Source organism: Paraburkholderia translucens, from assembly GCF_020881035.1.
Taxonomy (GTDB): domain Bacteria; phylum Pseudomonadota; class Gammaproteobacteria; order Burkholderiales; family Burkholderiaceae; genus Paraburkholderia; species Paraburkholderia translucens.
In genome coordinates, this window is the sequence record NZ_JAJITC010000019.1 from 54730 (window position 1) to 108659 (window position 53930).

Consider the following 53930-nt stretch of genomic DNA (forward strand, 5'->3'; position numbering starts at 1 on the left):
GCTCGCGCTCGATCCGCGCAATGTGAAGGCGCTCGCCCTCGCCGGGTCCGCAGCGCTCGACCGGCGCGATTACCGGCAAGCCATGCAGTACTGGGAGCGGCTGAAAACCGTAGCAGATCCGGAGATCGCGGCACAGGCACAGCGCAACATCGAGACGACCGCTGCGCTCATGGCGACGGCGCGCGATGGTCAGGCTCGCTAGGCTTCGAGCGAAACGGCTGGAGAAGGCCGAGCCTTGTCGATCTGCGCGACTATGCGTAATATCGGTCCCGCAAAACTCAGTTCGCCTACATGTCCCCCCTCAAATACCTCGCCGGCTACCCGGCACCGCTGCTAGACAAGGTGAGAACGCTGATCGCAGCCGATCAGCTCGGCGCCTATCTCGTGCAGAAGTACCCGAACACGCACGACGTGCAGACCGACCGCGCGCTATACGCGTACTGCGCGGAACTCAAACGCGAACACCTGCGCAACGCCGAGCAGATCGACAAGGTCACCTACGACAGCAAGCTCGACGTGATGCGTCACGCGCTCGGCCTGCACACGAGCATTTCGCGCGTGCAGGGCGGCAGGCTGAAGGCAAAGAAGGAAATCCGCATCGCGTCGCTGTTCAGGTCGGCGGCGCCGGAGTTTCTGAAGATGATCGTCGTGCACGAACTCGCTCATCTGAAAGAGAGCGAACACAACAAGGCGTTTTATCGTCTGTGCGAGTTCATGCAGCCGGGTTATCACCAGATCGAATTCGATCTGCGTCTGTATCTGACGCATCGCGATCTGGCGAAGAAGGCCTGACTTCAAGCCGCCGGCGTCGCGGCATCGTTCACCACCGACGCCGTCAGCAACACCGGAATCGACTTCGACGTCGGCGTACCCGCGCCATCCGCGACCGAGGAGAGCGGCACGAGCGGATTCGTCTCCGGGTAATACGCGCCGAGGCAGCCGCGCGGAATGTCGTACTCGACCAGCAGAAAGCCGTCCACGCGACGCTCGTTGCCATCCGCCCACACGCTCGTGATATCCACACGTTGACCGGCGGCAAATCCGAGCATCGCAAGGTCGTCCTTGTTGGCGAACAGCACGCGCCGCTGGCCGTACACGCCACGATAGCGATCGTCGAGACCGTAAATCGTCGTGTTGTACTGATCGTGTGAACGCGTGGTCATCAGCGTCATCAGACGCTCGCCGTGTTGCTTGCGTGCCTGATGAATCGGCGTGTCGAGCGGGATCGCGCGCGCGATGAACTGCGCCTTGCCGCTCGGCGTTTTCCAGATGCGCTCGCGCGACGCGACGCCGAGATGGAAACCGCCCGGTTGCTTCAGGCGCTCGTTGTAGTCGTGGAAGCCATCGATCACCCTCTCGATGCCGTCGCGAATCAGCGCGTAGTCGGCCGCATGCGCGAGCCAGTCCACCTTGGCGCTGCCGAGCGTCGCGTGCGCCATGCGCGCGACGATCGCCACTTCGGAGAGCAGATTATCGGACGCCGGCTTGTTCATCCCATACGAAATGTGCACCATGCTCATCGAATCCTCGACGCTGACGCCTTGCGCCACGCCGTTCTGCAGATCGATCTCGGTGCGCCCGAGCGTCGGCAGGATCAGCGCGTCGCGGCCATGCACGAGGTGGCTGCGATTGAGCTTGGTCGTCACGTGCACGGTCAGATCGCACGCGCGCATCGCGGCCCACGTGCGCGGCGTGTCCGGCGTCGCGATCGAGAAATTGCCGCCCAGGCCGATGAACACTTTGACCTTGCCATCGAGCATCGCCTGAATCGTGTTGACGACGTCGAGCCCGTGTTCTCGCGGCGGCGCGAAATCATACGCCGCGCCGAGGCGGTCGAGAAACGCGCCGGTCGGTTTCTCCTCGATGCCGACCGTGCGGTCGCCCTGCACGTTCGAGTGGCCGCGCACCGGACACAACCCCGCGCCGCGCCGGCCGATATTGCCGCGCATCATCATCAGGTTCGACAGTAGCTGCACCGTCGCGACCGAGTTCTTGTGCTGCGTGAGGCCCATGCCCCACGTCGCGATCACCGCGCGCCCCTTCGCATAGATGTCGGCGAGCTTCAGCACGTCGTCGAGCGGCACGCCCGCTTCGGCGACGATCGTGTCCCAGCGCTCGGCGCGCAGATCGTCGGCGAACGCGTCGAAGCCGACCGTGTGTTCGGCGATGAAGTCGACGTCAAGCACGCGACCCTGGCCCGATGCGAGCGCTTCGTCGTCGAGTTCGAGCACGCGCTTGGCGACGCCCTTGATCAGCGCAAAGTCTCCGCCGACCTTCGGGCGGATGAATACCGAGCTGATTTTCGTGCTGCCCATCGTCAGCATTTCGACCGGATGCTGCGGGCTCGCGAAGCGTTCGAGGCCGCGTTCCTTCAGCGGATTGATCGACACGATCGTCGAGCCGCGCTTTGCGCATTCGCGCAGCTCGCCGAGCATGCGCGGATGGTTGGTGGCCGGGTTCTGGCCGAAGATCAGAAGCGTGTCCGCGTGTTCGAAGTCATCGAGCGTGACCGTGCCCTTGCCGATGCCGACCGTGTGTGGCAGGCCACGGCTGGTCGCTTCGTGGCACATGTTCGAGCAATCGGGAAAATTGTTGGTGCCGTACATGCGCACGAACAACTGGTACAGAAACGCGGCTTCGTTGCTCGCGCGCCCCGACGTATAGAACGCGGCGCGGTTCGGATCGTCGAGACGCTTCAGATGGCTCGCGATCAGTTCGAACGCCGCATCCCAGCCGATCGGCACATAGCGGTCGCGCGCGGCGTCGTAGACGAGCGGATCGGTCAGGCGGCCGTGCTGTTCGAGCTCGAAGTCCGATTGCGTCATCAGTTCGGCGACGCTGTGCCGCTCGAAGAACGCGGGCGTCACGCGCTTGCTGGTCGCCTCGGCGGCGACCGCCTTCACGCCGTTTTCGCAGAACTCGAATGTCGAGGCGTGCTCGCGATCCGGCCACGCACAGCCGGGGCAGTCGAAGCCGTCGGGCTGGTTCTGCCTGAGCAGCGTGCGGTAGTTGCCGCCCGTGACCTTCTCCTTGATCAGGTTGATCGCCACATGCTTGAGCGCGCCCCAGCCGGCGGCAGGGTGCGTGTACGGTTCGATACGGGCTTCAGTGCGGGGTTCGTTGTTCTTCATGGCGTGGCAGTGGACAGCTTCGACGGGTTTGGCAGACTCATGCCGTAGAGCCTACTGTGTTCCATAAATGACGCCGGATACAGAAAATCGGAAAGAATAGGAGTACAGTTGCGCGACCCTGCCCGACACCGTCCGAATCGCATGAAGCTCTACGAAGAACTCGCCGACGAAATCACCGAAGCCGTGCGCCGCGGCGTGTTCGCGGCCGGCGAGCGGATTGCGTCAGTGCGTCGGGCGAGCCAGCAGCACGGCGTCAGCATCAAGACGGTGCTGCATGCGTATGCGTTGCTGGAGAGCCGCGGCATCATCGAATCACGGCCGCAATCGGGCTATTTCGTGCGCGACGCAGCGGCACGCGCGCTCGCGCCTGTGCCCGCCGCGGCGGGCGCGGGCCGCAAGTCGGCGGCACCGCCGCCCGTGCCCGCGACGGTCGACGTGAGCCGGCTCGTGCTGTCGACGCTGCGCAGCATCCGCGCGCACGACGCCGTGCCGTTCGGTTCACCGTATCCAGACCCGTCGCTGTTCCCCTGGCGGCGCATCAACCAGTACGCGAACGCGATTGCGCGCCGGCACGCAAGCTGGAACCTGATCGATGATCTGCCGCCGGGCAATCCCGAGCTGATCCGCCAGATCGCGCGGCGCTACGCGGAAAACGGTTTGCCGGTCGATCCGGGCGAGATCGTCATCACGCTCGGCGCGACCGAGGCGATCAACCTGAGCCTGCAGGCAGTCGCGAAGCCGGGCGACACCGTCGCGGTTGAATCGCCGACCTACTACGCGATGCTGCACGCGATCGAGCGGCTCGGCATGCGCGCGATCGAGGTGGCGACCCATCCGGTCGATGGCATCGACATCGACGCGCTCGCGAAGGTGATCTCGCGGCAGAAGATCGCCGCGTGCATGGTGATGCCGAACTTCCAGAATCCGCTCGGTTTCTGCATGAGCGACGAGCGCAAGCGGCAACTGGTCGAGCTGCTGGCAGCGCACGAGATTCCGGCGATCGAGAACGACGTCTATCAGGAGCTGTATTTCGGCGACACGCGGCCCTCGACGCTGAAGACCTTCGACACCAAAGGGCTCGTGCTGCACTGTGCGTCGTTTTCGAAAAGCCTGACGGCGTCGTACCGGATCGGCTGGGCGCTGCCGGGACGTTATCGCGCGCAGCTCGAGAAGCTCAAGTTCCTCAATACGCTGACGACGCCGTCGGTGCCGCAGGTCGCGCTCGCCGATTATCTGCGTCAGGACGGCTACGACCGGCATTTGCGGCATCTGCGCCGCGTCTATCGGCAGCAGGCGAGCATCATGAGTGCGCTGGTGCTGCGCTTCTTTCCGGTCGGCACGCGTGTGTCGAGCCCGCGGGGCGGCTACGTGCTGTGGGTCGAGCTGCCTCTTGCCACCGATTCGATGCGGCTTTATCAGGCGGCGCTCGAACGCGGGATTACAGTCGGGCCGGGCATGATGTTTTCGACGCGCAACGATTTCCGGCACTTCATCCGGCTCAACTACAGCTATCCGTGGACCCCGCAGGCCGAGGCGGCGTTGAAGACCCTCGGCGAACTGGCTACCCGGATGACGTGAGCGTTGCGCGGACCGGCTCGGCGCCGGAGAGCGCAGCGTGGCAGATTTCCTCGCCGACCCAGGGTAAACCCGGATGTGCCGCCAACGCTAACTTGCCGATGTTGGGTTGGGGGGCGCAACTATGAATTGCGAAGCGACATCACGTGGCGCGGCTGCCGCGCCGAAGGGCGCCCGTTACGGGCCGCAGCGGGCCGAAGAAGTACTTGCATCCGAGCGCAGCGTGTTGCGGCTGATCACCCGCAACACACCGCTGCCCGAACTACTTGACGAAGTCTGCCGTCGCGCCGAGGGGCTGCTCGGCGACGGCGCATGCTGCTCGATACTGCTGCTCGACCCGGACGGCGTGCACGTTCGGGTCGGTGGCGCGCCGTCGCTGCCGCCGGCCTTCAGCGCCGCCATCGAGGGCGCGGCGATCGGTCCGCGCGTCGGCTCCTGCGGCACCGCGATGTTCGAGCGGCGCCTGGTCATCGTCGATGACATCGAAACCGATCCGCTGTGGGAAAACTTCCGCCATGTCGCGCTGCCGTACGGCCTGCGCGCGTGCTGGTCCGTGCCGTTCGAAAACGACGCGGGTGTCGTCCTCGGCGCATTCGCCGTCTACTACCGCGCCATTCGCCGTCCCACTCCCGAGGCAGAAGCGATGCTGCGCGATATCGGCAACAGCGTCGGCCTCGCGGTCCATCAGGACACGATGGCGCAGCGCCTCGCGCATAGCGAGGAGCGTCACCGGCTCGTCGTCGAGCATCTGAGCGAGGGCATCGTCGTGCAGTCGCGCACCGGCGTGGTGCTCGCCTGCAATCCCAGTGCGCAACGCATGCTCCACGTCACCGCCGAGATCGTGGGCCGCAGCATGCAGACCGTGATGACGCGTGCGTTCGCCGAGGACGGCACGCTCGCCGGCGACACCAACCGTCCGGTCGCGCAGGTCTTCGCGACGGGCAAGCCGATGCTCGGCGTGACGATCGGCCTCGAGCTCACCAGCGGCGAAGTCGTGTGGATCACGGAAAACGTCGTACCGATCCTGCGGCCCGGCGACAGCGAGCCGGACTCGGTGCTGATTTCGTTCTCGGACATCGGGCCGGTGCGCGAGGCGCAGCGTCAGCTGAAGTTTCTCGCCACGCGCGATTCGCTGACGGGCCTCTACAACCGCGCCTATCTGATCGAGCGGATGCGCGACCTGTTCGCGCCGCGTGCCGCCGACGCCAATGGCGGCGAGCTGGCCGCCGTCGCCGTGCTGTTCGTCGATCTCGACGGCTTCAAGAAGGTCAACGACACCGCCGGTCACGAGGCCGGCGATGCGTTGCTGTGCAGCGTCGCGGAGCGGCTGTCGGCCTGTGTCGGGCGCGGCGACACGCTCGCGCGCGTCGGCGGGGACGAGTTCGTGATCGTGGCCAGCGCGTACGGGGAGACGGATGAGCTGATCGGCCTTGCCCGTCGCGTTCTCGAGATGATCGCGGTGCCGTTCGCGGTGGCGGGCAACGAGTACTACCTCGGCGCGTCGATCGGCATCAGCCTCTTTCCCGAGGACGGTCAGGACGTCGCGACGCTGATGCGCAACGCCGACTCGGCGATGTATCACGCGAAGCAGCGCGGCCGCAACAACTTCCAGTTTTTCACCGCCGAGCTGAACCAGCATCTGCAGCGGCGTTTCACGATCGAGCAGTCGCTGCGGCGCGCGCTCGCCGTCAACGAGCTGAGCCTCGTGTACCAGCCGATCGTCGATAGCCAGAGCGGCCGCACGATCGGCGCGGAGGCGCTGCTGCGCTGGTACAACGGCGAGCTGGGCAACGTCTCGCCGGGCGAATTCATTCCGGTCGCCGAGGACGCCGGGCTGATCGTCGAGATCGGCGACTGGGTGCTCGAGCGCGCCTGCGAGCAGGTCGCGCAATGGCGGCGCACGCTCGCGCCGCATCTGATCATTGCGGTGAACCTGTCGCCGCGGCAGTTCAACGACGGCTTGCTCGAGCGCATCGAACGCTGTCTCGCGCAGTCCGGGCTCGACCCGGCTGCGCTCGAACTCGAGATCACCGAGCGGCTGCTGATGAGCGATAGCGACACCGTGCTGCCGATGCTGAGCGCGCTGAACGCAATGGGCGTGCGCGTGTCGGTCGACGACTTCGGCACGGGTTACTCCTCGCTGTCGTATCTCAAGCGCTTTCCGCTGCATAACCTGAAAATCGATCGTTCGTTCGTCGCGGGACTTCCCGATCATCGCGATTCGGTTGCGATCACACAGGCGGTCGTCGCGATGGCGCATTCGCTCGGCATGAACGTGACGGCCGAAGGCGTCGAGACCGCCGAGCAGGCGGCGTTTCTGCGCGCGATCGATTGCGACAAGCAGCAGGGCTATCTGTACAGCCGGCCGGTAGGCGCGGGCGCGTATGCGCGTATGCTGTACGACGCGCAGATGATCGGCATGGCCAACGCGTCCTGACGCGATTGTTCAGTTTGCCGAACAAGTGACTTCGCGTTGCCGCTATTTATCGGCGGCGACGCGCTCCCTAGAATTCCCCCATCGAAACGTTACTGGTGCGTGTTGCCGAAGCGGCGTCACGCGTTGGGGGGTGTGATGTCAGACTTGATCAGGAACCAGCTTTACCGGCCATCGGTCGTGCTGCCGATGGTCGCGCTCATGCAGGTGATGGTGTCGCAGGACTTCAATCTCGGCCAGGTCGGCTGGGTGTTCGCCGCGCGCGGGGCGCAGGCCGCGTTGCAACGTTCGCGCGAATTGATTTGCGCGGTTCATTGTCACGCTTGAGAAGTTCAGGGCAGCAAACGCAGTAATCCGAACCGAATCGCGCCGCCTTGCGCGCGGCCTTGCGCGCGGCCAGACGGGCCACCGGCACATCCCGCGCCCATCCCGGCATGGCAGCCCGTGGGACTCAGCGTAAGATGCTACGAACTGCATCCAGCCCCGGGAGAGTTGCCATGCCACAGCACTTCGACGCAGTCGTGATCGGTACGGGACAAGGCGGTTCGCCGCTTGCGGTGCGCCTCGCTCAAAGCGGCCGTCGTACCGCGGTGATCGAACGCGCGGAGTTCGGCGGCACCTGCGTGAACGTCGGCTGCACGCCGACCAAATCCTATGTGGCGAGCGCCCGCGCGGCGCACGTGGCGCGCCACGCGGCGCAGCTCGGCGTGCAGGTCGGGCCGGTCAGCGTCGATCTTGCGGCCGTGAAGGCGCGCAAGGACCAGATCATCGGAGCGTCGCGCAGCGGCGTCGAAAAGTGGCTGCGCGGCACGGAAAACATCACGGTGTTCAACGGCCACGCGCGTTTCACCGGCGCACGTACGCTCGCGATCAGCGGGCGCGACGGCCAACTGCTGGACGAGCTCAGCGCCTTCGAAATCTTCATCAACACGGGCACACGTGCCGTCGTGCCGCCGCTCCAAGGCATCGAGCGGATTCCGTACTACACGAACTCGACGCTGCTCGAACTGACCGAATTACCGAGTCATCTGGTGATCGTCGGCGGCAGCTATATCGCGCTCGAATTCGCGCAGGTGTTTCGCCGCTTCGGCAGCCGCGTCAGCGTGCTCGTGCGCGGCGAGCGCGTGCTCAACCGCGAGGATGCCGATTTCGCGGAGTCGGTGCAGAAGGTGCTCGCTCGCGATGGTGTCGAGTTCCATTTCGGCGTGCAACCGACGCGCGTCGAGCCGCATCCGCATCGTGCGAACGAGGTGTGCATCGGCTTCGAGCAGAACATTCCGGCCATGGAGGCGTCGCATTTGCTGTTGGCGACCGGCCGCGTGCCGAATACCGACGATCTCGGTCTCGACGCCGCCGGCATCGAGACCGACCGGCACGGCACGATCATCGTCGACGGCCAGTTGCGCACCAGCGTGCCGGGCGTCTGGGCGATCGGCGACGTGAACGGGCGCGGCGCGTTCACGCATACGTCCTACGACGACTACCAGATCGTCGCGGCGAACCTGCTCGACGGCGGCGCGCGCAGCGTCGACACGCGGATCATGACGTACGCCGTGTTCGTCGATCCGCCGCTCGCGCGCGTCGGCATGTCGGAGCAGGAGGTCCGCAAAAGTGGCCGCGAAGCGCTGATCGCGACGATGCCGATGTCGCGTGTGGGCCGCGCGCGCGAGCGCGGCGAAACCGACGGCTTCATGAAGGCGCTCGTGGACGCCCGCAGCAGGCGGATACTCGGCGCGGCGATTCATGGCATCGAGGGCGACGAGGCTATCCATACGTTCGTCGACATCATGACCGCGGACGCGCCGTATCCGACCTTGCAATACGCGATGCACGTGCATCCGACGATCAGCGAGCTGGTGCCGACGCTGCTCGATGGGCTCAAACCCATGCAATGAGCGGCATCGACCCCGACTCGACACGCCCATGACGAGCTCGCTCAAACCCGCACGCAGCAGCGGCAATCTGTTCGGCGCCGTCGCTCAATTGGCGGCGACGCCCGATGAGCATGTCGACGCGCTCGTCGAGCAGGGCGGCGTGACGATCGAGCGGATCGTCTCGAACGGGCAGGCGAGCCCGCCGGGCTTCTGGTACGACAGTCCGCGCGCCGAATGGGTCGTGCTGCTCGCCGGCGCGGCGGTGCTCGAATTCGACGGCGAAACCGAGCCGCATCCGCTGAAGCCCGGCGATCACGTGCTGATCGAAGCGCATTGCCGGCACCGCGTCGCGTGGACGAGCGACACCGGGCCAAGCGTATGGCTCGCCGTGTATTACCCCTGAGCCGCGGCGCATCGCGACATCCGCGCGGCCGGGTGCCGCGCATCGACAAAGCCTCGCGCCATCGCCGATAATCGGCAGCGGCGCGGCTCCCCCGCAAGGCGCGAGCGGGCTGTGCGCCGAACCGCATGGATCTCCGGGACTCGCATGGGCAAGGGACGCGTCGAAGCCTTCAGCGATGGCGTCATCGCCATCATCATCACGATCATGGTGCTCGAGCTGAAGGTGCCCGAGGGCCACGATCTCGCGGCGCTGCGTCCGGTCGTGCCGGTGTTCTGCGCGTACGTGCTGAGCTTCGTCTATGTCGGCATCTACTGGAACAATCATCATCACATGTTCCATGCGGTGCAAAAGGTCAACGGCAAGGTGCTGTGGGCGAACCTGCATCTGCTGTTCTGGCTGTCGCTGCTGCCGGCCGTCACGCACTGGGTCGGCGCAAATCATCTGGCCGCATGGCCGACCGCGATGTACGGGATCGTGCTGTTCATGTCGGCGATCGCGTACTTCATCCTGACGCGCACGCTGATCGATCAGCACGGCCACGATTCGGCGCTGGCCAAAGCGCTCGGCAGCGACTTCAAGGGCAAGGTCTCCGTCGTCATCTATCTGCTCGGCATCGGACTCGCGTTCGTCTTGCCGTGGGTGTCGGCCGCGCTTTACGCGCTCGCCGCCGCGTGGTGGTTCGTGCCGGACCGGCGCATCGAACACGTGCTGGAGGCCTGAGCATGTTGCTCGCACTGAAGCTCGTGCTGGTGCCGGCTTTTCTTGCCGCGCTGACGGCGGCCGCGCGCGTCTGGGGACCGTCGGTCGCGGGATGGCTCGCGGGGCTGCCGGTCGTCGCCGGGCCGATCGTGCTGCTGCTTGCGCTCGAGCGCGGGCCGGCGTTCGCGGCGCAGGCGTCGGCGGCGTCGGTGGCGGCGATCGCCGCGTCCGAGGCGTTCAATCTGGCTTATGCGTGGACCTGCCGGCGCTTCGACTGGCCGCTTGCCCTGGTCGCGGGCATGGCCGGCTGGCTCGGCGCGGCTTTGCTGCTCGTGCGGCTGCCCGGCTCGCTCGGCTGGGCGATGGCGGCGGCGTGCGTCGCCGTTGCCGTATCGCAGAGCAGCTTGCCGCGTGCGACGGGCCATGTGCCGGCAGCGCGCGTCGAGCGCGCCGATCTGGCCGTGCGGATGCTCGCAGGCGCGCTGCTGACGCTCGCGGTAACGACGGCCTCAGCCTCGATGGGCGCGGTGTGGAGTGGCGTGCTGTCGGTATTTCCGCTGCTCGGCATCGTGCTCGCGGTGTCGGCGCAGCGCTCGCATGGCGCGGACTTCGTCGCGCTGCTGATGCGCGGCATGGCGGTCGGGCGCGGCTCGTTCGCGGCGTTCTTCGCGGTGACGGCAGCGCTGTTGCCGCAATACGGCGTGGCGACCGGGTTTGCGTGCGCGGCGGTGGTTTCGGTCGTCGTGCAGGGGTTGACCCGCCGCTGGCTGGCCGGGCCGCGGCGCGCGCAGGCGGCGCCGCGAGAGCTGGCCGGGCCGCAGGCGGAGCGAGGCTGCGCATGACTTCACGCCGGGTGCCTTCGACTGCTACCCGTATCGGGCTCATATCCGATACGCACAACCTCGTGCGTCCCGAGGCGATGCGCTACCTCGACGGCTGCGACGCTATCATTCACGCGGGCGACATCTGCAACACGGACGTGCTCGACAAGCTCGCGAAGATCGCGCCGCTCACCGCAGTGCGCGGCAACAACGATAGCGGCGAGTGGGCCGCATCGCTGCCGACGCATGCGAGGCTGACCGTGCAGCAGGTGACGATTCTCGTCGTGCACGATATCGCCGATCTCGACTGCGCGCCGCGCGACGAGGGCGTTCGCGTCGTGGTGAGCGGCCATTCGCACAAGCCGTCGATCGCCGAGCGCGACGGCGTGCTGTATGTCAATCCGGGCAGCGCGGGGCCGCGGCGCTTCAAGCTGCCGGTGTGCGCGGGAACGCTGATGGTCGAGGGCGAGCAGGTCCGTGCAACGTTCGATTCGCTGCTGACATAAAAAAAGCGAGCCGGCGAAACTCGCCGGCCCGCTTCGACACTAGGTTTGCGGGGAATCAGCGCGCGGGTCAGGCACGCGCGGTCGCAGCCGCCGCGAACTGTTCATCCATCTCGTCGGCCTCGCGCTCGCCGCGCAGCACCGCGTGCGCTTCGGCGCGCGTCGCGACGCACGGACCGGAGCCGAGCAGCGGCTTGCGCGCGGTTTCGCGCAACGCGAGCACCGACGCGACGCCGATCAGCGATGCGCCCATCAGGTAGTACGCGGGCATCATCAGGTTGCCGGTCCGCTCGACGAGCCATGCGGTCACGAGCGGCGTCGTACCGCCGAACAGCGACACCGAGATGTTGAAGCCGATCGCGAGCGCGCCGTAGCGGATTCTGGTCGGGAACAGCGCCGGCAGCGCCGACGGCATCACGCCCGTGAAGCACGACAGCAGCATCCCGAGAATCATCAACCCGCCGAACACCGGCAGCACCGTGCCCATGCGAATCAGCAGCAGCGCGGGAATCGACAGCGCGAACAGACCCACGCAGCCGAGCAGCATCACCGGCTTGCGGCCGATCGCGTCGGACAGACGGCCGGCGGCGAGCGTCATCGGCATCATCAGAATCATGACGAGCAGCACGAGGAACAGACCGTGCGTTTCGTTGAAGTGCAGCGTCGCCGACAGATAGCTCGGCAGATACGACAGCGCCATGTAGTCCGTCACGTTGAAGATCAGCACGAGGCCGACGCACAGCAGCAGCGGCTTCCATTGCTGCGTGAGCAGTTGACGGAACGGCTGCCTGGGCAGCGCGCGGTCTTCGGCTTCGCGCGCTTCGGCCTGCTTCCTGAACGCCGGCGTCTCCTCGAGCTTCATGCGGATGTAGAGACCCATCAGGCCGAGCGGACCGGCGATCAGGAACGGAACACGCCAGCCCCAGGACAGCAGCGCGTCGGTCGACAGTGTCGCCGTCAGCAGCGCGACCGTGCCCGCGCCGAGCACATAGCCGATCAGCGTGCCGAATTCGAGGAAGCTGCCCATGAAGCCGCGGCGCTTGTCGGTCGAGAATTCGGCGATGAAGGTCGCGGCGCCGCCGTACTCGCCGCCGGTCGAAAAGCCCTGCACGAGGCGCGCGAGCAGCAACAGCGCTGGCGCGAGAATGCCGATCGTCGCGTAGTTGGGGATCAGGCCGATCGCGAAGGTGCCCGCGGCCATCATGATCATCGTCATTGCCAATACGCGCTGACGGCCGATGCGGTCGCCGAGCGGCCCGAACACCATGCCGCCGATCGGCCGCACGAGAAACGCCGCGGCAAACGTGCCGAACGTCGCGATGAGCTGAGCCGACGGGCTCGACGACGGGAAGAACACCTTGCCGAGCGTGACCGCGATATAGCTGTACACGCCGAAGTCGAACCATTCCATCGCGTTGCCGAGCGCCATGGCGCCGACTGCCCGCTTCAGGAGGGAGTGATCGACGACGGTGATGTCGTCGAGAGAAAGGCGTTGTTCGTGTTTGCGAGGTTGCCAGAAGCCGTTGCTGGAAGCGGTCAAGGTTAGAACTCCAATGACTGCGACGAAACTCGTGATGCGTTCCGCCTCGGTTGCTGGAAGTGCAATTTCGCGAATAAGGCGAGGGCATCCGCGGCACCGGATGGCCGGCGGCGTAACGGAGGGCGAAAAAAGAAAACGCCCGTGCCTCGCGACCAGGTCGCGAAAAAACACTCGTCTAGATTGTGCTGACTGTTGCACCTGCGTGGCCGTGGAAGGGGGGCAGATGCACGAAGGACGCAGGGTTGGCCGCAAGCATGGCCCATGCGCCGCTGAAGGCTTGAAACGAAAAAGGCCGATCTTGAATTTGCCGCCGAGGCGGGGAAACGACCGACGAGCCTTCCTGTTTAAAAACAGCTCGCTTGAGGATGACGCCCGCGCACTGATACGCACGGTGAGTCAACTCGAAACGAACGCGAATGAAGGTGAGTTGATGTTGAAAGGACGCACATGTTAGCACGATGACGGAGGATCGTGTAAGCGGCCTTGAGGCGAAAAAAACCGCGCTCGCGGCGCGGATTTTTTGACGTGCGGTGAGTTCGGGTGACGGGTCGTGTCGTTCCCGTCGAGGGCGGCTCAGGCCGACGGCGGCACGTAGCCCGATGCGGTGTCCGCGCCTTCGCCGAAGAAGAACTTTTCGGTCTGCTTCATCAGATATTGACGCGCGCGCGGATCGGCCATGTTTAGACGGTTTTCGTTGATCAGCATGGTCTGCTGCTTCAACCAGGCCTGCCAGGCTTCCTTGGAAATGCTTTCGTAGATCCGCTTGCCGAGTTCGCCCGGCAGCGGCGGGAAATCGAGGCCTTCGGCTTCCTTGCCGAGCTTCGCGCATTGAACCATACGAGTCATGCTGTGCTTCTCCTGTAATCGTGTTGGGACGGGCAGACGACGCCTGTTCGGATCAGATGGGGGCGATCACCGGACACTCAAAGCTGTTTCATCAGCACGAGTGACTTGCGCTGCCAGTTGTAGAGCCGGCGGCGGTCTTCGGGCAGGTCGTCGACCGTTGCCTTGACGAAGCCGCGCTTGAGGAACCAGTGTTCGGTGCGCGTGGTGAGCACGAAGATGCGCGTGAGGCCGCGCGCCCGCGCGCGCTGCTCGATGCGCTTGAGCAGGCGCTCGCCGTCGCCGGTGCCTTGCGCTTCGGGCGCGACCGTCAGGCACGCCATTTCACCGATGCGCTCCTGCGAATACGGATAGAGTGCCGCGCAGCCGAACAGCACGCCGTCGTGCTCGATCACCGAGAAATGGTCGATGTCGCGCTCGATCTGGTGACGGCCGCGCCGCACCAGCGTACCGTCCGCTTCGAGCGGCTCGATCAGCGCGAGAATGCCGCCGACGTCGTCCGGCGTGGCTTCGCGCAGGCTTTCGAGGTTCTCGTACGAGATCATCGTGCCGACGCCATCGTGCAGGAACAGTTCGAGCAGCAGGCTGCCGTCGAGCGCGTACGGGATGATGTGCGCGCGCGGCACGCCGCCGCGGCAGGCGCGGATCGAATGCTTGAGGTAAAACCCGGCGTCGCCGATGACTTCGCCGCTTTCGTGCAACTTGTACGCGTCGTCGAGCGACAGTTCGCGGATCAGTTCGGCGCCGCTTTCGCCGGCTTCCATCAGGCCCGGTGTTTCGGTCAGGAACACGATCTTGTCGGCGCGCAGCGCGATTGCCGCGGCCGAGGCGACGTCTTCCATCGACAGATTGAATGCCTCGCCGGTGGGCGAGAAGCCGAGCGGCGACAGCAGCACCAGCTTGCGGCTCGCGAGTGAGTGGCGGATCGAATCCGCGTCGATCTTGCGCACGAGGCCCGTGTGCTGGAAGTCGACGCCGTCCAGAATGCCGACCGGGCGCGCCGTGACGAAGTTGCCCGACACGACGCTGATGTGCGCGTGCGCCATGGGCGTGTTCGGCAAGCCCTGGCTGATCGCGGCCTCGATGTCGAGACGCACTTCGCCGGCCGCTTCCTTCGCGGACTCCAGTGCCCGCGCGTCGGTGATGCGCATGCCGTGCGAAAACTCCGATTCGACGCCGTGCAGGCTCATCTGCTCCTCGACCTGCGGGCGCGAGCCGTGCACGAGCACGATCTGGATGCCCATTGCCTGCAGCAGCGCGATGTCCGACACCAGCGCATTCAGCAACCCCTGATGCACCACTTCGCCGCCGAAACCGACGACGAACGTCTTGTTGCGGAACGCGTGGATATACGGTGCGACTGAACGCATCCAGTCGACGAATTGCGCGTGCTGGGCGAGGGTCTCCGGCGAGTCGGTGGGGGCCGGAACGCTCGCGGGCGCGGGGACGAGGTCGGTTTGGGAATTCATGCCGGGGATTATAATGCGCCCCCATGTCGAATGTACCCAAAAGTCCCGCTGGGGCGAACGAGAAACCGGCGCCGGCCGGCGAGCAACGTCACACTTCGCGCGACACGCAATCCGGCGAGCCGCGCAAGGCGCCTCGCGCGCCGCGCGAGGCGCGACCGTCGCGGGTGATCGAGCCAAATCCGATTCCACCGATCACGTTCCCCGAAGCGCTTCCGGTGTCCGCTCGCCGCGACGAGATTGCGCGGGCGATCGCGGCGAATCAGGTGGTGATCGTGTCGGGCGAAACCGGCTCCGGAAAGACCACGCAGCTGCCAAAAATCTGCCTTGCGCTCGGCCGTGGTCCCGGTGCCGGCGGCAAGGGCTTGATCGGCCATACGCAGCCACGCCGGATCGCCGCGTCGGCGACCGGACGCCGCATCGCCGAGGAACTCGGCACGCCCTTCGGCGAAGTGGTCGGCTACAAGGTGCGCTTCAACGACAACCTCGCGCCGGGCGCATCGGTCAAGCTGATGACCGACGGCATTCTGCTGGCCGAAACGCAGACCGATCCGCTCCTGAAGGCGTATGACACGCTGATCATCGACGAAGCGCACGAGCGCAGCCTGAACATCGATTTTCTGCTCGGCTACCTGAAGGAGATTCTCCCGAAGCGCCCCGACCTGAAGCTGATCGTGACCTCGGCGACGATCGACGCCGATCGTTTTGCGCGTCATTTCGGCAGCGACGACAAGCCCGCCCCGGTGATCGAAGTGAGCGGGCGCCTGTATCCGGTCGAGGTGCGTTACCGTCCGGTCGTCGAGGACAGCCCGGCGATCAAGGCGGCGCAAGGCACCTCGGGCGCCGCGTCGTCTGGCCGCGAGCGCCCGAAGACGCAGCGCGAGACTGATCGCGATCTGATGGAAGCGATCGTCGACGCCGTCGACGAGCTGTGCCGCGAAGGCCCCGGCGACGTACTGGTGTTCCTGCCCGGCGAGCGCGAGATTCGCGACGCCGCCGAGGCGCTGCGCAAACATCACCCGCCACATACGGAGATCCTGCCGCTGTTCGCGCGGCTCTCGGCCGCCGAGCAGGAGCGCGTGTTTCGCGCGTCGAACGCGCGGCGCATCGTGCTCGCGACCAACGTCGCCGAAACTTCGCTGACGGTACCCGGCATTCGCTACGTGGTCGACACCGGCCTCGCGCGCGTGAAGCGCTACTCGTATCGCAACAAGGTCGAACAACTGCAAGTCGAGTCGATTTCGCAGGCGGCCGCGAACCAGCGCGCCGGACGTTGCGGCCGGGTGGCCGATGGCATCTGCATTCGCCTGTACGAGGAAAGCGACTTCCAGGGTCGCACACGCTTCACCGATCCGGAAATCCTGCGCTCGTCGCTCGCGTCGGTGATTCTGCGCATGAAGTCGCTGCATCTGACGGCGATCGAAACGTTCCCGTTTATCGAACCGCCGCCGGGCCGCGCGATTTCCGACGGCTACCAGCTGCTCAACGAACTCGGCGCGGTCGACGACGACAACCGCCTGACGCCGCTCGGCCGCGAACTCGCGCGCCTTCCGCTCGATCCGCGAATCGGCCGCATGATTCTCGCCGCGCGCGAGCAGCAGGCGCTGAAGGAAGTGCTGATCATCGCGAGCGCGCTGTCCGTGCAGGACCCCCGCGATCGCCCGATCGAAGCGCAGGAGCAAGCCGACCAGGCGCATCGCCGGTTCGCCGACGAGCGCTCCGAATTCCTGCAGTGGCTGAAGATCTGGAACTGGTTCGATGAAGCGATTGCGCACAAGAAATCGAACCGGCAGCTGCAGGACGAGTGCCGCAAGAACTTCCTGTCGCAACTGCGGCTGCGTGAATGGCGCGACGTTCACTCGCAACTGCTGACGGTGGTGCGTGAGCACGGCTGGCGGCTGAATGAAGCGGAGGCGACGTTCGAGCAGATCCATCTTGCGCTGCTCACTGGTCTGCTCGGCAACATCGGCCTGAAAGCCGACGATGAGCCGTACTATCTCGGCGCGCGCGGCATCAAGTTCTATTTGTGGCCGGGGTCGGCGCTCGTGAAGAAGGCGGGCAAGTGGGTGATGGCCGCCGAACTCGTCGAAACGAGCCGGCTTTACGCACGGTGTATCGCAAAAATAGAGCCCGAGTGGGTCGAGAAGGTCGGCGCGCATCTGCTGAAGAAATCGCTGTCCGAGCCCCATTGGGAAAAGCGCGCGGCGCAGGTGTCCGCGTTCGAACGGGCGATGCTGTACGGCCTGCCGATCTATCACCGGCGGCGTGTCGTGTTCGGCAAGCAGGACCCGGCGCGCGCGCGCGAGCTGTTTATTCGCGGTGCGCTCGTTGAAGGCGAGTTCGACACGAAGCTCGCGTTTTTCGCGCACAACCGCAAGCTGCTTGCCGACATCGAGCAGATCGAGCACAAGTCGCGCCGCCAGGACGTGCTGGTCGACGACGAATTGATCTTTGCGTTCTACGATCAGGCGCTGCCGGACGGCATCTATACGGGCGCGTCGTTCGAGCGGTGGTATCGCGACGAGGTCAAAAAGAGCGGCCAGGCGGAGGACAAGCTGCGGCTCCTGTATCTGTCGCGCGACGATCTGATGCGGCACGAGGCAGCGGGTGTCACGACCGATCTGTTCCCGAAGCGGTTGACGATGGCCGGCATCGAGATGGCGCTGACCTATCACTTCGAGCCGGGCGCGCCGCGCGACGGCGTGACGCTCGCGGTGCCACTGTTCGCGCTGAACCAGGCCGACGCGCGGCGTTGCGAGTGGCTCGTGCCCGGCATGCTGAAGGAGAAGGCGCAACTGCTGCTGAAGTCGCTGCCGCAAAAACTGCGCCGCCATTGCGTGCCGCTGCCCGACTATGCGGCGGGCTTCGCCGAGCGGCACAGCGCAGAGCGGTTTGGGGCAGGCGGCTTGCTGGAGGCGTTGATCGCCGACGTGCGCGAACAGACGCAGGTTGCGATGAAGCAGTCCGACTTCAAGCTCGAGACGCTGCCCGCACATCTGTTCATGAACTTCAAGGTCATCGACGAACATGGGCGGCAGCTCGCGATGGGGCGCAATCTGTCGCAACTGCGCTCCGAGCTCGGCGCGCAGGCGCAGCAGCATTTTCAGAAGCTCGTCTCGGGCGCGGCCGGCGCCGCCTTGGCCGATGCGGGCGGCGGCGGTGTCGCGACGCGCGCGCAGTCCGCGAGTTTGGCTGCGAGTGGGGCGCTGCGCGGCAAGGGCGCGGCCTCTGCTGCGCCGCCCTCTGCGCCGGATGGCGCCGCGGCCACCGCACTGTATGAAAACTTGAGCACGTGGAATTTCGGCAAGCTGCCCGAGCTGCTCGAAATTCGCCGCGGCGGTCAGACGCTGTTCGGCTATCCCGCGCTGGTGGATCGTGGCACGCATTGTGATGTCGAGGTGTTCGATTCGCCGGAAGAGGCCGCGCGGATTCATCGCGCGGGCTTGCGTCGACTTTTCGCGCTGCAGTTGAAGGAGCCGATCAAGTATCTGGAGAAGAATCTGCCCGGCCTGCGCGAAATGGCCATGCAGTTCATGCCGCGCGGCACGCAGGAAGAACTGCGCGATCAGCTGATCGACACCGCGCTCGACCGCGCGTGTCTGCAAGATCCGCTGCCCGACGACGATGCGAGCTTTCACACCCGACGCGACGAAGGGCGAAGCCGTCTTACGCTGCTCGCACAGGAAATCTCGCGGCTGGTCGGGCAGATTCTCGGCGAGTATGCGAGTCTCACGAAGAAGCTCCTGCAGGCCAAGCCCTTCGCGGCCGCACACGCCGATCTGCAGAACCAGCTTGACGCGCTGATCGGCAAGCGTTTTGTCGTCGATACTCCATATGCGCAACTCGCGCATTTCCCCCGATATTTGAAGGGGATGGCGCTGCGCATCGACAAGCTGCGAGCGGACCCCACACGCGACGCGCGGCAGTTCGCGGAATTCCAGCCGTTGCAGCAGCACTATCAGCGCGCGCTCTCCCAGCGCGGCGGTGTAATGGATCCGCGGCTTGCGGAATTCCGCTGGCTGCTCGAGGAGTTGCGCATCTCGCTGTTCGCCCAGGAGTTGCGCACCCCGATGCCGGTTTCGGTCAAGCGCCTGCACAAGGTGTGGGAGTCGATGCAGCGCTAGAGTCATGGCGTTCGAACTGATGTCACCAATGCATCCCCGCTCCGATCGATGCGCCGAACTGCCCGCGAGAATCAGTGCTGCCCTGGACTTTGTAGATCCACTTGCCGGTGTCCGATAACTGCGACACGCTGATCGCTAGCGCCGATTGTCCGCCGTACGTGCCGCCTCCCATGGCGACCATGCCGTGTCCCGGCAGGACCGCTTGCGGCAAGCCGGCCATCGCGAGCGCCGCTGCGGTGCCGCCATAGCTATCCCGGCGGGCCGAGCGGATCTGGTCATCGGTATAGCGATTTGCCTCGCTGATCGCGCCACTCACGCTTTGCTGCAACTGATTGACGTTGACCGCATCGGTGCCTCGCACGCCGGCCGCGACGTTGGTGATCTGGCGCTCCTGGCCTGCCGTGCCGACCGATACGGTGTTCGCGCGCTCTGCGACTGAGCCTTGGCCCAACGCTACCGAGTTGTCGGCGCTCGCGCTGGCTGCGGCGCCAAGCGCCGTAGCGTTGTTGCCGCTGGCGATGGCATTCGCTCCGGTGGCAATGGCGTTTGCGCCGCTCGCCTGCGCGTTCGCTCCAGCCGCGATTGCGTGCGAGCCCGAGGCTTGCGCGCTTTCGGTCGCGCTATCGCCTGCCGCGTTGACCAACGCGCTCGGCGAGCCGATCGCCGCGTTATTGATTGCGCCCTCGAGCGCCGCATTCAACTGGCCGAGGTTGACCGCGTCGGAGGCCAGCACGCCGTCCGCGACGTTATGGATGACGGTGCCGTCCGTTGAATCGCCACCGAGCGTCACGCTATTCCAGTTGATGCTGCCGTCCGCGTTCGTGTCGTACATGAGCGCTCCGTCGAGCTTCGCTGCAGTCGCGCTGCTCTGGTCGCTCAAGGCTTTCAACTGCGCGACGTTGACCGCGTCGGTGTCGGCGGTGCCGGCCGCGACGTTGGTAATCTGGCGCTCGTTGCCTGCTGAACCGACCGACACGGTGCCCGCGCGGTCGGCAATCGAGCCTTGGCCAAGCGCGACGGAGTTCGCCGCTAGCGCGCTCGCGTTGTAACCAATCGACAGCGCGCTTTCGGCGGCTGCGACGGCGCCCGCGCCGATCGCGGTCGAACCCGTGCCGTTCGCGCTGGCGTTCGTGCCGAACGCCGTTGTGCCGGTGCCCGTCGCGCTGGCGTTGCTGCCCGCGGCGAGCGCGTGTGTGCCGTCGGCGAGCGCGTCGTTGGAGCCGTCGACCGGATCGTAGGCGCTGAAGTAGTGCAGCGCGCCGCTTTGAGCAAGTGCATCGACCTTTCCGTCGACGGCGCTCAACTGGCTTACGTTGACGGCGTCGGTGGGCGCCGCGCCCGCGGCGACGTTCGTCATGCGACGCTCGTTATTCGCCGAGCCGAGCGAAACTTCGCCGGTCGGGGTGGCGGCCGCAATCGGCGTGACGCCCGTTCCCGCGGGTGCAAACGCGCTTTGCGCGAGATCGGCCGTGGTGCTCGAATTGGCGCCCAAGGCAACGCTATTGCCGGCGCTCGCGTTCGCGTCGTTTCCAAGCGCGATCGCCCCGGCGCCCGCGGCCGTGGCGCCAAAACCGATTGCGCTCGCGTAGGCGCCGCTCGCCTGTGCGGCCGCGCCGAGTGCGATGGCGCCGAGGCCGCTGACGAGGGCATTACTGCCAAGCGCGACGCTCGCGTCCGAGAGCGCCGAGGCCCATGCTCCGGCGGCAAGGGCACTGGTGCCGCCGGCTTGCGCGAGATAACCGAGTGCGGTCGATCCGACGCTGGTCGCCGTGGACAGAGAGCCGAACGCAGAGGCGGCCGGGTTTGCCGCGATTGAACCGGAGCCCGTTGCAACGGAGTCGAGGCCGAGCGCCGCTGCGTTCAGGCCGATTGCGGTTGCGCGTTGCGCCTGGGCACTCGCAAACGACCCGAAGGCGCTCGCGCCTTCGCCTTGCGCGGAAGAGGAGGCTCCTATGGTGACGGCGCCGTCGCCTTGGGCCGAGGCGTTCACGCCTACCGCGATCGCGCCGTCGTTTTGCGCATTCGCCTGCCAGCCGGCCGCCAACGATGAGTTGCCGCTGGCCGTGGCCTCTGCACCTATTGCGACCGCGACGTCGCCGGGCGCGCTGGCCGTACCTAGCTCAATGGAATCGAACCCGGCGCCGCTCGCTTCCGTGACGTAGAGGGCCGCCGCTATAGAAACGCTCGCCGCGCTTCGGACCGCACGGGAAATGAGAGATATATTTTTGTTCGTCAATTAAAAGGCCTCCGCATTATTGTGGTGGTGCGCAGCGCGTAATCCGATATTAACGAGATGTTATTGTCGGCATGGGCTCGAGATATTTAAAATGCAAAAACGCCAGTCGATATTGAGGCTCGCGTTATTGGGTCGAACACGTGCCGACCTCAGCGCTCTATGGCCGAATTTCGGGGAGCAGACGCTGATGGGCGGCGCGTAAGATGAATTTTCCAGTCGCGGGGCCTTATTCAGATATCAGAGAACTCCGAAATTCAATCGGGCTAAAAAATATATTAATACGGATGGATTTTTATTGATAAGGAAAAAGGAATATTCTTATTTTCCCGGGTGGCGATCCGTGCGATTTTAAGGGTGACAGGTGCCTGATTGATACTGAGACGGAGAGCAGATTGATTCCTGATTCCAAAACGTACGCAGGGAGCATGAACTGGCCGCGGGAGACGAACCATCCCCCGCGCCGCAATGCTTCACCGCGCCCCCCAATTTCCCGTCGTCGCACGGTGACTTGCGTCAACCGCTCGGGGCGGCAAACGTTCTACAATCACGGCTATTCTCCGAAGCGAGTTTTCATGCGTAAATTTTTTCTTCCCGGCTTGACTGCCACGTTCGCCGCGACGGCGGTGCTGGCTGCCGCCGCAGGCTTTTTTTCTCCGGCGGCGCACGCCAACGACGTGATCGTGCTGAACTCCGGCGAAGCCACGCTGAGTCTGATCGACGAAAATAGCCGCCAGGTCGTCGGCACCGTGCCCACGGGCAAGGAGCCGCATCATCTGATGGCCACGCCGGACAACTCTTCGCTGATCGTCGCCAATTCGGTGTCGAACAATCTGATGTTCGTCGATCCAAAAACGGGTCAAGTGCAGCGCTGGATCGAGAACATCGAAGATCCCTATCAAATCGGTTTTTCGCCGGATCGCAAGTGGCTCGTCACGACAGGTCTGCGGCTGGACCGCCTCGACGTCTATCACTACGACGGACAGAAAAACCAGATGACGCTGGCCGCGCGGCTGCCGCTCGCGGTAATGCCGAGCCACATGGCTTTTTCGAACGACAGCAAGACCGTGTTCGTCACGCTGCAGGTATCGGGTGAGCTCGCCGCGATCGACCTGCCCACGCAAACCGTCAAATGGAAGATGAAGGTCGGCAAGGTGCCCGCGGGTCTGTGGATGACGCCGGGCGAAAAGTACCTGCTCGTCGGCATGACTGGTGAGGACTATGTCGCCGTAGTCGACTGGCGCAACCAGAAGCTCGTCAAGACGATTCACACAGGCCAGGGCGCACACAACTTCCGCTCGCTCGCCGACGGCAAGCATGTCGCGGTGTCGAACCGGGTGGCTAGCACGATCAGCATCATCGACGAAGACACGCTCACCAACGTTGGCGACATCACCGGCCTGATGCCAGGACCGGATGACATGGAACTGTCCGCCGACAAACGCTATCTGTGGGTGACCTTCCGCTTCGCGAAGCACATCGGCGTCATCGACCTCAATACGCACAAGCTGATCCAGACGATTGCGGTGGGCCGCTCGCCGCACGGCATCTATTTCTTCGATCGCGCGCCGGTCACTGCGCCGAACGGTGCCTGAGGACGACAGGGCAAGGGCACCCGAGTGAACCATCAAGGATGAAGTAACCAGGCCAGCATCATGTTCCATCTGATTTTCTCGTCACTCGACAGCGTCGTTTCCGCCGTGCAGACATGGCTGTACATCGACGTGGTGCAGCCGCTGCTGTTCCGTTTCAACCTGATGGACTACGACGAGGACACCTACGACAGCCTGTACTGGGTCATCGTCGGTGTGCTCGAGGTGCTGGCGATGTACGCGATCCTGCGGCCGCTCGAGGCGCTGCGCCCGGTCGAGCGATGGGCGAGCCGTAAGGCGGTGCGCGTCGACGTGCTGTATACGTGGATCGCCAAGCTCGGCATTCTGAATCTGTTCTTTTTCTTTGCGCTCCAGCCGTTCTTCGACAGCGTGCAAGGCTGGTTGCGGCTGCACGGCATTGCGAACCTCAACTTCGACAATCTGTGGCCCGGCGTCACCTCGCAGCCGCTCGTCACGTTCGTCATGTATCTGCTCGTGCTCGATTTTGCCGCCTACTGGTATCACCGCTGGCAGCACCGTATCGGCGTGTGGTGGGAGCTGCATGCGGTACACCATAGTCAGCGGCAGATGTCGCTGTGGTCCGACGATCGTAACCATCTGCTCGACGACCTGCTGCAGGCGTCGTTTTTCGCGGTCATCGCGCTTGTCATCGGTGTGCAGCCGTCGCAATTCGTCGTGCTGGTTGCGATCGCGAACCTTGCGCAAAGTGTGCAGCACGCGAATATTCGCGTGTACTACGGCTGGCTCGGCGAGCGGTTGCTCGTCAGCCCGACCTTTCACCGCCGTCACCACGCAATCGGCTATGGGCATGAAGGGCTCAAGTACGGCTGCAATTTCGGCGTGCTGTTCCCGTGGTGGGACATGCTGTTTCGCAGCGTGTCGTGGAGCCGCGAGATGGAGCCGACCGGTATCAGCGATCAGCTCGCAGGCCGCCGCTATGGCGAGGGCTTCTGGGCACAGCACTGGTTCGCGTTCGTCCGGATCGCGCAGCGCCTCGTGCCGAACCGCCGCGCACGCGGCAACGACACCGCCGCCGTTTGAGTCCATTCCGAGTCCGTCCGAGCACGCGCTCTGCCGCGCCGCCCACTTCTGCCGGCGGCGCGTCCTCTGGTTTATGCTGTGCACGTTCGCACGCACGCAGCAGTGGTCCAGCATGCCTGGTCGGCGCGCAGCGTGATTTCCGTTCCATCGTTTCGTTCGCAGGCACTGGCTCGCATGAATGATCTGTTGCGCTCGTTCGGGCGCGCGCTCGCAAGCGCGTTGCATCCGCGCATGCTCTGGCTCACCTTCAAACCTTTTATCGTCGCCACCGTCGGCTGGGGCGTGCTCCTGTGGTTCTTCTGGCAGACGCTGACCGGCGCGACCCGCACCTGGCTCGACGACTGGTCATTCACCGCCACGCTTTACCATCTGTTCGACCGGCTCGGTTTTTCGGCGCTGCACGCGGTCATCGCGCCATTCATCGTGATCGCGTTGGCGATCCCGCTGATCGTCGTCACGGTGCTGCTGCTGATCGCCATGCTGTCGATGCCGGCTGTGATCCGCTTTCTCGCTACGCGCCAGTTCGCCGAGCTCGAAATGCGGCGCGGCGGAACGTGGTACGGTAGCCTCGGGCAGGCGCTATGGGCCACGCTGCTGTGTCTCGTGCTGCTGATCGTCACACTACCGCTGTGGCTCGTGCCACCGTTCTTCGCGCTGATTCCGCCGCTTTTGTGGGGCTGGCTCACGTATCGCGTGATGACCTACGACGCGCTCGCGTTGCATGCGACGCGTGACGAACGGCGCGAACTCGTGCGGCGCCATCGGCTGCCGCTGCTGGCGATTGGCATCGTGAGCGGCCTGCTGGGTTCGGTGCCGACGCTGCTGTGGGCGTCGTCGGTATGGCTGATCGTGCTTTTCCCGGTGATCACGACGGTGACGATCTGGATTTACGCGCTCATTCTCGTGTTCTCGGCGCTATGGTTCGGCTACTACTGCCTGCGCGCGCTACAGCGTATGCGGGCGGAAGCGCCCGGCGGCGCGCGTGAGGTCGCGCCGGTTCCCTATTGATCCAACGAACGAGGCGGCAATGGCATTTGGCGTCATCATCATCGGCGATGAAATCCTGTCGGGCAGACGCGTCGACAAGCATCTGCCGAAGGTCATCGAATTGCTCGGCGCGCGCGGGCTGTCGCTCGGCTGGGCGGAGTATATCGGCGACGATCCTGAGCGCATCACGGCGACGCTGCGGCGCACCTTCGCGTCGGGCGACATCGTCTTCTCGACGGGCGGCATCGGCGCGACTCCGGATGACCACACGCGCCAGTGCGCGGCGGCCGCGCTCGGCGTGCCGCTCGAGTTGCATCCGCAGGCCGCGAAGTTGATTCAGGAGCGCATCCGCGACATGTATCCGGCGAACGCGCCGACGCCGCTCGATCTGAACTCGCCCGAAAACCGGCATCGCCTGAATATGGGCACGTACCCGCAGGGCGCCGAAATCATTCCGAACGGCTATAACAAGATTCCGGGCTTTTCGATCCGCCAGCACCATTTCGTACCGGGTTTCCCGGTGATGGCCTGGCCGATGATCGAATGGGTGCTCGATACGCAGTACGCGCATCTGCATCACTCGATACCGCACGCTGAAAAATCACTGCTGGTGTTCGAATTGCCGGAGTCGCGCGTGACGCCGCTGATGGAAAAAATCGAGCACGATTTCCCGGGCGTGCGGGTATTCAGTCTGCCGAGTGTCGGCGATGCGGAGCGCGGCGGCGTGTATGCGCGGCATCACATCGATCTCGGCGTGAAGGGGGAGCCGGAAGCCGTCGCCGCGGCGTTCGTGAAGCTGCGCGAGGGAGTGCATCTGCTCGGTGGCGATATCGTCGAGCCTGAAGCAGCGATAGCAGCGGCGGCCGCGGGCAAGCCGCGAAGCTGAGTGCTCAATGGAAGTAGCCCGGCTGCAGGGGGCCGCGACATCGAAGTGTCACCCCTGCGCCGACGATACGATCAATGGATGGTCGGCGCGTCCTATTCTGATTAGCTTGCTTCAGCCGTGCTCCACGGGCTTCCGCTTGCGCGGGCAGTGCGTTCCCGGCATCAAGCGCCGATCCACGGCAAGCCGCGGAAACACCATCCCGACACGGTCTTGCGATGCCCCTGGCTGTCCTTGTCGCCTTCGAAGCCTTCCAGCAGGTCATACGCTTTCGTGAACCCGGCTTGGGTCGCGGCGATCGCAGCGAGCTTCGAGCGCGCGGCACTGCGGCACAGAAACAGGACCGGCGTGTCGGGCGTCGCCACCTGCGCGAGTTGCTGCACGAATTCCTGATTGGGCACCGCGCCCGGATAGCGCGTCCATTCAACGTGCGCGTATTGTCCGTCGCCGACCACTGGACGGCCGACCCAGTCGAGTTCGGCGCGGGTACGCACGTCGACGAGACGCGTGCGGGGATCGAGCTGGAGCAGTTCAAACGCCTCGGCCGGCGACAACGCGCCCGCGTAGGGCAGCTGGTTCTCGGTGCGGCGGGCGTCCGCCTGCGCGTAAAGCTGTTCGAGCTTACTCATGAGCGTCAGTCTCCTTCGGACCAAATGATCATTTTAGCGCGGCAGGCGCTGCGCAGATGTGTGTAGACTGGACGACGCCGGCCAGTCGGCGGACATGCCTCAGACCTCGATGCGCAAAGGTGGTGCATTTTGTCCCGTTTGCACCAAAATGGAAAGTGCAGTGATTTCCAAAGCGGTGAATGCACAAAACTGGTGCTTTACAATGTGCGGACATTTGTTCGCCCACCCGTCCACACCGTGCGCGTGGTCCGCGAAGATAAGCGCAGCAACGGTGTGCGCCGGATCGGCGCCTGCCGGCCTCAGAGATGGCACACTATCTGCTTTATCGGTGCCGATCGATTTGCTCCGGCAGAATTTTCGCTTTGCGACGCCGCATAGGTGGACGCGCCGGGACGGGTCAGCTAGATTGGGCGGCGGCTGAAATCCGCCGAATTTATTAATCAGGAGATAGGTTATGAGTAAATCCGTGGCCGACGTCATTCAACTCGTCAAGGACGAAGACGTCAAGTTTGTCGACTTCCGTTTCACCGACACGCGCGGCAAAGAGCAACACGTTTCGGTGCCGGTGTCGGCATTCGATGAAGACAAGTTCGAAAGCGGCCATGCGTTTGACGGTTCGTCGATTGCCGGCTGGAAGGGCATCGAGGCATCGGACATGTTGCTGGTCCCGGACGCGAACACGGCCTTCATCGACCCGTTCTACGAAGAGTCGACCCTCGTGCTGACTTGCGACGTCGTCGAACCGGCTGACGGCAAGGGCTACGAGCGCGACCCGCGCTCGCTCGCGAAGCGCGCCGAAGCGTACCTGAAGAGCTCGGGCCTCGGCGATACCGCATACTTCGGTCCGGAACCGGAATTCTTCATTTTCGATTCGGTCCAGTGGAACACGGACCAGTCGGGCTGCTTCATCAAGATCGGTTCGGAAGAAGCACCGTGGTCGTCGGCGAAGGAATTCGAAGGCGGCAACACCGGCCACCGTCCGGGCACGAAGGGCGGCTACTTCCCGGTCGCGCCGGTCGACACGTTCCAGGACATCCGCTCGGAAATGTGTCTGCTGCTCGAGCAGATCGGCATCCCGGTCGAAGTGCACCACCACGAAGTGGCGGGCCAGGGCCAGAACGAAATCGGCACCAAGTTCTCGACGCTCGTGCAGCGTGCTGACTGGCTGCAGCAGATGAAGTACATCATCCACAACGTCGCGCACACGTACGGCAAGACGGCGACGTTCATGCCGAAGCCGGTCGTTGGCGACAACGGTTCGGGCATGCACGTTCACCAGTCGATCTGGAAGGACGGCCAGAACCTGTTCGCGGGCAACGGCTACGCAGGTCTGTCGGAATTCGCGCTGTTCTACATCGGCGGCATCATCAAGCACGCTCGCGCGCTGAACGCGATCACGAACCCGGGTACGAACTCGTACAAGCGTCTCGTGCCGCACTTCGAAGCACCGGTGAAGCTGGCTTACTCGGCTCGCAACCGTTCGGCATCGATCCGTATTCCGCACGTGTCGAACCCGAAGGGCCGCCGTATCGAAACCCGCTTCCCGGATCCGCTGGCGAATCCGTACCTGTGCTTCTCCGCGCTGATGATGGCGGGTCTGGACGGCGTGCAGAACAAGATTCACCCGGGCGAAGCCGCCGACAAGAACCTGTACGACCTGCCGCCTGAAGAGGATGCAAAGATCCCGACCGTGTGCGCAGGCCTCGATCAGGCGCTCGACGCGCTCGACGCGGACCGCGAATTCCTGACGCGCGGTGGCGTGTTCACGGATTCGATGCTCGACGCGTACATCGAACTGAAGACGACGGAACTGCAACGTTATCGTCAGTCGGTGCACCCGATCGAATTCGAAATGTACTACTCGCTGTAAGCGGCCATGGCGCTTTGCCCTTTATCCGGCGAAGCGCTTTGCCCGACGCTCGCGATCGGTCACGAAGGGACGGCGGCGCCGTCCCTTTTTCGTTAGGCCGTACGCACGGCCGGCCGCGCGCGGGCAATCTGCAATTCGAAGAAGCATAAAAAAGCAGCACTCCTGATTTATCACCATCTCTCACCGGCCAGACTGCAAGATGGTTCTGAAAAATCTGATCAAGGCAAGGAAAGGACACGAACAGACGCTGTCGGACGACGCGCAGCTCGTGAGCTCCGGGTTGCTGCCGGGCTTCGAGACGCTGCCGACCGTCGTGTTGGTGCTCGAAAAGCGCACGCTGCGCGTCGCGTTTGCGAATCCGTCGGCGGAGTCGATGCTCGAGATGTCGCGCCGGCAATTGACGCAGATGGCGTGGCCGGACATCTTCTCGAACGCGGACGAACTGATCGCGACGATTACCGCGATCGCCGCGCACCGTTTTCACGCGACGCATCTGGACGCCGTGCTGGAGCGTCCTGGCCACGAGCCGCTGCATGTGCATGCGATCGTCGGCTTTCTTGAAAGCGCACAGGACTACGTGCTGCTCGAACTGTTCGAGAACGAACGGCATCTGCGCACCGACCGCGAGGAGCGCATCAACGATCTGACGGCGGTCAACAAGCATCTGATCCGTAACCTCGCGCACGAGATCAAGAATCCGCTAGGCGGCATTCGCGGTGCCGCGCAGTTGCTGGAGTTCGAACTCGGCGAGCGTCAGCGCGACGAGTTGCGCGAGTACACCCAGGTCATCATCAAGGAATCGGACCGGCTGCAGACGCTGGTCGACCGTTTGCTCGAACCGCACCGGCATCCGCATATCGTCGGCGATGTGAACATTCACGAGGTGTGCGAGCGCGTGCGTCAGGTGATTCTCGCTGAGTTTCCGCGCGGTCTGACGATCGAGCGCGACTACGACGTCAGCGTGCCGGACCTGCGCGGCGACAAGGAACAGCTGATCCAGGCGCTGCTGAACATCGTGCGCAATGCGGCCGAGGCCTTGCGCGAGCGGATCTCGCAGGGCGACGCGCGCATCGAGTTGCGCACGCGCGTTGCGCGCAAGGTCACGATTTCAAAACGCCTGTGCAAGCTGGCACTGGACTTGCATATCATCGACAACGGCCCAGGCATTCCCGAAGAGATTCGTGACCGCATTTTCTATCCCCTCGTGTCGGGGCGCGAGGACGGCAGCGGTCTAGGTCTCACGCTCGCGCAGACCTTCGTGCAGCAGCATGATGGCCTGATCGAGGTGGACAGCCGGCCGGGCCATACCGAGTTTCAGATTCTGCTACCGCTCGACAGTTAGATACCACACGTATTTCAAGACTTCTGACCGACCTTTATGAAGCCGATCTGGATAGTAGACGACGATCAATCGATTCGCTGGGTGCTCGAGAAAGCGCTGGCGCGCGAGAACTTTGCGACGCGCAGCTTCGCGAATGTGCGCGAAGCGTCGGCCGCGCTCGATCACGACAGCCCGCAGGTGCTGGTCTCCGATATCCGCATGCCCGGCGGCTCCGGGCTCGAACTGCTGCAGACGGTACACGACAAGCTGCCGGGGCTGCCGGTCATCATCATGACCGCGTTTTCGGATCTCGATAGCGCGGTCGCCGCATTCCAGGGCGGCGCGTTCGAGTATCTCGCGAAGCCGTTCGACGTCGACAAGGCGGTCGAACTGATTCGCCGCGCGGTTGACGAAAGTATGCGCGGTGAGCAGACGTGGGACGAGCGCGTCGCCGAAGCGCCCGAGATGCTCGGCCAGGCGCCGGCGATGCAGGACATGTTTCGTGCGATCGGCCGTCTGTCGCATTCGGCGGCCACCGTGCTCATTACCGGCGAATCAGGCACCGGGAAGGAACTGGTCGCGCGTGCGTTGCACCGACATAGCCCACGCGCGAACGGTCCCTTCATCGCACTGAACACGGCCGCGATTCCGAAGGATCTGCTGGAGTCCGAGCTGTTCGGTCACGAGCGCGGCGCCTTTACCGGCGCGCAGGCGATGCGCCAGGGCCGCTTCGAGCAGGCCGAAAACGGCACGCTCTTTCTCGATGAAATCGGCGACATGCCGTTCGATCTGCAGACGCGTCTGTTGCGCGTGCTGTCGGACGGGCAGTTCTATCGCGTGGGCGGCCACAATCCGTTGCGGGCGAACGTGCGCGTGATCGCGGCGACGCACCAGAATCTCGAAACGCGCGTGCGCCAGGGGCTGTTTCGCGAAGACCTGTATCACCGTCTCAACGTGATCCGTCTGCGCTTGCCCGCGCTGCGCGAGCGCAGCGAGGATATACCGCTGCTCACGCGACACTTCCTGCAGAAGAGTGCGCGCGATCTCGGTGTCGAACCGAAGCGCGTGTCCGAACAGGCGCTCGCGTACCTCGCGGCGCTGCCGTTTCCGGGCAACGTGCGGCAACTGGAAAATCTCGCGAACTGGCTCACCGTGATGGCGCCTGCGCAGACGATCGAGATCAAGGATCTGCCGCCCGATCTCGGTCCCGCGCAGGTCGGCGCGGGCGATGCCGCGGCCGGCGCGACCGTGGATGGCGCCGCGCCGGCCAGCGCAGGATTCGCGGGTGGCGGCACGTTGTTGCATGCGTCTAACGCGGCCGGTGTGACGGTGGCGAACGCACTGAGCGCGTGGGAAGGCGGCTTGCGCACCGAAGTCGCGCGCATGCTGCGCGAGAACGCGGCTGACGTGATGGACGAACTGGCGCGCCGTTTCGAGGCAGCCGTGATCCGCGAGGCGCTCGACTTCACGCGCGGCCGCAAGGTCGAGGCAGCAGAGCGGCTTGGCATCGGCCGCAACACGATTACGCGCAAGATTCAGGAGCTCAACCTGGAGCCGTGACGCGCTGGTGTCGAGCGATTCGCGCAGCGCAGGCGAGGGCGGCTCCGGCCGCCGTTGTCGTTTCCGGATCGAGTCTCGCACCGAACGGGCAAACACCGCGCACAAGGCATAATCAACGCTGATCCGATCCGACAGCCGACGATGCCTGCTTCTTCCGCCTCTCCCACCGCGTTCGAGTGGCCGCTTTCTCCCGATCCCTTCCTGTCGCTCGAAGCGCTCGACGACGCTGACGCGCTCGCATGGGTCGCCGCGCAGAATGCGCGCACATGCGCCGCGTGGTGCAGCGGCGAGTCGTTCGATACGCTCAGGCGCCGGCTCGCCGACGCCTATCTACCGCGCGAGCGTCCGGTGATTCCCGATCGGTGGAAGGATTGGGCCTACGATCTGTGGCAGGACGAGCGCAATCCGCGCGGCATCTGGCGGCGCACCGCGTGGGCCGCATGGCGCGGCGGCGCGCCGGTGTGGCAGAACCTGCTCGACTTCGACGCGCTCGGCGCGGCCGAAGGCACACCGTGGGTGTGCGTCGATCTCGACATTCTTTATCCGGACGGTGACCGCGCGCTGATCACGATGTCGCCGGGCGGCTCGGACGCGCTCGTCGTGCGCGAGTTCGATCTCGATGCCCGGCGTTTCATCGACGACGGCTTCGCGATCGCGAAGGCGGGCAAGCACACGGTGTCGTGGATCGATCGCGAGACGGTGTACGTCGGCTGGGACAATGGCCGCAAGACGCTGACGCGCTCCGGCTATCCGCGCGACGTGCGGCGCTGGACGCGCGGCACAGCACTCGCCGATGCACCCGTCGTGTTTCGCGGCGAGTTCGACGACATCGGCGTGGAGGCGCATTATGATCCGCTCGATCGCCGGCATACGGTGACGAGCAGCGTCGACTTTTTCGATTCGCACACGTATTACCTCGACGGCGGCAGCGACGCTTGGCATCGCTACGATGTGCCCTCGCACGTCGCGGTGGGTGCGTGGCAGGGCTGGCTGTTGCTCGAGCCGCGGCTCGACTGGGAATGCGAATGGGACGGCAGGCAGACGCATTATCCGGGCGGCGCGCTGCTCGCGATTCGCGAGGACGCGTTTCTGCGCGGCGAGCGCGACGTGACGCCGCTCTTCACGCCGACGCCGCTCACGTCGGCGTGCGAGTGGTCGCATACGCGCCATCATCTGATCGTGGCGTATCTCGACGACGTACGCAGCAAGACGCTGATCTGGACGCCGTCGCAGCGCGAGGACGGCGCGTGGCAGTGGCGCGAGCGCGTGTTCGCGTCGCAGGGCGATGCGCAGATCGAGGTCTCGCCGGTCGAGTCGACGCTGAACGACGAAGTGTTCGTCGATACCGACGACTATCTGCAACCGCCCGCGTACTGGCTCTCCGATCTCGCGCGCGACGAGCCTGGCGAATGGGAGTTGCTCGACCGTTGGCCGGTTCAGTTCGACGCGGCGCGTTTGGCCGTGACACGCGGGCACGCAGTGTCGGCCGATGGCACGCGCGTGCCGTACACGGTGATCGGGCCGAAGCAGGCGCCGTCCTCGCCGGCCGATGCAAGGCCGACGCTTCCATGTCTGCTGAGCGGCTACGGCGGCTTCGCGATTCCGCTGCTGCCGAGCTATCTGACGGGGCAGGGCATCGGCTGGCTCGAACGCGGCGGCGTGTACGTGGTCGCGCATATCCGCGGCGGCGGCGAGTTCGGCACGCGCTGGCACACGGCGGCGCAGGGCGAGCATCGCCAGCGCGCGTTCGATGACTTTATCGCGGTCGCCGAAGCGCTGATCGCGACCGGCCTGACGAGCGCCGCACAGCTCGGCATTCAGGGCGGCAGCAACGGCGGGCTGCTGGTGGCTGCCTGCATGGTGCAGCGGCCGGAACTGTTCGGCGCGGTCGTGTGCGAGGTGCCGTTGCTCGACATGAGCCGCTATCATCTGCTGCATGCGGGTGCATCGTGGATCGACGAGTATGGCGACCCCGACGAGCCCGACGAAGCGCGCTCGCTTGCCGCGTATTCGCCGTATCACAACCTCGCGGCGGGCGTCGCGTATCCGCCAGTGCTATTCACGACATCGACCGCCGACGATCGCGTGCATCCCGGCCACGCGCGCAAGATGGCCGCGCGCATGCAGGCGCTGGGCGCGCAGAACGTGTGGTATCGGGAGAATACGGAAGGCGGGCACGGCGGCTCCGATGAGTTGGAGCAGGCCGAGCATGATGCGATGGTGTTCGGGTTCTTGTGGGGCGTGCTGGGCGGCGTATAAAGCAACACGGCGAGCCAGACAGCGCTGCCTGGCTTGCTCGTTGCACGCTGGATCAACCCAGTTGCGCGAACACCGGTGCGTGATCCGACGGCTGATCCCATTTGCGCGGCACCTTGTCGATGTCGCAGGCGGTGCAAATGTCGGAGAGCGCTTTCGACAGCAGGATGTGATCGATGCGCAGCCCCGCGTTGCGACGGAACGCCAACATCCGGTAATCCCACCACGAATAGATCTTTTCCTGCTGCTCGAACTGGCGAAACGCGTCGAGCAGACCGAGGCCGATGAGCCGCACGAATGCCGCGCGTTCCTCGGGCGACACGAGATTCTGACCTTCCCACGCTTTCGGATCGTGTACGTCGCGATCCTCCGGCGCGATGTTGTAGTCGCCGAGCAACGCGAGCTTCGGATGCGTCTTCATCTCGGTTGCGAGCCAGTCGTGCAGCGCGTCGAGCCAGCGCAGCTTGTACGCGAACTTGTCGGTGCCGGGCGCCTGGCCGTTCGGGAAATACGCGGAGATGATGCGCACGCCGTCGACGGTCGCCGCAATCACGCGTTGCTGCACATCCTCGAAACCGGGGATGTTGCGCACGATGCTGCTTTCGTCGACGTTCAAACCCTCGCGCACCAGAATGCCGACACCGTTATAGGTTTTCTGGCCAGCGTACCAGCTGCGATAGCCGACTGCCTCGAGCTCTGCGCGCGGGAATTTTTCGTCGGGGAGCTTCAGTTCCTGCAGGCACAGCACGTCGGCGCCGCTGCTGGCGAGCCAATCGATCACGTGTTGCTGGCGGACTTTGAGGGAGTTGACGTTCCAGGTGGCGATTTTCACGAAAATATCCGATGCGTGCGTGATGAGAGCAAGGGCGATTATAGCGGGGGCCACGCCGTTCACATGCCGAGACAGTAACGCCAGGGAAGCGGGATTGATCGTCACGCTAGCCCGAGCGCGTGACGCGACATTCGCCTCGCGGCGACGTCGTTTGAGTAATGTTCCGCGCAGGTGTTTGACGTTTCTCCACGGACCTTATATAATCTTTTTTCTCTGACGCGGGGTGGAGCAGTCTGGCAGCTCGTCGGGCTCATAACCCGAAGGTCGTAGGTTCAAATCCTACCCCCGCAACCAAAGCATTGTTGAAAGCCCGCAACGCGCAAGCCTTGCGGGCTTTTTGACTTTCAGCGCGTCGTCTTGCTTTTGGCGCTGGCCGCGTATGTGTGCGCGTCAACACCCTCACGACGATTCGCGCGTGATCGAGCCCTCGAGCTCATCGTCCTGTTCCCCAATCGCCCACTCCACCGCCGCTTGCGCATGCAACGCGGTGGTATCGAACACAGGCAGCACCGAATCTTCCGGCTTGATCAGCAGCGTGATCTCCGTGCAACCGAGTATCACCGCCTGCGCGCCGCGCGCGGCCAGATGTTCGATCACGCGTTGATAGACCTTGCGCGACGCGTCGTCCACGTTACCGTGACAGAGCTCGTCGTAAATGATGCGATGCACGTCCGCGCGCTCCTCGTCATCGGGCACGAGCGTCTCGAGCCCATAGCGCTCGCGTAGCCGGCCTGTATAGAACGTCTGCTCCATCGTATAGCGCGTGCCGAGCAGGCCCACCCGTTCGATGCCCGCCGCGCGCAGCGCGGCGCCGGTTGGATCGGCGATATGCAGGAACGGTACCGTGATCGCCCGCTCGATCGAATCGCACACGCGATGCATCGTGTTCGTCGCGAGAATCACGAGATCGGCCCCGCCGCGTTCGAGCTGGCGCGCGGCGGCGGCCATCTGTTCGCCGAGCGCGTGCCAGTCGCCGGCACGCTGGTTCGCCTCGATCGACGCGAAATCGACGCTCAGCAACAGGCTGCGCGCATTGTGATGGCCGCCGAGCCGCGCCTTCGCGTGGCGGTTCAGCAACCGGTAATACTCGCTGGATGACTCCCAGCTCATTCCGCCGATCACGCCGATCGTTTTCATCTGAGCGCTCCGTCGATGCAGGGCCGAAATGGCGAGTATAGGCGCGTCGCATCGCTCGCTGCCGGTACGGATTGCCCCGTGCGCGCCGGTACGCAGCGGCAACGCTATTCCCAACAAGCGCCCGCATTTTTCTGGCGCCGATAGAATCGTAGCGAGTCCGAACGCGAACAACGGGAGCGATACATGGATCTGATCATCCGCCGCGCGATGCTGCCGCGCAGCGCTACTCGGCTGAACTCGCAGCCGAGCCCGCCTCACCGGCAGCCTGTCGATATCGGCATCGAAGCGGGACGCATCGTTGCCGTCGAGCCGAACCTGACCGCGAGCGCGCGCGACGAAATCGACGCGGCCGGCTCGCTCGTCTCGCCGCCGTTCGTCGACCCGCATTTCCATATGGACGCGACGCTGTCGTACGGATTGCCCCGCGTGAACGCGTCGGGCACGCTGCTCGAAGGCATCGCGTTATGGGGCGAGCTGAAGCCCGAGCTCACGCAGCAAGCGTTGATCGAACGTGCGATGCAGTATTGCGACTGGGCCGTCGCGCGTGGCCTGCTCGCGATCCGCAGCCACGTCGACGTGTGCGATCCGCGTCTGCTTGCGGTCGAGGCGTTGCTCGAAGTGAAGCGCCGCGTCGCGCCGTATCTCGATCTGCAACTGGTCGCTTTTCCACAGGACGGTCTGCTGCGCAGCGCCGGTGCGTTCGACAATCTGAAACGCGCGATCGGCATGGGCGTCGACGTGGTCGGCGGCATTCCGCATTTCGAGCGCACGATGGCCGACGGCGCGCAGTCGGTGCGCATGCTGTGCGAGTACGCGGCCGAGCAGGGCCTGCGCGTCGACATGCATTGCGACGAATCGGACGATCCGCTGTCGCGCCACATCGAAACGCTCGCGGCTGAGACGCACCGGCTCGGCTTGCACGGACGCGTCACCGGTTCGCATCTGACGTCGATGCATTCGATGGACAACTACTACGTCAGCAAGCTGCTGCCGCTGATGCGCGAGTCTGGCGTCGCGGCGATCGCGAATCCGCTCATCAACATCACGCTGCAAGGCCGCAGCGATACGTACCCGAAACGGCGCGGCATGACGCGCGTCCCGGACATGCTGGCAGCGGGCATCACGGTCGCATTCGGCCACGACTGCGTGATGGACCCGTGGTACAGCCTGGGTTCGGCCGACATGCTCGAAGTCGCGCAAATGGGCCTGCATGTGGCGCAGATGACGAGCGTCGACGGCATGCACGCGTGTTTCGATGCGGTGACGGTGAACGCGGCGCGCATTCTCGGTCTGGAAGGCTACGGCATCGCGCCCGGATGCGCGGCCAATCTCGTCGTGCTCGATGCGCGCGACGAAGTCGAGGCGATCCGTCTGCGCGCCGCGCGGCTTGCGGTCGTGAGCCGGGGCAGGGTGGTGAGTCGCGCGCCGGCCGCGCGAGCGTCGTTATCGCTCGAAGGGCGGCCCGAGCAGATCGACTTCAAGCTGTATCGCGCGTAGCGAGGTATTTCGCGCATGAATGAAAAACCGGCGATCCGCTTGCGCGGACCGCCGGTTTTTTATTGGCATCAAGCGATCGTTGCGACGCTTGAATTGCTCAGTGAGCGGCGCCCGGCGCCATGCCGTTGTGCCGCAGCAGCGCATCGATATTCGGCTCGCGGCCGCGGAACGCCTTGAACGATTCCATCGCCGGACGGCTGCCGCCCACTTCGAGGATCTCGCGCCGATAACGCATGCCGGTCGTCTGGTCGAGCACGCTGCCCTCGGCTTGCGCGGCTTCCTCGAATGCCGCATACGCGTCGGCAGACAGCACTTCCGCCCACTTGTAGCTGTAGTAGCCGGCCGCGTAACCGCCCGCGAAAATATGGCTGAACGTATTCGGCCAACGCGAGAACGACGCTTGCGGCACGACGTGGAAGCGCTCGTTGATCTCGCGCGCGAGTTCGTTGGCGCTCTTCGCGCCGTTCGCGTCGAAGCCCGTGTGCAGTTGCATGTCGAACATCGAGAACACGATCTGTCGCAGCGTGCCTATGCCGCTCTGGAAGTTCTTCGCGGCGAGCATCTTGTCGAACAGCTCGCGCGGCAGCGGCTTCGCGGTATCGACGTGCGAGGTCATGTCGGACAGCACGTCCCATTCCCAGCAGAAGTTCTCCATGAACTGCGACGGCAGTTCGACGGCATCCCATTCGACGCCGTTGATGCCCGATACCCCAAGTTCATCGACGCGTGTGAGCATGTGATGCAGACCGTGGCCGAACTCATGGAACAGCGTGATCACTTCGTCGTGCGTGAAGCAGGCGGGCTTGCCGCCGACCGGCGCCGAGAAATTGCACGTCAGATAGGCGACCGGCGTTTGCACGGCGCCGTGCGCGAGTTTGTGACGGCCGCGCGCGTCGTCCATCCAGGCGCCGCCGCGTTTGCCTTCGCGCGCATAGAGGTCGAGATAGAACTGTGCGACGAGGCCGCCGTCCTGATTCTCGACCCGGAAAAAGCGCACGTCCGGATGCCAGACGGCTGCTTCGTCGCGGCGGATGCGCACGCCGAACAGCGTCTCGGTGACCTTGAACAGACCCTTGAACACCGCGTCCTCGGGGAAGTACTGCTTCACTTCGTTTTCCGAGAACGAGTAGCGCTTCTGACGCAGACGCTCCGAGGCAAAGGTCATGTCCCACTGCTGCATGTCGGTCATGCCGAGCTCGGTCGCGGCGAATTCACGCAGCTCTTTCCAGTCCTGTTCCGCGTGCGGACGCGCGCGCCTCGCGAGGTCTTCGAGGAAGGCCATCACCTGCGCCGGTGACTCGGCCATTTTCGGCGCGAGCGACACTTCGGCGAAGTTGCCAAAGCCGAGCATCTGCGCTTCTTCGGCGCGCAGCTTCAGTTCGTCGGCGAGCACCTGCGTGTTGTCCCACTCGGGCTTGCCGTTGCCGTATTGCGCACCGAGCTCGGACGCGCGCGTCACGTACGCGCGATACATCGCTTCGCGCATCGGACGGTTTTCCGAGTACTGCATCACGGGGAAATACGAGGGGAAGTGCAGCGTGAACTTGTAGCCGGTCTTGCCGTCGCGCTCGGCGGCTTCCTTCGCGGCCGCGATCACGTCTTCGGGCAGACCCGCCAGTTGCGCTTCGTTGCCCGCGTCGACGACGTACGCATACGCGTTGGTCGCATCGAGCACGTGATCCGAGAACGCTTTCGACAACGCCGCCTGGCGTTCCTGCAATTCGGCGAAATGCGGCTTCTGGTCTTCCGGCAATTCGGCGCCGGACAGGCGGAAGTCGCGCAGCGCGTTGCTGAGGATCTTCTTGCGCTCGCCGCTCAGCGATTCAAATTCGTCGCTCGCGTTCAGTGCTTTGTACTTCTCGTAGAGCGCGAGATTCTGGCCGACGCTCGACCAGAACTCGGTCACGCGCGGCAGGTTTTCGCCGTACACGGCGCGCAACTCTGGCGTATCGGCGACGGCGTTCAGATGGCCGATCACGCTCCACGCGCGCGACAGCGGCTCGGTGGCGCGCTCGACCGGTTCGACGACGTCAGCCCAGGACGCGGGCGTGACCGGCAGCGCAGCGCGCTCGACCGCGGCCGTGGCATCGGCGAGCAATACGTCGAGGGCGGGCGTCACGTGTTCGGGGCGGATGTCGCCAAAGCGCGGCAGATCGGAAAAATCGAGGAGCGGGTTGTCTTGAGGCGTGGCGGTAGTGGACATAAGGCTTCCTGTCTGACGCGGGTGAAGGGGGCGGTGCGGCGGGTGCGCGTATCGTCTCGCGATGTGTTGCGCGACGCCCGGTGCGTGGCGGCACCGGATACGGACATTATTGGGGCGGGACGCGCCGATTCCAATCCATCGGCTGACAAATTAACAGATGTTGCGGTGCGCGGGGCGCGTTGGGGCGGGGTGCGAGCCGCGAATTCCGGCGGCGCGGCAATGAGGGTGGCAGCGAGAGAAACAGGCGAACGCGCGATGACAGGACAAACGAGACGGACGAGTCGCCTCGCTCCGCCTCTCACTCAGCGTCTGGCGATTACGCCTTCGCCGCATCCGCCTCGCGTTCGGCCGCCTCGATCGTGTTGACGAGCAGCATCGTGATCGTCATCGGGCCGACGCCACCCGGTACCGGCGTGATATGGCCAGCCACTTCCTTGACGCCCGCGAAGTCGACATCGCCGCACAGCTTGCCGGCGTCGTCGCGATTCATGCCGACGTCGATCACGGTCGCGCCCGGCTTCACCATGTCCGCGGTCAGGATGTTGCGCAGGCCGGTCGCGGCGACCACGACGTCCGCGTTGCGCGTGTGTGCGGCCAGGTCGCGCGTCTTGCTGTGGCAGATCGTGACGGTCGCGCCCGCTTCGAGCAGCAGCAGCGCCATCGGCTTGCCGACGATGTTCGAGCGGCCGATCACCACCGCGTTCGCGCCCTTCAGATCGATGCCGTAGGCCTCGAACATTTTCATCACGCCGTACGGCGTGCACGGACGGAACAGCGGCTGGCCGGTCATCAGCGCGCCCGCATTGGCAACGTGAAAGCCGTCCACGTCTTTCTCGGGCGCGATCGCCTCGATCACCTTGTGGCTGTCGATGTGCTTCGGCAGCGGCAGTTGCACGAGAATGCCGTGGATAGCCGGATCGCGGTTCAGCTCGTCGATGCGCGCGAGCAGGTCGGCTTCGGGCAGGTCGGCCGGATAGCGGTCGAACGACGAGCCGAGGCCGTTGTCGCGGCAGGCCTTCACCTTATTGCGCACATAGACTTCGCTGGCCGGATTGTCGCCGACCAGAATCACGGCGAGGCCCGGCTGATGGCCGCGGGCGGTCAGGGCGGCGGCGCGCGCGGCGACGTCGGCGCGCAGGGTCTGGGAGAGGGCGAGGCCGTCGATCAGTTTGGCAGTCATGGTCGGTCGAACGTTGGGTCGAGGTTGGGATCGTGGCGATCAGGTCGGGCGGGCGGTTTGGCCGACGGGCGAAGCGCTCGCGCGATCAGCGCGCGACGATGTGCTTCGGCTTGTCGACGCAGCCCGGTCGCGCAGCGACGGGGGCGCTGCCGGGCCGGGCGAGATGCCGCTGCGAAGTCCAACATTATACGGCGCGGGGGCGGCCTTTCGCAGTGGCTCTGGGGCGGCCGCCAGGCGCAGAGGAGCGTACAGAACGTGAGGCGTGGGGGCGCGTGACGGCGGGCAAGCGCACGCGGCCGGTGAGACAGGCCAGTCGCGCGCCGGAGCCATCGTCGGTCCGGCCGTCGCAGACCAGCCATGTAACGACGCAACGGCCCGTTTCAAGCGATGGGCCGTGTGTGCGGCGGTTACTGCGTCGTTTGCGGCTTGTTCGACAGCGCGAGTCGCAGCAGATCGGCGACCGTGTTGACGTTGAGCTTTTCCATGATGTTCGCGCGATGCGCTTCGACCGTCTTGATGCTGATGCCGAGGTCGTCGGCGATCTGCTTGTTCAGGCGGCCCGCGATGATCCGCTCGAGCACCTGATGCTCGCGCGCGGTCAGCTTGCCGAGGCGCTCGGCCGCGGCGCGCTGCTGTTGCACGCTGGTGCTTTCACTGCGCGCCTTGTCGAGCATGCGCTCGACGAGCTTGCGCAGCTCGGCTTCGTCGAACGGCTTCTCGATGAAGTCCATCGCGCCTTTTTTCATCGTCGACACCGCCATTGGCACGTCGCCGTGGCCCGTCACGAAGATGATCGGCAGCGACGCGTTGTCGGCGATCAGGCGTTCCTGCAGCTCGAGCCCGCTCATGCCCGACATCCGCACGTCGAGGATCAGACAAGCGATCTGGCCCGGGTGCTGATGCGGCTGCCATGCGTCGATGAACTGCTCGGCGCTGGAGAAGCACTGGACGCGATAGCCGTTCGCCTCCAGCAGCCAACGCAGCGAATCTCGCACGGCCTCGTCGTCATCGACGACAAAGACGGTTTCCTGAGTGGTGACTGGGCTGTTCATAGCTCTCCCGTAACGGTTTGTGGTGTCGGCGCCTCGGACCCACTGTTGCTCGGGCCGTCAGGCTCCCCAATAGGCAGACTGCAATGGAACGTGGCGCCGGTGACGTGGCCGTCGGATTCGACGTTATTGACCACCCACAGACGGCCGCGATGCGATTCGATGATCGAACGGCAAATGTTCAGCCCCATGCCCATGCCATCGGACTTGGTGCTGTAAAACGGTTCAAACAGACGCTCGGCGGTTGCTTCATCGACGCCCGGCCCCTGGTCGACGACGCTGATGCACACGAAGCCGCTCTCCAGCCGCACGACCACCCGGATCACCGGATCGACCGCGTTCGGGCGCGCTTCGGCCATCGCCTCGACGCCGTTCTTCAGCAGGTTCACGAGCACCTGCTCGATCAGCACCGGGTCGACGTAGATTACCGGCAGCCGCGAGCGCAAGTCGGTGACGATGCGAATCCGGCGCTTTCTCGCCTCGATTTCGGCGAGGCCCACCGCGTCCGCAACGATATCCGCGACGCGCGTGGCCTGGCGCTTCGGCTCGCTGCGCTTCACGAACTCGCGGATGCGCTTGATGATCATGCCGGCGCGCACCGCCTGTTGCGCGGTTTTTTCGAGCACCGGCAGCAGATTGTCGGGCGTCGTCCGACCGGATTTAACCAGTGCGACGGTTCCTGAGCAATAGTTATTGATCGCGGCGAGCGGCTGATTCAGCTCATGCGCGAGCGACGAGGCCATTTCGCCCATCGTCATCAATCGGCTCGTGAATTGAAGCTTCTCGTCCTGTTGGCGCGCCAGCTCCTGCGCGCGCTTGCGGGTCGTGATGTCGGTCGCGATCTGCATCTGCGCGAGATGGCCGTCGACCCACTGGATGTACTGGCGCCGGACCTCGAACCACTTCTGGATGCCCGCAATGTAGATTTCCTGCGCGTCGGCCGTGCTTTCGGTCAGCGCGGCGGCGGGCAGGCCGACAAAGGTGTCGACCATGTCGATCGAATCGGACGACGCCTGCGAGGCGTCAAAGCCGCCGCCCGCGAGCTCCAGGTGACCATCCGGGCGGATGCCGAACAGGTGCCGGTAGTAGCGGTTGGCGAACAGCAGCTCGGCTTCATCGGCGGCGAGCACGGACACGGCGGCATCGAGGCTTTCGAGCACGGTCGTGAAGCGTTCGTGGGCGGCGGCGAGCTCTTCGCGCGCGCGCTTGGGCTCGGTGATGTCGGTCATCGACGACATCCAGCCGGTCTGGCGGCCCGAGCTGTCGATCAGCGGCGACACGTAGAGCCGGGCGTGGAACGTGGAGCCGTCCTTGCGCCGCACGCGCAATTCGAAACCGGACGAGGGCGCCTTGCCGCGCAGTGTCATGTCGAGCTGGCGCTGCATTTCGGGGTACGCGTCGCGCGGCCAGTAAGCGAACGGTGCGCTCTTGCCGACGAGGTCGCTTTCGTCCCAGCCGGTCATCCGGCAAAACGCCGGGTTCACGTGCGTGATGCGGCCGTGCATGTCGAGCACGCGCATGCCGATCAGCACCGAGTTTTCCATGGCGCGGCGGAAGAACGCTTCCGCGTAGAGCGCCTGTTGCGCTTCGAAGCGCTGGCGCGTGTGCTTCCACAAGCTCCACAGACTCCACAGCACGAAGCAGGAGAGGCCGGCCACCAGCCACACCAGCGTGTTGTTCGTGAAGTTGGTGATCTGCGGGAACGCGTACACGCGCACCGAGATGCCCTGGCCCGGCGGGTCGAGCGGCAGGTCGTAGAACATGTCGCGCGGCAGGCGCGGGCGAGTCGAGGTGGTGGTCAACTCGCGGTTGTTGACGTCGATGATCGAGATCTTGTACTTCGCCGACAGCTCCGGCGGGATGTCGCGCTTCAGAATGCCTTCCACCGAGAAGACCGCCGCGATCGTGCCGAGGAAATCGCGATCGCGGAAGATCGGCGTCTGCAGCGTGATGAAGCCGTTGCCGAGGTCGTCGTAGATGAGCGGCGAGTACACCTGGCGGCGTGTGTTGCGCGCCTCGGCGAAACCGGCTCTGACCGCTTCGTCCATCTGCGCGTCATTGGGACGCGCGAGCCGCTGGCCGAGCACCGGCGGCGCGGCGTTGGGCCAGCGCGGCTGCTGCTGCGCCGTGTACCAGTTCATGTAGAGGATCTCAGGATGCCCCTGCATGATGTCCGCAGTGGTCACCTGGAAAGAATGCTCGTCGGCATGGCCGGTGGCGAGGTCGCGTGCGAGCGCCTGGATCTGCTCCTGGGCGCCCGTCATGGACAGGCGAATCTGCTGCTGCGCCCACGCGACGTTGCGGTAAAGCGTGTCTTCCTGCTGTTGCTGCTCGCGCCGGTTCAGACTCCACAGAATCAGGCTCATGACGACCAGGAACACCAGGATCGACAGGAGCGGCGTCAGCAAATAGGAATTGGACCACCAGGGGCCGTGGTGCCAGCGGGAGGACGGCGACGAATCCGCCGGCGAACCAGCGGTGCGCGCCGAGCGAGAGAAGAGCCGTTCGGTCAACATGCGTGGCATTGTAGCTCAGCACGTCCCCGACAAATGACGCAAAAAAGCACGGAATGTGCGGTTAATCGGCGCAAACTAGCCGACGGATCAGTCGATCGGCAGTCAAACCAGGTTGCGTTGCAGCAATTTTCCGCATTATGAGAATTGATCTCGTAATTTGAAAATTTGATTGCGCAGAGGTCGGGACCATTATTACAATCGGCCGGTGCTGCCGCGGCCTATCCTGCGTCCGCGATGTCTGTTCAAAGTGCGTTCCCCATTCCCAGGAGACGAGCATGTCCGCTGTACCCGACGAAGTCATGAAGTATGTCGCCGCCGATAAAGACGACGATCCCCAGGAAACCGGCGAATGGCTGGAAGCGCTGGATGGCGTGATTTCTGCTGTAGGCCCTGACCGTGCCCACTACCTGATCGAAAAGCAGATCGAGTTCGCACGCGTGCACGGCGAGCATCTGCCGTTCTCGGCCAACACCCCGTACATCAACACGATTCCGGTCGCGCGCCAGGCCAAGAACCCCGGCGACCAGGACGTCGAGCACCGCATCCGCTCGTACACGCGCTGGAACGCCATGGCGATGGTGCTGCGCGCAGGCAAGGAAACCAACGTCGGCGGCCATATCGCGTCGTTCGCATCGGCCGCCACGCTGTACGACGTCGGCTACAACCATTTCTGGCACGCGCCGTCGGCCGAGCACGGCGGTGATCTCGTGTTCGTGCAGGGCCACTCGTCGCCGGGCGTCTACGCGCGCGCGTTCCTGCTCGGCCGCCTGACCGAGAAGCAGCTCGACAATTTCCGCCAGGAAGTCGGCGGCGAGGGCATCTCGTCGTATCCGCACCCATGGCTGATGCCGGACTTCTGGCAATTCCCGACCGTGTCGATGGGCCTCGGCCCGATCATGGCGATCTACCAGGCGCGCTTTATGAAGTACCTGCAGGCGCGCGGCATCGCGAAGACCGAGGGCCGCAAGGTCTGGGCCTTCCTCGGCGACGGCGAGACCGACGAGCCGGAATCGCTCGGCGCGATCGGCATGGCCGGCCGCGAGCGTCTGGACAACCTCGTGTTCGTGATCAACTGCAACCTGCAGCGTCTCGACGGTCCGGTGCGCGGCAACGGCAAGATCATCCAGGAACTCGAAAGCGAATTCCGCGGCGCGGGCTGGAACGTCATCAAGGTCATCTGGGGCAGCCGCTGGGATGCACTGTTCGCGCGCGACAAGTCGGGCGTGCTGATGCGCCGCATGATGGAAGTGGTCGACGGCGAATACCAGACGTACAAATCAGAGTCGGGCGCCTTCGTGCGCGAGCACTTCTTCAACACGCCGGAGCTCAAGGCGCTGGTCGCCGACTGGTCCGACGACGACATCTGGAATCTGAACCGCGGCGGCCATGATCCGCACAAGATCTACGCAGCGTTCGCGGAGGCGTCGAATTCAAAGGGCCAGCCGACCGTCATCCTCGCGAAGACGATCAAGGGCTACGGCATGGGCGAAGCCGGCCAGGCGATGAACATCACCCACCAGCAGAAGAAGATGCAGGTGGAGCAGCTGAAGAAATTCCGCGACCAGTTCCGTCTGCCGATCACCGACGAACAGATCGTCGACGTGCCGTACCTGACGTTCGAGGAAGGCTCGAAGGAACTCGAGTACATGCGCCAGCGGCGTATGGACCTGGGCGGCTATCTGCCGGCGCGTCGTCAGAAGGCCGAGTCGCTGCCGGTGCCGGAACTGTCGGCATTCGAGCCGCTGTTGAAGGGCACGGGCGAAGGCCGCGAGATCTCCACGACGATGGCGTTCGTGCGGATCCTGAACATCCTGCTGAAGGACAAGGCGCTCGGCAAACGCGTCGTGCCGATCGTGCCGGACGAGTCCCGTACGTTCGGCATGGAGGGGCTGTTCCGTCAGATCGGTATCTGGAATCAGGACGGCCAGAAGTACGTGCCGGAAGATTCCGACCAGCTGATGTTCTACCGTGAGTCGGAGACCGGTCAGATCCTGCAGGAGGGCATCAACGAAGCCGGCGGCATGGCCGACTGGATCGCAGCCGCGACGTCGTACTCGACGCACGGCGAGATCATGATTCCGTTCTACATCTTCTACTCGATGTTCGGCTTCCAGCGCATCGGCGACCTCGCATGGGCGGCGGGCGACATGCGCTCGCGCGGCTTCCTGCTGGGCGGCACCGCGGGCCGCACGACGCTGAACGGCGAAGGTCTGCAGCACGAAGATGGCCATTCGCTGCTGTGGGCCGCCTCGGTGCCGAACTGCATCAGCTACGACCCGACGTTCGGCTACGAACTCGCGGTCATCATGCAGGACGGCCTGCGCCGCATGGTCGCCGAGCAGGAAGATGTGTACTACTACATCACGGTGATGAACGAGAACTACGAGCACCCCGCGATCCCGCAAGGCGAGAGCGTCGCCGCGGACATCATCAAGGGCATGTACTCGTTCCGCAAAGCCGAGGCCAGCACGAAGGCGCCGCACGTGCAGCTGATGGGCGCGGGCACGATCTTCAACGAAGTGATCGCCGCAGCCGACCTGCTGAAGAACGACTGGGGCGTCAACGCCGACCTGTGGAGCGTACCGAGCTTCACCGAGCTCGCGCGCGAAGGCCACGAAGTGCAGCGCTGGAATATGCTGCATCCGACCGAAGAGAAGAAGCTGTCGCACGTCGAGAAGCTGCTCAAGGATGCGCGCGGTCCGGTCATCGCATCGACCGACTACGTGCGCGCGCTGACCGAGCAGATCCGCGCGTTCGTGCCGCAGAGGTTCGTCGTGCTGGGCACCGACGGCTATGGCCGTTCGGACACGCGTGAGAAGCTGCGTCACTTCTTCGAAGTCGATCGCTACTGGGTCACGGTCGCCGCGCTCAACGCGCTGGCGGACGAAGGCACGATCGAACGCAAGGTGGTCGCCGACGCGCTGAAGAAGTACAACCTTGATCCCGCCAAACCCAACCCGATGACCGTCTAAGGCATCGCCCGTGTGCCATGGCGCACGCGTCTGCTCCTCGTCGCGAGGGGCAGGCGGCGTGTGCGGCCCAGGAGACACTAACAATGAGTCAAGCGATCGAAGTCAAGGTGCCGGACATCGGCGATTACAAGGACGTCCCTGTGATCGACGTGCTGGTGAAGGCGGGTGACACCGTCGAGAAAGAGCAATCGCTCGTGACGCTGGAATCCGACAAGGCAACGATGGACGTGCCGAGCTCGGTGGCCGGCGTCGTCAAGGAAGTGAAAGTCAAGGTCGGCGATGCGGTGTCCGAAGGCACGCTGATCATCCTGTTGGAAAGCGCCGAAGGCGCTGGCGCGGCGGCTCCCGCTGCGGCTGCGGCTGCGGCTCCTGCTCCGGCGGCGGCTCCCGCTGCGGCGCCGGCGCCGGCTCCGGCTCCCGCTGCGGCAGGCGGCGGCGTGCAGGAAATCAAGGTGCCGGACATCGGCGACTACAAAGACGTTCCCGTGATCGAGATCGCGGTGAAGGTCGGCGATCGCGTGGAGAAAGAACAGTCGCTCGTCACGCTGGAATCCGACAAGGCGACGATGGATGTGCCGAGCTCGGCCGCCGGCCTCGTCAAGGAAGTGAAGGTCAAGGTTGGCGATACCGTGTCGGAAGGCTCGGTCATCGTCGTGCTGGAAGCGGAAGGCGGCGCTGCCGCGGCACCCGCGCCGGCACCGGCCGCCAAGGCACCGGTCGAGCAGCCGTCCGACGCGCCCACCGTGCCGGCTCCGGCACCGGCCGCGCCGTCCGCGCTCGCGCAGGCGCCGCTGATTCCGGCGGGTGAGGGCGGCTCGCGCCATCCGAGCCATGCATCGCCGTCGGTGCGCAAGTTCGCGCGCGAACTCGGCGTCGACGTCTCGGAGGTGCGGGGCACGGGTCCGAAGGGCCGCATTACGCAGGCCGACGTGACCGCGTTCGTGAAGGGCGTGATGACGGGTCAGCGCGCGGCGCCGGCCGGTGCAGCCGCGCCGGCCGCGGGCGGTGGCGAGCTGAATCTGCTGCCGTGGCCGAAGATCGACTTCACGAAGTTCGGCCCGGTCGATCCGAAGCCGCTGTCGCGCATCAAGAAGATCTCGGGCGCGAACCTGCATCGCAACTGGGTCATGATCCCGCACGTCACGAACAACGACGAAGCGGACATCACCGAACTCGAAGCGCTGCGCGTGAAGCTGAACAAGGAACACGAAAAGGCGGGCGTCAAGTTCACGATGCTCGCATTCGTGATCAAGGCGTGCGTGGCGGCCCTGAAGAAGTTCCCGACGTTCAACGCGAGCCTCGACGGCGACAACCTGGTGTTCAAGCAGTACTACCACATCGGTTTTGCTGCCGACACGCCGAACGGCCTCGTCGTTCCGGTGATTCGCGACGCGGACAAGAAGGGCCTCGTCGACATCGCAAAGGAAATGGCCGATCTGTCGAAGGCCGCGCGCGAAGGCAAGCTGAAGCCGGACCAGATGCAGGGCGGCTGCTTCTCGATCTCATCGCTGGGCGGTATCGGCGGCACGCATTTCACGCCGATCATCAATGCGCCTGAAGTCGCGATTCTCGGCCTGTCGCGCAGCGCGATGAAGCCGGTGTGGGACGGCAAGCAGTTCGAGCCGCGCCTGACCATGCCGCTGTCGCTGTCGTACGACCATCGCGTGATCGACGGAGCGGAAGCCGCGCGCTTCAACGCTTACCTCGGTTCGATTCTTGCCGATTTCCGGCGTGTGATTCTTTGACCGGCTGGTGAGGCCCGCCGGCGCGGGCGCGGATGGTTTCGACTGGTCCGCGTCGCGCCGTTCGCGCGTTTCTCGTGCGCTGTGCACATGGAACGCGCCGCTCATCACCGCTCAACATGAGAAGGGGACACTATGAGTCTCGTCGAAGTAAAAGTGCCGGACATCGGTGACTTCAAGGACGTCGACGTCATCGAAGTCAACATCAAGCCGGGTGACGTCATCGAGCAGGAGCAGTCGCTCCTGACGCTCGAGTCCGACAAGGCGTCGATGGAAGTGCCGAGCGATACCGCCGGCACCGTCAAGGAAGTGCGCATCAAGCCGGGCGACAAGGTTTCGCAGGGCACGGTGATCGCGCTCGTCGAGGCAGCGGCGGGCGGCGCGGCCGCTGCCGCGCCGGCGGCGAAGGAGCCCGAGAAAGCAGCTCCCGCGCCTGCCGCTGCGGCACCGAAGGCAGCGGCACCGGCGCCGCAGGCCGGCAGCTATGCCGGTAGCGCCGACATCGAGTGCGACATGCTCGTGCTCGGCTCGGGCCCCGGCGGCTACTCGGCCGCGTTCCGCTCCGCCGACCTCGGCATGAAGACCGTGCTGGTCGAGCGTTATCCGACGCTCGGCGGCGTGTGCCTGAACGTCGGCTGCATTCCGTCGAAGGCGCTGCTGCATACCGCGCTCGTCATCGACGAAGCGGCTGATCTTGCCGCGCACGGCATCACGTTCGGCAAACCGCAGATCGATCTCGACAAGCTGCGCGATTTCAAGTCCGGCGTGGTCAAGAAGCTGACCAGCGGCCTCGCCGGCATGGCGAAGGCGCGCAAGGTCGAAGTGGTGGTCGGTACCGGCGCGTTCGTCGATCCGAATCACGTGGAAGTGCAGACCGAAGGCGGCAAAAAGGTCGTCAAGTTCAAGCAGGCGATCATCGCCGCGGGGTCGGAAGCGGTGAAGCTGCCGTTCATTCCGGAAGATCCGCGCGTCGTCGATTCGACCGGCGCCCTCGAACTGCGTCAGATTCCGCAGCGCATGCTCGTGATCGGCGGCGGCATCATCGGTCTCGAAATGGCGACGGTGTACTCGACGCTCGGCGCGCAGATCGACGTCGTCGAAATGCTCGAAGGCCTGATGACGGGCGCCGACCGTGATCTGGTCAAGGTCTGGGAAAAGTACAACAGCAACCGTTTCGCGAACGTGATGCTGAAGACCAAAACCACCGCGGCTGAAGCGAAGGACGACGGCATCTACGTGTCGTTCGAGGGCGAGAAGGCGCCGGCCGAGCCGCAACGCTACGACCTCGTGCTGGTGGCGGTGGGCCGCTCGCCGAACGGCAAGCGGATCGGCGCGGAGAAGGCCGGCGTCGCGGTGACCGATCGCGGCTTCATCGAAGTCGACAAGCAGCAGCGCACGAACGTGCCGCATATCTTCGCGATCGGCGATATCGTCGGACAGCCGATGCTCGCGCACAAGGCCGTGCACGAAGGCCACGTGGCGGCGGAAGCCGCGCATGGCGAGAAGGCTTACTTCGACGCGATGCAGATTCCGTCGGTGGCTTACACCGATCCGGAAGTGGCGTGGGCCGGCAAGACGGAAGACCAGTTGAAGGCCGAAGGCGTCAAGTTCGGCAAGGCGGTGTTCCCTTGGGCCGCATCGGGCCGCGCGATCGCCAACGGCCGCGACGAAGGCTTCACGAAGCTGCTGTTCGATGAGCAGACGCATCGCGTGATCGGCGGCGGTATCGTCGGTCTGAATGCGGGTGACCTGATCAGCGAAATCTGTCTTGCCATCGAGATGGGCGCGGACGCGACGGATATCGGCAAGACGATCCATCCGCACCCGACGCTCGGCGAATCGATCGGCATGGCGGCCGAGCTGTACGAAGGCGTCTGTACCGATCTGCCGCCGGTGAAGAAGAAGTAAGGCTACCTCCTGCGCGCGCATGGCGACATGCAGGCGCAGCGAGGTGCTCAAGCGGCACGGCAAATCAAAAACGGCGCGCTCCATTTTGGAGCGCGCCGTTTCTCTTCGTGCGGCGGGGCAGCATGCAGGCAAAAAAATCCCGGCGTGACGGCCGGGCAAACGATACGCCATTGCAACGTATCGGAGCGTCCGGCCAATCAAACCGTGGATGCGGCAACGGCACGACGCTGTTGCTTGCGATACCGCCAGCCCAGCGCCTCGGCTGAACCGGCGTGAAAGACGACGCCTGTCACAAAGCCAGGCGTGGTGGGGCGTAAAGCTTAGACCGCCTTCTTGGCGGCGGCGCGCGATGCTTGCGCGGCGGCTTGCGAAGCTGCCTTCGATGCGGCCGTTGCAGCTGCATTGAAATTGCTTTCAGCGATTTCGACGGCTTGGCGGGTTGCCTTGTGGACCGTTTCGTACGTGGTATTGGCCGCGGTGATAGCCGACTTCATGACGGCGACAGCGGTTTCCGAACCAGCCGGCGCGTTTTTCGCGACGTTTTCAACGAGAGCCTGAACCTTGCGGTTTTGCTCTTCGAATTGCGCTTCCGCGACGCGGGTGAACTCGCCCTGCGTTGCCGAAACGATTTCGTACACGTGGCGGCCGTATGACAGCGCCTTCTCAGCTACCGGCTGCGCGAGGCTCGCTTGCAGTGCCAGCAGTTCTTGCGCGTCCTTCACCGACAGCGCGCGTTGGGTGTTTTCCTGGCTTTCGGCGAGCGTCGACTTCACAACTTGCAGGTTCAGCTCAACCAGCTTTTCGACGCCTTCAAATGCTTTGGTCGTCAGGCCGAACAGGGTTTCGAAGTTGGCTTTCTGGGCTGCGGCGAATTGCTCAGGGGTCAGCAGAGTCATGGTTTACGCTCCTGGATTGCGGTCGGTCTGTGCGGACCGCATTGGGTGGGTGGCGATACGCGGATTGTTCGTTCGCCAGGGCTGCGACGTATTGTGCATCGCAACAATGGTTTCCATTTTAGGATGGTCGCAAAGAATGTCAAGCGTTTTTTGTGCGACGCACAATGCAAGGAAAATGCCGATAAAACAATAGGTTATGCAGTAGGCATGTCATTAATATGACGCGGAACGATCGGGTCGCCGCACCGGGTGCCCGTGCGAAATTAGGGCACCGTGAACGGCTCATTCCGGAAACGATTTTCCCGCCACCGGCCTTGGTGCGGGCCGGACACGAGCGCCCTCGCGGGCATCCGCCCCCTGAAAACCCGATCCTGGTGAATTCGATGTAAACCACAAGGCGGCCCGGAACGTTAAGGAGCGATAGCAGTCGAATGCGCTTTAGCGGTTTTCGTCAGGCGTTTAATAAGCTGTCGCCCGCTAGCAAGGCTTCCATGGCGCGGCGCAGTAGGCGCAGTATTGCCGCCACTGCTTTTACCGTATTTCCCCGAATCAAGGTTGTCTCAAAACTGCCGTTATGCTGCAGGGACCTACTGGCTTGAGCCTGGCAGCAGCAACGGTGACGCAAGCCGACGTCGATCATTTTTTCGATCGAAGCGCGGCTCGTCGTTGCATTTCGGCCATCGGAGCTAAGAAGCCAGTTGAAGGAGCGCGCATAAGTGCTTCAAATTGCTAATTTTTCGTTGCTTTACTACACTTGCGGAAACCTCTCGCCGCTCCCTATCGAACACCCATGAAAACCGACATGTTTTCGTCGCTGAAAGTGCTCCACGGCGCGGCGCGCAGCACCGCTCTGTCGATGGCCGTCTCGCTGGCCGTAGCAGCGGCGTTTGCTGCGCCTGTCAGCACTTTTGCGGCGACGCCTGCTGCAACCACAAAAACCTCCAAACACGCCAAAACCGCCAAAAAGCCGGCGCAGGCGGCAGCCGCCGAAAAGGTGTCGAACCGTGCGGCAAAAGCCGGCAAGGACGACGCCGTGAAAACCGCTGCCACAGTTGAAGACGTGCCGCGTGCCGGTGTCAAACGCAAGCGCGCAACGTTTACGGCGAACGGCCGGCACCGTTCGGTCATGCGTCGCGTCGCGTACGAGCCGCGCCAGCCGACCGTCGGTCAGGCGTTCGGTCTGCACGATACGCCGGACGCGCTGATGCTGCGCTCGAGCGTGGCGTACGTGATCGACCAGAACAGCGGTGAGCCGCTGTTCGACAAGAACTCGCGCGCGGTCGTGCCGATCGCGTCGATTACGAAGCTGATGACCGCGATGGTCGTGCTCGATTCGAAAGAGGCGATGACCGACCAGATCGAAGTCACCGACGAGGACCGCGACTACGAGAAGAACACCGGCTCGCGCCTGTCCGTGGGCTCGGTGCTGTCGCGCGAGGACATGCTGCACATCGCGCTGATGGCCTCGGAAAACCGCGCGGCGGCGGCGCTGTCGCGTTACTACCCGGGCGGGCGCCCGGCCTTCCTCGCGGCGATGAACGCGAAGGCCAAGCAGCTCGGCATGAACGACACGCACTTCGAGAACCCGACCGGGCTGACGAGCATGAACGTGTCGAGCGCGCGTGATCTCGTGAAGATGGTCAACGCGGCGTATCAGTATCCGTTGATCCGCAAGTTCTCGACCGATCACAGCTACGAGGTGTACACCGGCAAGCGCACCCTCGCGTACAACAGCACGAACGCGCTGGTGCGCAACCCGACGTGGGACATCGGTCTGCAAAAGACCGGCTTCATCAACGAAGCGGGCGAGTGTCTCGTGATGCAGGCGACGATCCACGGCCGGCCGATGATCATGGTCCTGCTCGATTCGTCGGGCAAGTACTCACGTTTCGCGGACGCGACGCGTCTGCGTACGTGGCTCGATAACGGCGGCGACCAGCCGCGCATCACGAGTGCCGATGCTGGCGGTCCTGGTACCTGAAGCGTGACCGGCTGCGCAGCCGGTCGTGTTCAGCCTGGCTGTGGCTGCGCTCATCATGCAAAGAAAAAGCCTCGCAAACGCGAGGCTTCAGACTGCTGACAAAGTACCCCCAAAGCCTGGCCACACGCCGGGCTTTGTCGTTTAATGGGCGTCATGCTCAAGAAACCAACACCGATGCAGCACGAACTCGAGATGGTCACGCTCGAGGAAC

Annotated in this window: 38 protein-coding genes and 1 tRNA gene (1 of these 39 running past the window's edge); 25 read left to right on the top strand and 14 right to left on the bottom strand. The window is 64.6% G+C overall.

The window, feature by feature from the left end; genetic code table 11:
• Together ccmI and LJ655_RS26725 are read left to right on the top strand one after the other, a co-directional pair.
• On the top strand, positions 1–202 hold the end of the coding sequence (gene ccmI, locus LJ655_RS26720; protein WP_230564167.1) for a c-type cytochrome biogenesis protein CcmI. 668 nt of this gene lie to the left of the window's left edge; the window shows 202 of its 870 coding nt (coding positions 669–870); the start codon falls outside the window, past its left edge; the stop codon is at positions 200–202.
• Positions 203–291: 89 nt separating this feature from the next.
• On the top strand, positions 292–792 hold the full coding sequence (locus LJ655_RS26725) for a YgjP-like metallopeptidase domain-containing protein (RefSeq protein ID WP_230564168.1): 501 nt from the start codon (positions 292–294) through the stop codon (positions 790–792).
• Positions 793–794: 2 nt separating this feature from the next.
• On the opposite strand, the gene LJ655_RS26730 is transcribed toward LJ655_RS26725, so the two are convergent.
• Positions 795–3131, bottom strand: coding sequence for an FdhF/YdeP family oxidoreductase (locus LJ655_RS26730; RefSeq protein ID WP_230564169.1), 2337 nt, complete (start codon positions 3129–3131; stop codon positions 795–797).
• A 141-nt stretch (positions 3132–3272) separates the two neighbouring features.
• Here LJ655_RS26730 and LJ655_RS26735 point away from each other — a divergent pair, with 141 nt between their 5' ends.
• The 8 genes from LJ655_RS26735 (at position 3273) to LJ655_RS26770 (ending at position 11443) form a co-directional block, all read left to right on the top strand.
• Entirely contained in the window at positions 3273–4709 is a 1437-nt protein-coding gene (locus LJ655_RS26735) for an aminotransferase-like domain-containing protein (protein WP_230564170.1), read from the top strand.
• A 121-nt stretch (positions 4710–4830) separates the two neighbouring features.
• Positions 4831–7143 carry a putative bifunctional diguanylate cyclase/phosphodiesterase gene (locus tag LJ655_RS26740; RefSeq protein ID WP_230564171.1) on the top strand — a complete coding sequence of 771 codons (2313 nt, stop codon included), beginning with the start codon at positions 4831–4833 and terminating at the stop codon, positions 7141–7143.
• 135 nt (positions 7144–7278) lie between these two features.
• Positions 7279–7467, top strand: coding sequence for a hypothetical protein (locus LJ655_RS26745; RefSeq protein WP_230564172.1), 189 nt, complete (start codon positions 7279–7281; stop codon positions 7465–7467).
• Positions 7468–7637: 170 nt separating this feature from the next.
• Entirely contained in the window at positions 7638–9035 is a 1398-nt protein-coding gene (locus LJ655_RS26750) for an FAD-containing oxidoreductase (protein ID WP_230564173.1), read from the top strand.
• A 28-nt stretch (positions 9036–9063) separates the two neighbouring features.
• On the top strand, positions 9064–9417 hold the full coding sequence (locus LJ655_RS26755) for a cupin domain-containing protein (protein WP_230564174.1): 354 nt from the start codon (positions 9064–9066) through the stop codon (positions 9415–9417).
• Positions 9418–9561: 144 nt separating this feature from the next.
• Entirely contained in the window at positions 9562–10137 is a 576-nt protein-coding gene (locus LJ655_RS26760) for a TMEM175 family protein (protein ID WP_230564175.1), read from the top strand.
• Positions 10138–10139: 2 nt separating this feature from the next.
• Complete coding sequence (locus LJ655_RS26765; protein ID WP_230564176.1) at positions 10140–10958, top strand: hypothetical protein; 819 nt, start codon at positions 10140–10142, stop codon at positions 10956–10958.
• On the top strand, positions 10955–11443 hold the full coding sequence (locus tag LJ655_RS26770; protein WP_230564177.1) for a metallophosphoesterase family protein: 489 nt from the start codon (positions 10955–10957) through the stop codon (positions 11441–11443). The genes LJ655_RS26765 and LJ655_RS26770 overlap by 4 nt, the downstream gene beginning before the upstream one ends.
• Before the next feature lie 67 nt (positions 11444–11510).
• Here the strand turns inward: LJ655_RS26770 and proP are convergent, their stop codons facing one another.
• The 3 genes from proP to argA form a co-directional block, all read right to left on the bottom strand.
• Positions 11511–12980 (bottom strand): glycine betaine/L-proline transporter ProP, encoded by a 1470-nt coding sequence (proP, locus tag LJ655_RS26775; protein ID WP_230564178.1) that lies wholly within the window; start codon positions 12978–12980, stop codon positions 11511–11513.
• Between the two features lie 573 nt (positions 12981–13553).
• Complete coding sequence (locus LJ655_RS26780) at positions 13554–13826, bottom strand: oxidative damage protection protein (protein WP_026228676.1); 273 nt, start codon at positions 13824–13826, stop codon at positions 13554–13556.
• Between the two features lie 77 nt (positions 13827–13903).
• The gene (gene argA / locus LJ655_RS26785; RefSeq protein ID WP_230564179.1) at positions 13904–15292 is read right to left on the bottom strand and encodes an amino-acid N-acetyltransferase; all 1389 of its coding nucleotides are present in this window, start codon (positions 15290–15292) and stop codon (positions 13904–13906) included.
• Positions 15293–15315: 23 nt separating this feature from the next.
• On the opposite strand from argA, the gene hrpA reads away from it, so the two are divergent.
• Positions 15316–19413 (top strand): ATP-dependent RNA helicase HrpA, encoded by a 4098-nt coding sequence (gene hrpA / locus LJ655_RS26790; RefSeq protein WP_230564180.1) that lies wholly within the window; start codon positions 15316–15318, stop codon positions 19411–19413.
• Between the two features lie 22 nt (positions 19414–19435).
• Here hrpA and LJ655_RS26795 read toward each other — a convergent pair whose 3' ends face one another.
• A complete protein-coding gene (locus LJ655_RS26795) occupies positions 19436–21649 on the bottom strand; it encodes a YadA family autotransporter adhesin (protein WP_230564181.1) in 2214 nt (737 codons plus the stop codon).
• Between the two features lie 572 nt (positions 21650–22221).
• Here LJ655_RS26795 and LJ655_RS26800 point away from each other — a divergent pair.
• The 4 genes from LJ655_RS26800 (at position 22222) to LJ655_RS26815 (ending at position 26173) form a co-directional block, all read left to right on the top strand.
• Entirely contained in the window at positions 22222–23241 is a 1020-nt protein-coding gene (locus LJ655_RS26800; protein WP_230564182.1) for a YVTN family beta-propeller repeat protein, read from the top strand.
• A 60-nt stretch (positions 23242–23301) separates the two neighbouring features.
• Positions 23302–24300, top strand: coding sequence for a sterol desaturase family protein (locus LJ655_RS26805; protein WP_230564183.1), 999 nt, complete (start codon positions 23302–23304; stop codon positions 24298–24300).
• A 174-nt stretch (positions 24301–24474) separates the two neighbouring features.
• The gene (locus LJ655_RS26810) at positions 24475–25308 is read left to right on the top strand and encodes an EI24 domain-containing protein (RefSeq protein WP_230564184.1); all 834 of its coding nucleotides are present in this window, start codon (positions 24475–24477) and stop codon (positions 25306–25308) included.
• 19 nt (positions 25309–25327) lie between these two features.
• Complete coding sequence (locus LJ655_RS26815; protein ID WP_230564185.1) at positions 25328–26173, top strand: competence/damage-inducible protein A; 846 nt, start codon at positions 25328–25330, stop codon at positions 26171–26173.
• A 161-nt stretch (positions 26174–26334) separates the two neighbouring features.
• Here the strand turns inward: LJ655_RS26815 and LJ655_RS26820 are convergent, their stop codons facing one another.
• Together LJ655_RS26820 and LJ655_RS26825 are read right to left on the bottom strand one after the other, a co-directional pair.
• Positions 26335–26799 (bottom strand): rhodanese-like domain-containing protein, encoded by a 465-nt coding sequence (locus LJ655_RS26820; protein WP_230564186.1) that lies wholly within the window; start codon positions 26797–26799, stop codon positions 26335–26337.
• Between the two features lie 99 nt (positions 26800–26898).
• A complete protein-coding gene (locus tag LJ655_RS26825; protein ID WP_230564187.1) occupies positions 26899–27279 on the bottom strand; it encodes a hypothetical protein in 381 nt (126 codons plus the stop codon).
• Here LJ655_RS26825 and glnA point away from each other — a divergent pair.
• The 4 genes from glnA to LJ655_RS26845 all read left to right on the top strand — a co-directional run bounded on the left by glnA (position 27254) and on the right by LJ655_RS26845 (position 33809).
• Positions 27254–28669 (top strand): type I glutamate--ammonia ligase, encoded by a 1416-nt coding sequence (gene glnA / locus LJ655_RS26830; RefSeq protein WP_230564188.1) that lies wholly within the window; start codon positions 27254–27256, stop codon positions 28667–28669. The genes LJ655_RS26825 and glnA overlap by 26 nt on opposite strands.
• 199 nt (positions 28670–28868) lie before the next feature.
• Positions 28869–30011 (top strand): nitrogen regulation protein NR(II), encoded by a 1143-nt coding sequence (glnL, locus tag LJ655_RS26835; protein WP_230564189.1) that lies wholly within the window; start codon positions 28869–28871, stop codon positions 30009–30011.
• A gap of 36 nt (positions 30012–30047) precedes the next feature.
• Positions 30048–31550, top strand: a complete 1503-nt coding sequence (ntrC, locus tag LJ655_RS26840) for a nitrogen regulation protein NR(I) (RefSeq protein ID WP_230564190.1) — start codon at positions 30048–30050, stop codon at positions 31548–31550.
• Positions 31551–31691: 141 nt separating this feature from the next.
• Positions 31692–33809 carry a prolyl oligopeptidase family serine peptidase gene (locus LJ655_RS26845; protein WP_230564191.1) on the top strand — a complete coding sequence of 706 codons (2118 nt, stop codon included), beginning with the start codon at positions 31692–31694 and terminating at the stop codon, positions 33807–33809.
• 52 nt (positions 33810–33861) lie between these two features.
• Here the strand turns inward: LJ655_RS26845 and xth are convergent, their stop codons facing one another.
• On the bottom strand, positions 33862–34638 hold the full coding sequence (gene xth, locus LJ655_RS26850; RefSeq protein WP_230564192.1) for an exodeoxyribonuclease III: 777 nt from the start codon (positions 34636–34638) through the stop codon (positions 33862–33864).
• Between the two features lie 217 nt (positions 34639–34855).
• On the opposite strand from xth, the gene LJ655_RS26855 reads away from it, so the two are divergent.
• Positions 34856–34932: transfer RNA gene (locus LJ655_RS26855), tRNA-Met, on the top strand.
• 105 nt (positions 34933–35037) lie between these two features.
• Here the strand turns inward: LJ655_RS26855 and LJ655_RS26860 are convergent.
• Entirely contained in the window at positions 35038–35775 is a 738-nt protein-coding gene (locus tag LJ655_RS26860) for an aspartate/glutamate racemase family protein (protein ID WP_230564193.1), read from the bottom strand.
• Positions 35776–35958: 183 nt separating this feature from the next.
• Here LJ655_RS26860 and LJ655_RS26865 point away from each other — a divergent pair, with 183 nt between their 5' ends.
• Positions 35959–37272, top strand: a complete 1314-nt coding sequence (locus LJ655_RS26865; RefSeq protein ID WP_230564194.1) for an amidohydrolase family protein — start codon at positions 35959–35961, stop codon at positions 37270–37272.
• Positions 37273–37369: 97 nt separating this feature from the next.
• Here LJ655_RS26865 and LJ655_RS26870 read toward each other — a convergent pair whose 3' ends face one another.
• From LJ655_RS26870 to fixL, 4 genes are all read right to left on the bottom strand, one after another.
• Positions 37370–39475 (bottom strand): M3 family metallopeptidase, encoded by a 2106-nt coding sequence (locus LJ655_RS26870; protein WP_230564195.1) that lies wholly within the window; start codon positions 39473–39475, stop codon positions 37370–37372.
• A gap of 316 nt (positions 39476–39791) precedes the next feature.
• Positions 39792–40655 (bottom strand): bifunctional methylenetetrahydrofolate dehydrogenase/methenyltetrahydrofolate cyclohydrolase FolD, encoded by an 864-nt coding sequence (folD, locus tag LJ655_RS26875; protein WP_230564196.1) that lies wholly within the window; start codon positions 40653–40655, stop codon positions 39792–39794.
• A 407-nt stretch (positions 40656–41062) separates the two neighbouring features.
• Positions 41063–41707 (bottom strand): oxygen response regulator transcription factor FixJ, encoded by a 645-nt coding sequence (gene fixJ / locus LJ655_RS26880; RefSeq protein WP_230564197.1) that lies wholly within the window; start codon positions 41705–41707, stop codon positions 41063–41065.
• Positions 41704–44220 carry an oxygen sensor histidine kinase FixL gene (gene fixL, locus LJ655_RS26885; protein WP_230564206.1) on the bottom strand — a complete coding sequence of 839 codons (2517 nt, stop codon included), beginning with the start codon at positions 44218–44220 and terminating at the stop codon, positions 41704–41706. Before fixL ends, fixJ begins: the two co-directional genes overlap by 4 nt.
• A 275-nt stretch (positions 44221–44495) precedes the next feature.
• Here fixL and aceE point away from each other — a divergent pair, with 275 nt between their 5' ends.
• From aceE to lpdA, 3 genes are all read left to right on the top strand, one after another.
• Positions 44496–47192 carry a pyruvate dehydrogenase (acetyl-transferring), homodimeric type gene (gene aceE / locus LJ655_RS26890; protein ID WP_230564198.1) on the top strand — a complete coding sequence of 899 codons (2697 nt, stop codon included), beginning with the start codon at positions 44496–44498 and terminating at the stop codon, positions 47190–47192.
• 83 nt (positions 47193–47275) lie between these two features.
• Positions 47276–48937, top strand: a complete 1662-nt coding sequence (gene aceF / locus LJ655_RS26895) for a dihydrolipoyllysine-residue acetyltransferase (RefSeq protein WP_230564199.1) — start codon at positions 47276–47278, stop codon at positions 48935–48937.
• 132 nt (positions 48938–49069) lie between these two features.
• Positions 49070–50842: a dihydrolipoyl dehydrogenase gene (gene lpdA, locus LJ655_RS26900; RefSeq protein ID WP_230564200.1), complete on the top strand. Its 1773-nt coding sequence runs from the start codon at positions 49070–49072 to the stop codon at positions 50840–50842.
• 320 nt (positions 50843–51162) lie between these two features.
• Here the strand turns inward: lpdA and LJ655_RS26905 are convergent, their stop codons facing one another.
• Positions 51163–51738 (bottom strand): phasin family protein, encoded by a 576-nt coding sequence (locus tag LJ655_RS26905; RefSeq protein WP_230564201.1) that lies wholly within the window; start codon positions 51736–51738, stop codon positions 51163–51165.
• A 790-nt stretch (positions 51739–52528) separates the two neighbouring features.
• Between LJ655_RS26905 and pbpG the strand changes: the two genes are divergently transcribed.
• The gene (pbpG, locus tag LJ655_RS26910) at positions 52529–53719 is read left to right on the top strand and encodes a D-alanyl-D-alanine endopeptidase (RefSeq protein ID WP_230564202.1); all 1191 of its coding nucleotides are present in this window, start codon (positions 52529–52531) and stop codon (positions 53717–53719) included.
• Positions 53720–53930 lie beyond the last annotated feature (211 nt).

Bases quoted from the DNA above. Each gene is read 5' to 3' on its own strand.
- LJ655_RS26725 (WP_230564168.1), top strand. From the start codon at position 292: ATGTCCCCCCTCAAATACCTCGCCGGCTACCCGGCACCGCTGCTAGAC.
- LJ655_RS26730 (WP_230564169.1), bottom strand. From the start codon at position 3,131: ATGAAGAACAACGAACCCCGCACTGAAGCCCGTATCGAACCGTACACG.
- LJ655_RS26735 (WP_230564170.1), top strand. From the start codon at position 3,273: ATGAAGCTCTACGAAGAACTCGCCGACGAAATCACCGAAGCCGTGCGC.
- LJ655_RS26740 (WP_230564171.1), top strand. From the start codon at position 4,831: ATGAATTGCGAAGCGACATCACGTGGCGCGGCTGCCGCGCCGAAGGGC.
- LJ655_RS26745 (WP_230564172.1), top strand. From the start codon at position 7,279: ATGTCAGACTTGATCAGGAACCAGCTTTACCGGCCATCGGTCGTGCTG.
- LJ655_RS26750 (WP_230564173.1), top strand. From the start codon at position 7,638: ATGCCACAGCACTTCGACGCAGTCGTGATCGGTACGGGACAAGGCGGT.
- LJ655_RS26755 (WP_230564174.1), top strand. From the start codon at position 9,064: ATGACGAGCTCGCTCAAACCCGCACGCAGCAGCGGCAATCTGTTCGGC.
- LJ655_RS26760 (WP_230564175.1), top strand. From the start codon at position 9,562: ATGGGCAAGGGACGCGTCGAAGCCTTCAGCGATGGCGTCATCGCCATC.
- LJ655_RS26765 (WP_230564176.1), top strand. From the start codon at position 10,140: ATGTTGCTCGCACTGAAGCTCGTGCTGGTGCCGGCTTTTCTTGCCGCG.
- LJ655_RS26770 (WP_230564177.1), top strand. From the start codon at position 10,955: ATGACTTCACGCCGGGTGCCTTCGACTGCTACCCGTATCGGGCTCATA.
- LJ655_RS26780 (WP_026228676.1), bottom strand. From the start codon at position 13,826: ATGACTCGTATGGTTCAATGCGCGAAGCTCGGCAAGGAAGCCGAAGGC.
- argA (WP_230564179.1), bottom strand. From the start codon at position 15,292: ATGAATTCCCAAACCGACCTCGTCCCCGCGCCCGCGAGCGTTCCGGCC.
- hrpA (WP_230564180.1), top strand. From the start codon at position 15,316: ATGTCGAATGTACCCAAAAGTCCCGCTGGGGCGAACGAGAAACCGGCG.
- LJ655_RS26800 (WP_230564182.1), top strand. From the start codon at position 22,222: ATGCGTAAATTTTTTCTTCCCGGCTTGACTGCCACGTTCGCCGCGACG.
- LJ655_RS26805 (WP_230564183.1), top strand. From the start codon at position 23,302: ATGTTCCATCTGATTTTCTCGTCACTCGACAGCGTCGTTTCCGCCGTG.
- LJ655_RS26810 (WP_230564184.1), top strand. From the start codon at position 24,475: ATGAATGATCTGTTGCGCTCGTTCGGGCGCGCGCTCGCAAGCGCGTTG.
- LJ655_RS26815 (WP_230564185.1), top strand. From the start codon at position 25,328: ATGGCATTTGGCGTCATCATCATCGGCGATGAAATCCTGTCGGGCAGA.
- LJ655_RS26820 (WP_230564186.1), bottom strand. From the start codon at position 26,799: ATGAGTAAGCTCGAACAGCTTTACGCGCAGGCGGACGCCCGCCGCACC.
- glnA (WP_230564188.1), top strand. From the start codon at position 27,254: ATGAGTAAATCCGTGGCCGACGTCATTCAACTCGTCAAGGACGAAGAC.
- LJ655_RS26825 (WP_230564187.1), bottom strand. From the start codon at position 27,279: ATGACGTCGGCCACGGATTTACTCATAACCTATCTCCTGATTAATAAA.
- glnL (WP_230564189.1), top strand. From the start codon at position 28,869: ATGGTTCTGAAAAATCTGATCAAGGCAAGGAAAGGACACGAACAGACG.
- ntrC (WP_230564190.1), top strand. From the start codon at position 30,048: ATGAAGCCGATCTGGATAGTAGACGACGATCAATCGATTCGCTGGGTG.
- LJ655_RS26845 (WP_230564191.1), top strand. From the start codon at position 31,692: ATGCCTGCTTCTTCCGCCTCTCCCACCGCGTTCGAGTGGCCGCTTTCT.
- LJ655_RS26860 (WP_230564193.1), bottom strand. From the start codon at position 35,775: ATGAAAACGATCGGCGTGATCGGCGGAATGAGCTGGGAGTCATCCAGC.
- LJ655_RS26865 (WP_230564194.1), top strand. From the start codon at position 35,959: ATGGATCTGATCATCCGCCGCGCGATGCTGCCGCGCAGCGCTACTCGG.
- LJ655_RS26870 (WP_230564195.1), bottom strand. From the start codon at position 39,475: ATGTCCACTACCGCCACGCCTCAAGACAACCCGCTCCTCGATTTTTCC.
- folD (WP_230564196.1), bottom strand. From the start codon at position 40,655: ATGACTGCCAAACTGATCGACGGCCTCGCCCTCTCCCAGACCCTGCGC.
- fixJ (WP_230564197.1), bottom strand. From the start codon at position 41,707: ATGAACAGCCCAGTCACCACTCAGGAAACCGTCTTTGTCGTCGATGAC.
- fixL (WP_230564206.1), bottom strand. From the start codon at position 44,220: ATGTTGACCGAACGGCTCTTCTCTCGCTCGGCGCGCACCGCTGGTTCG.
- aceE (WP_230564198.1), top strand. From the start codon at position 44,496: ATGTCCGCTGTACCCGACGAAGTCATGAAGTATGTCGCCGCCGATAAA.
- aceF (WP_230564199.1), top strand. From the start codon at position 47,276: ATGAGTCAAGCGATCGAAGTCAAGGTGCCGGACATCGGCGATTACAAG.
- lpdA (WP_230564200.1), top strand. From the start codon at position 49,070: ATGAGTCTCGTCGAAGTAAAAGTGCCGGACATCGGTGACTTCAAGGAC.
- LJ655_RS26905 (WP_230564201.1), bottom strand. From the start codon at position 51,738: ATGACTCTGCTGACCCCTGAGCAATTCGCCGCAGCCCAGAAAGCCAAC.
- pbpG (WP_230564202.1), top strand. From the start codon at position 52,529: ATGAAAACCGACATGTTTTCGTCGCTGAAAGTGCTCCACGGCGCGGCG.